Source organism: Pseudoalteromonas sp. AWM4_233 (assembly GCF_056158285.1).
The window spans coordinates 3,803,389-3,861,059 of record NZ_JBSWSZ010000001.1; the positions used below are offsets into that span (position 1 = coordinate 3,803,389).

Consider the following 57,671-nt stretch of genomic DNA (forward strand, 5'->3'; position numbering starts at 1 on the left):
TCTGATTCAGATCCAAGCCCTTCGATGTTATATAGATCAGCTTGTGCGACTTCAGGACGGCGGATCAGATCTTCTAAACTTGCTTCGCGCGTTAATGGCTTTTTAAGCAGCGCATTAACTTGGTCAAGTGCCGGGTGATCTTTGTGGATCCAAGTACTGCGAACGCGCTGTGTTTCTTGTTCCATCACTTCGAGTTTTTCATTGAAAGCCGCCCAGCGCTCATCATCGACTAAGCCAAGTTCACGACCTTTCTCTGTTAGGCGAAGATCAGCATTGTCTTCACGAAGAAGAAGACGGTATTCAGCGCGGCTAGTGAACATACGGTACGGTTCTTTAGTACCCAATGTTGCAAGGTCGTCAATCAGTACACCTGTATAAGCTTGGTCTCGACGTGGTGTCCAAGCATCTTTGCCCTGTACTTGTAATGCCGCATTCATACCTGCGATCAAACCTTGTGCACCCGCTTCTTCATAACCAGTCGTGCCATTGATCTGACCGGCGAAGAATAGGCCATTAATAAATTTGGTTTCTAAAGATTGTTTTAAATCACGTGGATCAAAGAAGTCATATTCAATTGCATAGCCAGGGCGACAGATGTGCGCGTTTTCAAACCCTTTAATTGAACGAACAATATCGAGCTGAATATCAAACGGTAGACTTGTCGAAATACCATTCGGATAAAGTTCATAAGAAGTCAGGCCTTCAGGCTCAACAAAAATTTGGTGCTTTTCTTTATCTGCAAAACGAACCACTTTATCTTCAATAGATGGGCAATAACGTGGACCTATACCTTCGATCACACCTGCGTACATTGGTGAGCGATGTAAATTATCACGGATCACATCATGGGTTTTTTCATTGGTATAAGTAATGTAACAAGGGATCTGTTGTGGGTGATCGCTTTGCTTACCCATGAAAGAGAATACCGGTGTTGGTGTATCACCCGGTTGTTCTTGCATCACGGAGAAATCAACTGTACGGGCATCAATACGTGGTGGCGTACCCGTCTTAAGTCTATCAACTCTGAATGGCAATTCTCTTAAGCGTTTTGCTAATGCGATAGAAGGTGGATCGCCCGCTCTACCGCCAGAGAAGTTTTCTAAACCAATGTGAATTTGACCACCTAAGAATGTACCAACAGTTAATACAACACTTTGCGCACTAAAACGTAGACCCATTTGAGTCACTACGCCTTTAACTTGATCTTGTTCAACAATGAGATCATCACAAGACTGTTGGAAGATCTTCAGGTTTTCTTGGTTTTGCAAAATGTCTTGGATCGCGGCTTTATAAAGTGCGCGATCAGCTTGTGCGCGCGTTGCTCTAACTGCAGGACCTTTAGACGAGTTTAAAGTCCTAAATTGGATCCCGCCTTTGTCGATCGCTTTGGCCATTGCACCACCAAGTGCATCAATCTCTTTTACCAGATGTCCTTTTCCGATCCCGCCAATTGCTGGGTTACATGACATTTGGCCTAAAGTATCCATATTATGGGTTAACAATAGGGTATTCATGCCCATGCGTGCAGCCGCTAATGCAGCTTCAGTACCTGCATGACCGCCACCAACAACTATTACATCAAAATGTTCATGATAAATCATCTACGGGATCCTACTTAAAACAACCGGTGAATTTTGAAAGGATGCGTATTCTACCTAGAAAAACTCAGAAGTGAAACGCTTAAATATTAAACAACCTAGAAAATACGAAAATGTGATCACTAAATATATATAAGGATCTTTTTAAAGATCTTTTATTAGATCTTACTATTAGTGATCGTGAGATCTGTGTGTAACTCTAACTACATCTTTAAAAGCATAAACTTAGATCAGATCAATAGGTGTGAATTAGATCGGATCTTACTCGGTATAAGCGTTGATCAAATCGGTGTTTTATTCACAACCTGAGATCGGGAAATATTTATCCAAGGGATAAGTATACGTAGATCAGCAGTTAGATCAAAGGTTATCCACAATCCGATCTAATATATGGGGATTTTGTGAATAACTTCTGTGTAAAAGATCTTTCTAATTATCTGCCAATTTCTCGATCAAGTTTGGCAACCAAGCTAAAGCGGTATCTTCTGGCAAGGCTTCATCAAGCACATTGATCTCTAATGGTGCTAATAAAGACTGTGATCCTTTACTTTTTAACAGTGCATCACAGTTTTTTGCTGCATAGTTATAGGTGTCGTAACTACTGTCGCCAATTCCGACAACTGCATGTTTGAGCTGTGATAAAGAAGATTGCGCTGTTATTTGCTCAATAAATGACAGTAAATTGTCTGGATAATCTCCAGCACCATAAGTAGAGGTTACCACCAGCCAGTTTGCCTGTTGGCAATCATCAAAGCTTGGTTGTTCATGTAACACGGTTTCGAAACCTTGATCTTCAAGGGCTTCTTGAAGTTGCTCAGCGACATACTCCGCTGATCCCATCTGGCTACCTACAATGATGTCGACTTGCGGCATTTTACTCATCCTATCTATTTTGAGCGGCTATCATAATGTGCCTGTGGAAGAAGTAAAGAGGGGATTTAAACTTGGGATAACTTTAAATGCCTATGAAATCAGCATTTACCACTCAATGTGTTGATTTATAATAAATTAATAATTTATTCCTCGCTGTTTTTTAGTTGTTAATTTGTGGATAAACTGAGTGAAAGTTGCGTCTAGTTTATTTTCTTCGGTGAGTTGACGGGCTTAAAAAAATCCTCTTTTAGGTTTTTGTGGTGATATTTTAGCAATGTGGATAGGCTGCTTGTGTATAACTCGATCTTGTTTATTTTGCTTCACTTACTTTTGGATCTAAAAAATAAGTTTATATAATTAAATGTTCTATAAATTCTGAAAATAGATCCGAATAAGGTGATCAAAGGTCTATTTATTGGTCTGATCAAACTGCACTTTGCTGGTTGATCGGCTCTGAGGTTTGTTTTTTCTCGAAAGAGATCGCTTTTTGGTGACGTTATTCGCCTGATTTAATCCAAGTAAGCCTTAAAAGTTGGGGGCTGCAGCATAACGGTGAGAAGAATTTAAGGTTTTTAACTTAATTTGATTAAATAATGGGTTGGCTTTTAGGAAAATGAGCGCCACAAAAGGGGATATGCGGCGCTTTTGAGTGTATATGCCGTTACTTACCGATACAAAATGAGCTGAAGATCTTACCAAGTAGATCATCTGAGCTAAATTCACCGGTGATCTCATTTAAATGTTGCTGAGTGAGGCGCAATTCTTCAGCCAAGATCTCGCCAGCTACATGCATTTCTAGCTGCGTTTGTCCGATATCTAAATGCTCGGCGGCACGCTCTAAGGCGTCTAAATGACGACGTCTTGCCATAAATCCGCCTTCAGTGGCACCGGTAAAACCAATACATTCTTTGAGATGTTCACGGAGTAAATCGACACCTTCGGTGCTTTTAGCACTTAAGCGAAGTAGGGGATACTGACCCGCTTTATCGAGATTTACCGCTTCATTTGAGAGATCAATTTTGTTGCGTACCACAGTCACTTTCATGCCATCAGGCAACTGTTGCATAAACTCAGGCCAGATCTGCATAGGGTCGGTCTCTGTGGTATCTGTGCCATCAACCATAAATAGCACATGATCGGCTTGGCGAATTTCATCCCATGCGCGCTCAATACCGATTTGCTCAACTTTATCAGGACTTTCACGAAGACCTGCCGTATCGATAATATGTAGCGGCATACCATCAATGTGAATGTGCTCTCTCAGTACATCTCTCGTGGTGCCTGCGATGTCAGTCACGATAGCCGCTTCTCTTCCTGCTAGGGCATTAAGCAGCGATGATTTACCTGCATTAGGACGTCCAGCAATCACCACGCGCATACCTTCACGCATAATGCTGCCTTGCTTCGCTTGTTGGCGCACTTCATCAAGCTGCGTGATGATGGCTGCTAAGTCGCCTGCTACTTTACCATCCGATAAAAAATCAATTTCTTCATCTGGGAAGTCGATAGCAGCTTCAACATACATACGTAGGTGAATGACTTTTTCCACCAGCGTGTGAATGTGTTTTGAGAAATCACCTTGCAGCGAGTGTAAGGCACTTTTTGCTGCTTGCTCGCTGGTTGCATTGATCAAGTCAGCAATGGCTTCAGCTTGGGTTAAATCCATTTTATCGTTTAAGAAAGCACGTTCTGAGAATTCACCGGGTTGCGCTAAACGTACGCCTTCAATCTGACAGATTTCTTTTAACAGCATGTCTATTACAACGGGTCCACCGTGGCCTTGAAGCTCTAATACGTCTTCGCCAGTGAAAGAGTGTGGGTTATTGAAGAATAGGGCAATACCTTGGTCAAGCTGCGTACCCGCAAGGCTATTGAAAGAGAGGTATTCAGCATATCTCGGCTTTGGGCATTTGCCTAAAATCTTTTCGGCTACGTGAGTAGATAAGCTACCCGAAACTCGGATGATGCCTACACCACCACGACCGGGCGCGGTTGCTTGAGCGACTATGGTGTCTTGATTAATCATGGATTCTTTTGCTGAGCAATTACAATACTGCAATTGTACTCTAAAGCATCAGTGTCAGCCAGATTGGGCAGAGTTGAGAAATGTAAGTTATCAAGGCTGAAACAAAAACGCCTGCAATAAGCAGGCGTTTTGAAGTGTTTAAAGTCGGCGATTAGTCGCGAACTTTGATCCCTTGTTTTTCCATCCCACGGTAGATGTAAAGCATCTGTGCAATAGTGATCAAGTTAGATACTAACCAGTACAGTACTAGACCTGATGGGAATGGGAATAAGATGAAGAAGAACGTAAATACGATAGGCATGTACGTCATCATCTTTTGCTGCATAGGATCAGTTACAGTCATAGGCTGCAGTTTCTGCGTTAAGAACATACTTGCACCAAATAGGATTGGTAATACGTAGTATGGGTCTTTTGCTGATAGGTCTGTTAGCCAGAACATGAATTCAGCATGACGTAATTCAGGTGATTCTAGGAATACATAGAATAGCGCTAAGAAAATAGGCATTTGCAGTAATAACGGCAAGCAACCACCCATAGGGTTTACTTTCTCTTTGCGGTAAAGCTCCATTGTAGCTTGACCCATCTTTTGACGGTCATCACCATAGCGCTCTTTTAATTGCATCATCTTAGGTTGAAGCGCACGCATCTTAGCCATAGACGTGTACTGCGCTTTAGTCAGTGGGTAAAGCGCCATCTTAACTAAAATAGTGATAGCGATGATTGCCACACCCCAGTTACCGATGAAGCTATAAAGTAGTTTTAGAAGTACAAGTAGTGGCTGAGAAATAAACCATAACCAACCGAAGTCTACTGCTAAATCTAGGTCTTCATGGATAGCTTCAAGTGCATCACCATCTTTTGGACCCATATAGAAAGTTGAGTTAATGTTGGTCGTGCTGTTTGCCTGTACATTTACCGCTTCGCCTTTAATACCAATGATACCTTGGTTATTACGCAGTAATGTATAAACCGTGTTGTTTACGGTTTGGTCTGGTACCCAAGCACTTAAGAAATAGTGCTGAATGAAAGCAATATAACCACCTTGCGTGTTTTTGCTTAAGTTCGCTTCAGCCATATCTTCGAAGCTATACTTTTCGTACGGCTCTTCAGAAGTACCATACGTTGCGCCTAAGTAAGTTTGCTCAACCATGCTGCCTTTTGCTTGCACAGTGCGTTTAACTTGTGTGTAAAGCTGAACTTGGATTGGGTCAGCAGTGGTGTTGTTGACTGTGTATTCTAGTGCAACATCATACTTACCCGCTTTAAATACATAAGTTTTTGTGTACTGAACACCTTTGTTATCAACAAAAGTCAGTGGTACACGTAACTCATCGCCTGATAGTTCATACGCTTTTTTTGGCGCGGTATAAACAGGACGACCTTCAGGATTTGCATCCGGACCATGTAAACCAATTAAACCACTTTGTGAAATATATTGGCGGCCTTCAAATTCACCTAACAGTAAAAATGGTGTATCGCTGCCATGTGTTTCTGCGTGTTGTAATAACTTCGCTTCAACAACATCACCGCCTTTGGTGTCAATTTTTACATCTAGTACGTCAGTTTTAACTGTGATAACTGAACGAACTGCTTTAGTAACTGCGGCTGGTACATCGTTTTGAGTTGATGCTGGCACATCATCATCTTGCGCGATTGATGAAGAAGGTGCAGTGACTTGTTGTGTAGTGGCACTGGTATCGGCATTCGCTTGAAGTTTTTCATTATTCCACTCTTGGAACAATAAAAACGACACAAGCAATAAACCGATAAATAAAAACGTGCGTTGTGATTCCATAACAGCTCTTATTTCTCGTGTTGGTGTTTAACTTTGTTGGACTTCTCAGGTACGGGGTCATCCCCACCTGCGCTTAAAGGGTGACATTTTAATATGCGTTTGAGCGCTAACCAACTCCCTTTTATCGATCCATGACAATTAATTGCCTGAATTGCATAACTGGAGCAAGTTGGGTTAAAGCGACAGTGAGGACCAAGTAACGGACTAATAAAATTTTGATAGCCTTTAATCAGCACAATTAAAGCAAGTTTCGGCAGGCTTAATAGCAATGCAAGGGTCAACTTTTTTTTAGCTTGTGCCATGGTCACGCATTGAATGTTTAAAAGGTGAGCTAAAGATACCTTAAATAGGGGGGTAAAGCTATTCAGCAGAAGTTTAATACACTACTTTTGCTGAGTTTTAGCTGGTTTCTTACCTTTATAAGGGCGTTTTTTGTAAGGTTTAGGTTTTGGTGCACCAGGCTTACAACGTTCATTTATTTTTAACCAAAGTTTATTAAGCTGTTCAGTTAGATCTTCATTTGATTGTTCATCAACACCTGATTTAACCATCAAGACAATATCGATGTTATCAAGTTTATGTTGATTTAAACGAAAGCTCTCACGGGCAAGGCGTTTAATGCGGTTTCTTTGAACAGCCAGCTTACAACGTTTTTTAGCAACAGTGAGGCCTAGTCTTGGTTGACCAGCTTCATTTGGTTTAGCTAATAAAGTAAAGAAGGGTGTTGCTGCACGAGCAGGTTCATTGAATATGCGGGAGTAGTGCGAGGGAGTTAACAGACGTAACTCCCTGCCAAAGCTAAAGCTTTCCACTAATGATTAAGCAGAAAGTACTTTACGGCCTTTAGCACGACGACGTGCTAAAACTTTACGGCCGTTAGCAGTAGCCATACGTGCACGGAAACCGTGAGTACGCTTACGCTTTAATACGCTAGGTTGAAAAGTTCTTTTCATAACAATTCCATCCGATCGGTTAAGGTTAAAACATCCTATGCAGGTCGCGATCCTGGCACAGGTGCCATTGCGAGCGCGAGATATTAATGCCGAGGACGACGAAAGTCAATGATAATCTCATCTACAGGGCAAAATAGTTGTAAAAATAATCAACTTGATTCGCCTTATATAAAAGCGGCTGCATTATACCCGTGATCGAGATAAAAAGGATAGCAGATCTTAAAGGATCTGATCTTATTTGGGTTTTCCACAGGTCTTGGGGTCAATCTGAATAAAAGCTTGGGAAAACTTAATTTGATCACAATTATCGCGTGTGATCTTGGTTGTTTTTTGTTATGATCTGTTGTTCGGATCTAAAATAAAAAGCTATATAAAACAGTTGTTTAATTATTTTTATCAACAAGATCCTAGTTTTTGCAAAAGTCAATATTGAAGTTGTGGATAAGATCAATTCATAATACCCGGCTTCCACTTATATTTTGTGATAATAATTAATCAATTCTTGTACTCTTTACGATGTACGGGAATATTAACCCATTGGAGTTGTTCAGCGTGTATCTGTCTGTTTGGCAAAGTTGTTTATATGTGTTGCAGGATGAATTGCCATCTCAGCAATTTAGTATGTGGGTTAGGCCACTGCAAGCAGAGAGTACCGATGATACTTTGACCATTTATGCACCTAATCGCTTTGTTTTAGATTGGGTTAGAGAAAAGTACCTCAATCGTATCAATGAGTTATTAGTTGAAATTTGTGGTGATGAAGCGCCTGAGTTGCGTTTTGACGTTGGCACTCCTACGGCCGCTCAAGTAAATACTGCTGCAGAGCAGACTAATAATGTCTCACCTCAAGCGACTAGCAGCGAACAAGCTCAAGTAACACCTCAGCCTGTTACTGAACAAAAAGTAGAGCCCGCACCTAAATCTGGTTACAAATCTAATATTAAAGAAAACTATACGTTTGATAACTTCGTTGAAGGTAAATCAAACCAGTTAGCTAAAGCGGCTGCAACGCAAGTTGCCGATAACCCGGGTAATGCGTTTAACCCTGTCTTTATATATGGTGGTACAGGTTTAGGTAAAACTCACCTTTTACACGCGGTGGGTAATGGCATCATGGAAAAGAAAAAAGATGCCAAAATTGTCTATATGCACTCTGAACGTTTTGTTCAAGACATGGTTAAAGCGCTACAAAATAATGCCATTGAAGAGTTTAAGCGTTATTACCGCAGTGTTGACGCTTTGATGATCGATGATATTCAATTCTTCGCAAATAAAGAGCGTTCGCAAGAAGAGTTTTTCCATACCTTTAATGCTTTATTAGAAGGTAATCAACAAATTATTTTAACCTCTGACCGTTACCCGAAAGAAATTGAAGGGGTAGAAGACAGATTAAAATCTCGTTTTGGTTGGGGGTTAACCATTGCCATTGAGCCTCCTGAGCTTGAAACGCGTGTGGCAATACTGATGAAGAAAGCACAGCAAAGTAATATTAATTTACCGCATGAAGTGGCTTTCTTTATCGCGAAAAAATTGCGTTCAAATGTACGTGAATTAGAAGGGGCGCTTAACCGTGTGATTGCAAATGCAAACTTCACAGGTCGTCCAATTTCTATCGATTTCGTAAAAGAAGCACTGCGTGACTTATTAGCATTGCAAGATAAACTGGTTACGATCGATAACATTCAACGTACTGTTGCCGAGTACTATCGTATTCGCGTTTCTGATCTATTATCTAAACGTCGTAGTCGTTCGGTTGCAAGACCAAGACAAGTGGCGATGGCGTTATCTAAAGAATTAACAAACCACAGTTTACCTGAAATTGGAGATGCATTTGGTGGCCGAGATCACACCACCGTGTTACATGCTTGCCGTAAGGTAAAATCACTTCGTGATGAAAGTCATGAGGTAAAAGAAGATTATCAAAATTTAATTAGAACATTGTCGTCTTAATTTTCGGGCTTAATTTATTATGCAAATTACAATTTCAAGAGAGCAATTTTTAAAGCCGTTAATGCAGGTTTCTGGTGCCATTGAGCGCAAACACACGCTACCTATTCTTTCTAATGTATTGTTAGAAATCAAAGACGGTATGTTGGCGATGACGGGGACTGATTTAGAGATTGAACTGGTTGCAAGTTCGCACCTTGAAAATCCAGCAGAAGACGCCAAACTGACTTTGCCGGCTAAGAAACTACTCGATATTTGTAAAAGCTTACCTGATGGTTCTGAACTCACTTTTTCGATGCAAGAACATCAAGTACTTCTAACCAGTGGAAAAAGTCGCTTTTCATTAACGACGTTAGCTGCTGAAGACTTTCCAAACCTCGAACAGTGGGATGGTGAAGTTGAATTTAAGACGACCCGTTTAGAGTTAAGACGTCTACTAGAAAGCACGCATTTCTCAATGGCGAACCAAGATGTGCGTTATTATTTAAATGGTATGTCATTTGAAGTGGATAACAGTGAAATTAAAACAGTTGCCACTGATGGTCACCGTTTAGCAATTGCGGCTCAGCCATTATCTGAATCTTTAAATACGCAGCGTCAGTTAATTATTCCAAGAAAGGGTGTGCAAGAAATTATGCGCCTTCTACCTGCTGACGATGAACTAATCACAATTCAGTTTGGTGCGAACCATGTGCGCCTAATTGATGGTGAATTTACTTTCACCAGTAAATTAGTTGATGGTCGTTTTCCTGATTATCGTCGTGTTCTACCACGAGGTGGCGATAAATTAGTAACTGCAAATCGCGAGTGGTTACGTAGTGCATTCCAACGTGTTTCTATTTTATCGAATGAGAAGTTCCGTGGTGTTCGCCTTAATTTATCAAGTGGCTTATTGAAGATCACAGCAAACAACCCTGAACAAGAACAAGCAGAAGAAGTGGTTGAAGTGGGTTATCAAGGCGATGACTTAGAAATTGGCTTTAACGTTTCTTATGTTTTAGACGTACTTAATACTCTAAAAACTGAAGATGTTCAGTTCACTTTATCTGACTCAAACTCAAGTGCATTAATTGAGGGCGTAAGCCAAGATGATGCAATGTATGTTGTGATGCCAATGCGTCTATAGTTTATGAGCTTGAATCATATTAGCCTCAATCACTTTCGAAATATTGAGGCTTTATCTTTTCAGCCAAGCGCAGACATTAATATCATCTATGGTGCGAATGGCAGTGGAAAAACCAGTCTTCTCGAAGCCATCTATTTTCTTTCTCACGGTAAATCTTTTCGTACTAACAAGCAGAAACTCCTTATTCACTACGAACAAGACGCTTGTATTGTTCATGCTAAAAAACAACACCTTAACTTGTCTATACCTGTAGGTATTAGTAAAAATAAGCAGGGTGAAACACAGCTTAAAATACAAGGTCAAGCGAGTAGAAAAATCTCGGAGTTGGCGCAACTTTTACCAGTGCAAGTTATTACACCTGAAAGCTACGAGTTGTTTTTTGGTGGCCCTAAAGAGCGTAGAAAGTTTTTAGATTTAGGTGTGTTCCACGTGGAACAATCTTTTTTTAATGCCTGGCGTCAGTTCAATAAAATTCTGAAGCAACGCAATGCACTCCTTAAATCCCGTCCACATAATTACGCCGAGCAAATCAAATTCTGGGACGTTGAATTCGTTAAGGTGGCTGATCAAATAAATATCTCAAGAAAAGCCTATATAGAGAGGTTTAATGCGTATTTTTTTGATAAAATAGTGGGTCAAATACCTATATTTTCTGGCCTAGAATTACGTTATGATGCTGGTTGGAAAGAAGACTTAGCTAGCACGCTAAAAGCGAACTTTGAGCGTGACGTTAAGCTTGGCTATACAAGTAAAGGACCGCATAAAGCTGATTTTAGCTTTTATATAAATGGTCATAGTATAGAAAATATTTTTTCTCGGGGTCAGTTAAAGCTGTTGTTGTATGCGTTAAAGATTACGCAAAACAGCTTAATTGAGACCGAAACTAAAAAGCAGTCAATTTTGCTTATCGATGACTTGCCCTCAGAGCTAGGGGAAGAAACGATGAAAAGCGTGGCTGAATTATTAAAATTATGTCAGTCACAGCTATTTATTACGGCTATTACTGCTGAAAGTATTTCTGCTGTTGTGGAACCACTACAAAGAGAAAAGAAAATGTTCCACGTGAAACATGGCAGTTTAACAACATAAAATTGGAAGAAACCCATGTCTGAAAATTACGATTCGTCCAGTATTAAAGTACTGAAAGGATTGGATGCGGTAAGAAAGCGTCCGGGAATGTATATAGGGGATACAGATGATGGCACTGGTCTTCATCATATGGTATTCGAAGTAGTAGATAACTCTATCGATGAAGCATTAGCTGGCTATTGTGATGATATCTTCGTAACTATTCATACTGACGGCTCTGTATCAGTTCGAGATAATGGACGTGGTATTCCTACCTCTATTCACCCTGAAGAAGGTGTATCTGCTGCCGAAGTTATCATGACGGTTCTTCATGCCGGTGGTAAATTCGACGATAACTCATATAAAGTATCAGGTGGTCTTCACGGTGTAGGTGTTTCAGTAGTAAACGCGCTATCTGAAAAGTTACAACTTACAATCCGCCGTGAAGGAAAACTTCACCAGCAAAAATATACGATGGGTGTACCAGATGCACCGTTAGCGGAGATTGGCGAATCTGAAACTACGGGTACTGAGTTACGCTTCTGGCCAAGTGCTGAAACTTTTTCTGATACAAATTTCCACTACGATATTCTTGCAAAACGTCTTCGTGAACTTTCATTCCTTAACTCTGGTGTAAGTATTATCCTGACTGATGAGCGTGAAGAGAATAAGCAAGACCACTTCAAATATGAAGGTGGTATTCAAGCTTTCGTTGAATATCTAAACCGTAAGAAAACACCTGTACATCAGAATGTATTCAATTTCACTTCTGAGCGTGAAGATGGCATTAGTGTTGAAGTATCAATGCAGTGGAATGATGGTTTCCAAGAAAACATCTACTGTTTCACGAACAATATTCCTCAGCGTGACGGTGGTACTCACTTAGCGGGTTTCCGAGCAGCACTGACTCGTACGCTGAACAACTATATGGAAAAGGAAGGCTTTAACAAGAAAGCGAAAACAGCAAGTAACGCGACAGGTGATGATGCGCGTGAAGGTTTAACCGCTGTTGTAAGTGTTAAAGTTCCAGATCCAAAATTCTCTTCGCAGACCAAAGATAAACTTGTATCAAGTGAAGTTAAGTCAGCTGTTGAGCAAGCAATGGCTGAAAAACTTAACGAGTATCTACTAGAAAATCCAAATGATGCGAAGACGGTAGTAAATAAGATTATTGATGCTGCTCGTGCGCGTGAAGCGGCACGTAAAGCACGTGAAATGACTCGCCGTAAAGGTGCAATGGATTTAGCGGGCTTACCTGGTAAGCTGGCTGATTGCCAAGAAAAAGACCCAGCACTTTCTGAACTATATATAGTGGAGGGTGACTCGGCGGGTGGTTCTGCGAAGCAAGGTCGTAACCGTAAGAACCAAGCAATCCTGCCGCTGAAAGGTAAAATTCTGAACGTTGAGAAAGCACGCTTTGATAAGATGCTATCTTCTCAAGAAGTTGCAACGCTTATTACTGCACTTGGTTGCGGTATTGGCCGTGACGAATACAACCCAGAAAAGCTGCGTTATCACCGCATCATCATCATGACCGATGCTGACGTCGATGGTTCGCACATTCGTACGTTATTATTGACCTTCTTCTACCGTCAGATGCCAGAAATCATTGAACGTGGTTATGTGTATATTGCTCAGCCGCCACTTTATAAAGTGAAGAAAGGTAAGCAAGAGCAGTACATTAAAGATGAAAATGCGCTTACTGGTTACTTATTAGAGTTAGCATTAAATGGTGCTGCGCTGTATCCAGCTGAAGGTGCTGCTGCAATTGAAGGCAATGCGCTAGCAAATATCGTTTATGATTATCAGAAAACGGTAGAAGTGTTAGAGCGATTAAATCGTAAATACCCAGCATCAGTAACGAATCGTCTAATCTATCAACCTGAGATCACAGAAGCTGATTTATCTGATAAAGACAAAGTAACTAGCTGGACTGAATGTTTAGTGGCTGACCTTGTAGAAAAAGATGAAGATGCAACTATCTTTAATGCTGAAGTTGCATACGACGAAGAGCGTCATATGTACTACCCAGTGGTTAAGATCCGTCAGCACGGTGTTGATAAAGCTTATACACTAGACTACAACTTCATTACGTCTAAAGATTATGTACGTATCGCAAACACAGGTAAGCAAATGGCGAACTTGATGGAAGAGAGCGGTTACGTACAACGTGGTGAGAAGACGCACCCTGTTACTGACTTTGTATCAGGGCTTGATTGGTTGGTGAGTGAATCTAAGCGTGGCTTGTATACACAACGCTATAAAGGATTAGGTGAAATGAACCCAGACCAGCTTTGGGAAACAACGATGGATCCAGGCGCACGTCGCATGCTTCAGGTAACTATTGAAGATGCCATTGCAGCTGACCAATTGTTTGCGACACTCATGGGTGATCAAGTTGAACCTCGTCGTGAGTTCATCGAAAGCAATGCATTACGTGTTGTGAACTTAGACGTTTAATCGAGTTCTAAAATAATATTTAAAAAGGCGGGTTTTCCCGCCTTTTTTTATGTTTGATGCTTAAAACCCTGCACAGCACGCGGTATACTGAGCATAATTTTCAATCACAAACCCCTGCGCTAATAGCCACTCTGTGAGCTCCACTATGCGCAATGAGCCAAATTAAATTAAGCCAACTATGCAAAAATACGATTTAAAAACCTTTCAAGGCTTGATCCTGGCACTACAGGATTACTGGGCACAGCAAGGCTGTGTGATCGCTCAGCCACTTGATATGGAAGTAGGCGCGGGTACATTCCACCCACTGACATTCTTAAAATCAATTGGCCCAGAGCCAATGTCGAGTGCTTATGTGCAACCGTGTCGTCGCCCTACAGATGGCCGCTACGGTGAGAACCCAAACCGTCTTCAACATTACTACCAATTCCAAGTTGTGTTAAAGCCATCTCCAGATAATATTCAAGAGTTGTACTTAGGCTCTCTAGCTGCGATGGGCATCGATACGTTAACGCATGAAGTTCGTTTCGTAGAAGACAACTGGGAATCACCAACACTAGGTGCTTGGGGTCTTGGTTGGGAAGTGTGGTTAAATGGTATGGAGGTGACTCAGTTCACCTACTTCCAACAGGTGGGCGGCTTAGAATGCGCACCGGTAACTGGCGAAATTACTTACGGTCTAGAGCGTCTTGCTATGTATATACAAGGTGTAGACAGTATTTATGACTTAGTATGGACTGATGGTCCAATGGGTAAAGTCACTTATGGTGATGTATTCCATCAGAACGAAGTTGAGCAGTCGACTTATAACTTTGAGCACGCTGATGTTGATGCTTTATTTGCACAGTTTGATCAGTGTGAGAAAGAAAGTGAAAAACTGATTGAAGCAGGTTTACCACTGCCAGCATACGAGCAGGTAATGAAAGCATCTCATGCCTTTAATTTATTAGATGCCCGTCATGCTATCTCAGTAACAGAGCGTCAACGTTATATCCTTCGTGTACGCGCATTATCTAAAGCTTGTGCACAGGCATATTATGAAGCGCGTGAAGCGCTTGGTTTCCCGCTTTGTAAGGACTGATCATGACAACTGAAAATTTATTAGTAGAAATTGGTACTGAAGAGTTACCACCAAAATCACTGCGCAAACTAGCGACGGCTTTTGCAGACAACCTAACTGAAGAGTTGAAAGCATTAGAGTTATCTTTCGAAAGCATCAACTGGTATGCATCACCACGCCGTTTAGGTTTACAGGTTTCAGCGCTTGCGACACAGCAGCAAGATAAAGTTGTAGAAAAACGTGGTCCTGCGACTAAGGCTGCTTTTGATGCTGACGGTAATCCAACTAAAGCGGCCATGGGTTGGGCGCGTGGTTGTGGTATCGAAGTGAGCGAAGCTGAGACGCTAGAAACAGAAAAGGGCGCTTGGTTACTTCACCGTGCGACAGTAAAAGGTCAAGCGGCTACAGAGCTACTTGCTGATGCAATTAATAAAGCGCTGGCTAAATTGCCTATTCCAAAGCCTATGCGTTGGGGCGCAAATAAGACACAGTTTATTCGTCCTGTGCATACTGTGGCTGCACTTCTTGGCGGCACACAAGTACAAGGTGAAGTGCTGGGTAAAGCGATCAGTAATGAACTGCAAGGTCACCGTTTCCACCACCCCGCACGTGTCACTGTAAGCCACGCTGATGAGGTGTTCGAAACGCTTAAGTCAGCTTATGTTGTTGCAGACTACGAAGCGCGTAAAGCACAAATTCGTGCGCAGATCGAAGAAGCTGCTGCGGCAGTTGACGCGGTTGTGGCAATGGATGAAGACCTACTTGAAGAAGTGACTTCACTCGTTGAGTGGCCAGTTACGTTAACAGCGTCATTCGAAGAAGAGTTCTTAGCTGTACCTGATGAAGCGCTTATCTACACTATGAAAGACGATCAGAAGTACTTCCCGCTATTAGACAAAGCAGGCAACTTAATTAATAAGTTCCTATTCGTGTCTAACATCGAAAGTAAAGATCCAAGTGTGGTTATCTCAGGTAACGAAAAGGTTGTTCGTCCTCGTCTAGCTGATGCACAATTCTTCTTTGAAACAGATAAAAAGAAAACTCTTGAAAGTCGCCTAGAGTCTTTAGGTAGCGTATTGTTCCAAAAGCAGCTTGGTACTTTAAAAGACAAATCAGAGCGCATTGCGGCATTAGCGGGTTATATCGCTGAGCAAGTTGGCGCAGACAAGGCACTAGCCGAGCGTGCAGGTCTATTAAGTAAAACAGACCTAATGACTGAAATGGTGATGGAGTTCACTGACGTACAAGGTGTAATGGGTATGCATTACGCACGTATTGACGGCGAGGCGGAAGAAGTTGCGCTAGCACAAAACGAGCAATATATGCCGCGTTTTGCTGGTGATAACTTACCATCAAACCCTATCAGCTATGCTGTTGCATTGGCAGATAAGTTCGACACGCTAGTGGGTATCTTTGGGATTGGTCAAGCACCAAAAGGTGACAAAGACCCGTTTGCACTTCGTCGCGCAGCCATCGGTGCACTTCGTATCATGGTTGAGAAAGAGCTTAAGTTAGATATCCATGATATTGTTGCTAAGTCTCAGGAGTTATTTGCTGACAAGCTAAGCAATGACAATGTGGCTGAAGACGTATTTGAATTTATGCTAGGTCGTTTCCGTGCTTGGTATCAAGATGAAGGTATCAGTGTTGATGTGATCCAAGCAGTATTAGCGCGTCGTCCATCTTCACCAGCTGATTTTGACCGTCGTGTTAAAGCGGTAAGTCACTTCCGTACATTGGCAGAAGCTGAAAGCTTGGCTGCAGCGAATAAGCGTGTAAACAATATTCTTGCTAAGAACAATGTGACTAGCGATGCAGCAGTAGACAACGCTTTATTAGCCGAAGACGCTGAGAAAGTGCTAGCAGCACAAGTTGCTGAGTTAACCGAAGCGCTTGCTCCAGTTTACGCTGCTGGTGATTATCAAGGTGCATTAACGCAACTGGCAAGCCTACGTGAAGCGGTAGATAACTTCTTCGATAATGTAATGGTAATGGCTGATGATGAAGCGGTGAAGAATAACCGTTTAGCGCTGCTAAGTCAGTTAAGTCGCTTGTTCTTAAATACAGCGGATATCTCGGTCCTTCAGAATTAATCTGTTTGATTGAGAACGTGTCAAAAGCCAACCTCAGCGGTTGGCTTTTTGTCATTTAGTGTTAGAGGGTTACAAACTCTTTTACAAAATACTTCGCACTTTTATAGCGCTATAGATTCTAATAGGTATGAGTTAGAACAGCTCAGAACAAAGCTGAGCAAAATGGCTGAGAGGAAATTAAAAGTATGAAAAAACTATCCGCAGCGTTAATGGCTTTATTGCTTTCTGCGTGTTCGAGTCAGGTATATGTTCCAGGCCAAGAAACTATTCAGTCGAATGTAAAACCCCTCGATAGAGACATGTATCTGCGTGGTGACTTCACCTTATGGGATGCAGAGCCTCACTATAAACTGGGCGCACAACAACCGGGTATTTACACGGTACGCGCAAAGTTTATGACGCCGGGCAAAGTGTATGAATTTAAAATTGCCGATGAGTCTTGGAGTAAAGGCTTTAACTGTGGTTATCAGTCGTCAGGCTCACTGCAATTAAATAAACCAATACCAGCGAACTGTGACACGGTATATAACTACTTTAGTTTTGCACCGAGTAAAAAGGGTTGGTACACCATCACCTTTGATTATCGAAACTCGGCATCGCCTATGGTCATGGTAAGTAAAGGGTAAATTAAAGCGAACGAAACACTTTATAAAATAACGAACGAAAGGGCTTATTTGCCCTTTTTTATTAAGTAACGGAAAGGCGCTTGTTCCACATCTTTGGCAACCAATGTGTGGTCCATAAATTCACAGAAGCTTGGAATATCACGGGTAGTTGATGGGTCATCGGCGATAATTAATAACGTTTCACCATCAGACATTTTTCTCACCGCACCACGCACCATCATCACAGGCTCAGGACAACGAAGACCGATTGCATCTAATGTATGATCGGGATTAGAAAATGGCATGGTGACTCTCTTAAACAAGCTAAAAATAGGGCGAATATTTTACCCACTGCGCGATGACAAATAAACCATTGCAAGCGACTAATTTGAGCTTCACACCTAAAACGAAAAAAGGCAAAGCGTTTTCACACTTTGCCTTTGTACCAGCATTCATGACTGAAATACTGGTTCACCAAGTTGAGTTTTGCGTTTTGAATAATTTCTCGACAAGAGAAATGAGCGCAAGCGTTATAACAGCTCACTCAGCAAGTGAGCTGTTTTGGGCTTATTCTACGCGCTCAAACACCGTTGCGATGCCTTGGCCTAAACCAATGCACATGGTGGCTAAACCATATTTTGCACCTTTGTCTTCCATCAAGTGGATTAGTGACGTACTGATACGTGAACCCGAACAGCCAAGTGGGTGACCTAGGGCAATCGCACCACCATTTAGATTCACTTTCTCGTCCGCCACTTCAAGTAGACCAAGATCTTTCAATACAGGCAGAGACTGTGCAGCAAATGCTTCGTTAAGCTCGGCTACATCAATATCATCAATCGTAATACCTGCTTGCTTCAGAGCTTTCTTACTCGCAGGAACCGGACCGTAACCCATGATTGATGGATCGCAGCCTGCAACCGCCATTGACTTAACACGTGCACGAATAGGTAAGCCAAGTGCTTTGGCTTTCTCTTCGCTCATTACTAGCATCACAGATGCGCCATCTGACAGTGCTGATGAAGTACCTGCAGTTACCGTGCCTGACGCTGGGTTAAACACAGGGCGAAGTTGCGATAAACCTTCAAGTGTTGTCTCTGGACGAATGACTTCGTCGTTTTCTACTAATACTGGCACGCCATCATCATCATGGCCTTCAGTTGGTAAAATCTCACGAGCGAAACGACCCTCAACAGTCGCAGCATGTGCACGTTGGTGTGAACGTACCGCGAATGCATCTTGTTGCTCACGGCTGATACCATGAATCGTTGCAAGGTACTCAGCGGTTAAACCCATTGAACCAGCAGCTTGTGCCACTGAAGTTGATAAGCCTGGGTGGAAATCAACACCATGTGTCATAGGTACGTGACCCATGTGCTCAACACCACCGATAAGGTAAGTGTCACCAGCACCAGTCATAATTGCGCGCGCTGCATCATGCAGTGCTTGCATTGATGAGCCACATAAACGGTTAACGGTAACCGCTGGGACAGTGTGAGGAATACCAGCAAGCAGTGCCGCATTTCGCGCCACGTTAAAGCCTTGCTCAAGCGTTTGTTGAACACAACCCCAATAAATATCGTCGATGCTTGCAGGATCAACTTGTGGGTTACGCTCAAGAATACCTTTCATTAGGTGTGCACTTAAGTCTTCTGCGCGACGGTGTTTGAACACACCGTTTTTAGAGCGGCCCATTGGCGTACGAAGACAATCAACGATTACTGCATTTTGCATAGTCATGTTATTGGCCCTCCACGGCATAGAATACTTTACCTTCAGTCGCCCATTGACGCGTCTGTTCTGATACTTGGTAAATCTCACCTAGATGTGCGTACTTGTCAGCCATAGCAACAAAGTTAGCTAGGCCAATTTGATCTAGGTAACGGAATGCACCGCCTCTGAATGGAGGGAAACCAATACCATAAATAAGTGCCATATCAGCTTCTTGTGGAGAAGCGACAATGCCTTCTTGTAAGCATAGTAGGACTTCGTTGAGCATTGGCACCATACAACGCTCAATGATGGTTTGTTTATCAAACTCAGTTGCCGCATCGCAAATGCTGCTTAGTAGTGCAACTGCGTCAGCGTCTTTGCTCTTCTTAAGGCGACCGCGACGATCTGGTGCATATTGGTAGAAACCTTTTTGGTTCTTTTGACCAAAACGCTCAGCATTAGCAAGTACCGCAACCGGATCTTTATCTTGGCGAGCCATGCGAGTAGGGAAGCCATCGGCCATCACACCCGTACAATGGTTTGCTGTATCGATACCGACAACGTCTAGTAGGTATGCCGGACCCATAGGCCAGCCAAATACGTTTTCCATGACTTTATCTACTTTAGTAAAGTCAGCGCCTTCAACAACGAGTTTGCTGAAACCTGCAAAGTAAGGGAAAAGTACACGGTTTACGAAGAAACCTGGGCAGTCATTTACCACGATAGGTGACTTGCCAAGTTTTAGTGCGTAATCAACCACGGCTGCAACGGTTTCATCTGAAGTCTTTTCACCACGGATGATCTCAACAAGCGGCATTTTTGGCACTGGGTTGAAGAAGTGCATACCACAGAAGTGCTCTGGTTTTTCTAGTGCTTCAGCCAGTTCATCAATGCGGATTGTTGACGTGTTCGAGGTTAAAATCGTGCCTTCAGGTAATTGCTTTTCAAGACCTGCAAGCACTGTTTTCTTAACTTGTGGGTGCTCAACTACTGCTTCAACCACAATGTCAGAACCAGCTAAGTCTGCATCATTGAGTGTTGGCTTGATCTTACCTAGCGTGCCAACCATTTTGTCTAGTTTCATGTGACCGCGTTCTACTTTTTTACCAAGCAGGGTTGCCGCTTCATTCATGCCTAGATCAAGGGCCGCTTGGTTGATGTCTTTCATGACAATCGGTGTGCCTTTGTAAGCAGATTGGTAAGCGATACCGCCACCCATGATACCTGCACCCAATACTGCCGCTTGTTTGATCTCAGTAGAAGATTGTTTCGCTTGTTTCTTGGCCACACCTTTAATGTATTGGTCAGCTAGGAAAATACCCGTTTGCGCGGCCGCTTCTGCAGTTTTCGCTAGCTTTGCGAAGTTGGCATTTTCAATTGCCATGGCTTCACCGCGTGTTGCATTTGCAGCGGCTTTAATTGTTCTTACAGCCATCACAGGTGCAGGGTAGTGACCTTTGGTTTTACCCATCACTAGGCCTTCAGCCATTGCGAAGCTCATGCCTTGCTCGACGCGGTTTAATTTAAGTGGGTCAAGTTTTAGCTGACGCTTTGCACGCCAATCAAGTTTGCCTGCAACAGCTTGCTCAAGAGTTTTTACTGCTGCTTCAACTAATTTGTCTTTTGCAACCACACCGTCTACAGCTCCGACTTTCAATGCGTCTGCTGCACGGTTTTCTTTACCTGTGGTGATCCACGTCATAGCATTATCAGCACCGATAATACGTGGTAAGCGCACCGTACCGCCGAAACCAGGCATGATCCCTAATTTAACTTCTGGTAGGCCGATTTTTGCGTTTTGACTTGCGATACGGTAATCCGTTGCAAGTAGCCATTCACACCCACCGCCAAGTGCAAGACCATCAATAGCAGATGCAGTTGGGAACGGAAGGTCTTCGATGGCATCGAAAATATCTGTTGCTGACTTGATCCAACCAACTAGTTCTTCTTCTGGGCGTTGGAAAGTCGGTAAGAATTCAAAAATGTCGGCGCCGATGATGAAATGGTCTTTATCACTGGTGAAAACCATCGCCGCGATATCATCGCGTTGGCTAAGTTCGGCAAATGCTTTGCCGCATTCTTGTAGGGTTTGCTGAGAGAGCTTGTTTACCGAACCTGGCATACAGAACTTAAACTCAGCGATATTGCCTTTGTAAAAATCAACTACAAAGGACTCGCTCTTGTATAACATGCTTGTTCTCCCGTGTTATTACACTGGTACGATGAGTTGTTAATTTACTCAGTTTGGACCCTTTAAATTAAAATTGCAATGAAAAATTTACCAGAGGTTTACGCCTGCCTTAAAAATTTGCAGTTGAGCTGCTAAGGTGGTTGAGTGACACAATGCTCAAGTCATTCTTACCCTGATGGCGTTTGATCTTGATAACGGTCGATGTACAAACTTGGTTTGTGTTTTTTATTGATGTTGTTATGTGTGCGTAGAACCAATGCCCTTGAGTACATTTATTCATCTTAGAGATAGCCAAGCTTAGGCAAGATGAATGCATTAATACTTATCTCATTCATTAATTTAAAATTTAAAGTGTAAAGGTCATTATGAAATCTTGGATCATGACCATTGCCGCTACCAGCCTTGGCGCATTTAGCTGGTTTTCTTCTGCGAGCAATGATCATCAAGCATTTAAAGATGCAGAAAAAGTTGCACGTTCAGGTAACTACAAAGCGTTTAAAGCGGCGATCAACGACTTAGATCACCCGCTCAAACCGTATGCTGAACTGGCGTTTTATAAACGTTACCCTCGCCTCAAATATCAGCAAGACATCAGCCATTATTTAAGTGTCTACGATAACACGCCGTTAGAATGGCCTGTGCGCAAGAGCTGGCTCGAGTATTTGCAGCGTCGTGGAAAAAAAGCGCTCTTTGTTGAGTATTACCAGCCCACCAGCAATGCTGAGTTACAATGCCGGTATTTACAATATCAGATTGATTTAGGCGCACCGAAAGCACAACTGCTTGATCAAGTTGATGCACTTTGGACGGTCGGTAAGTCTCAGCCTAAAGCGTGCGATAAGTTATTTAGAGTATGGCGAAAAGACGGGCGTATGACACAAGCTTTGGTGTGGCAGCGTATCACTAAAGCGGCGCAGGGTGGGCAAGTTGCACTGTTGCCTTATTTAAAAACGTTGCTCCCTAAAAAAGAAGCATATTTAGCTGATTTATATAAAGCAGTCAGGCGTGACCCAAGTGCCTCTGCGGGTCTATACCGTTATAAGAAGCGCTCTATTAAAGAAGCTGAAATCGCGGTTTATGGTGTGAAGCGCCTTATTTGGCGAGATCAAAAGCTGGCGCTGAGAGCATGGGATAAGTTGCAAGGTATGTTTACATTCAGCCAAGCGCAAAAAGATGCAGTGGCGTATCGCTTTGCATTGGCTTTGGCATCAAAAGGGCATAATGATGCACGCTTTTGGCTAAACAAAGTACCAGAAGAGCTACAAGATACTAAACTGCGCCAGTGGATGATGGCCAACATGCTCAAAGAGCAAGATTGGGCGGGGATCGTGGCTTTATTTACGGGGATGAAGAACTTAAGTAATGGCCAGCAATACTGGCTTGCTTATAGTTATAATCAGCGTGGTGAGCCTGAAAAAGCACAGCAGTTATGGCAGCCTTTGGCGGTAAAGCGCGATTATTATGGCTTTTTAGCCGCGGCACGTTTGAATATGCCGGTGTCGTTGAATAATCAAACCCTCGATGTACCTCAACCTATTATTGATAAGGTGTCTCAGGCGCCTGGCTTTTTGAGAGCGAAAGCCCTTTATGAGCTTGATCGTTTTACTTCTGCACGCAGAGAGTGGAATTATCTGACCAACACTTCAAGTAATGCCGAGAAGCTGGCTGCATCGGTACTCGCTGCAGACCTTGAGTGGTATGACAGTGCTATCCGTACTTTAGCAGAGATTAAAGCGTGGAATTATGTCGACCTACGATTTCCGATGGCCTTTGAGGAGTTATTCACGCGTTATAGCAAACGTAATCATGTGGACCTAGCATGGAGTATAGCTATCTCTCGTAGAGAAAGTTCGTTTGCGCCAGATGCGGTGTCTCATGCTAATGCACATGGCTTAATGCAATTATTGCCGAGTACGGCTCGATACGTTAGCAAGCAAAAAGTCTCTAAACGTCAGCTTTATAAGCCAGCCACTAATATTCGTTTAGGGACCGATTATTTAGAGTATCTAAAGAAGAAGAATGGCGGCAATGAGATTTTAGCAACGGCTTCTTATAATGCTGGGCATCATCGAATTAAGCGTTGGTTACCTGAGCAAGGTATGCCAGCTGAGTTATGGATAGAGCTAATTCCATTTAAAGAAACCCGAAACTATGTGAAAAACGTGATGGCATATCGTCAGGTTTATCACACTAAGTTGGGCCGAGAGGGCAATATATTGGCCCCAATCTTGGATATGAAAATAGAAAAGTAAGCGAAGCAGGCAATCCAGCGTGTTGGCTGGATTGCATTTCTGGCCTTATGCTAGACTGGCAAAATGAAAAACCAAACGAAATGGGTACACCATGGAACAATTAGCACATTTATACGCTGAGCATATTGCAACATTGCAGCAGCGCACCAAAACCATTATTGAGCGAGAAGGCTTAGATGGCTTAGTGATCCACTCTGGACAAGCAAAGCGCCAGTTTTTAGATGACATGTATTATCCGTTTAAGGTGAACCCTCAGTTTAAAGCTTGGTTGCCTGTGATCGATAATCCTCATTGTTGGATTGTGGTAAACGGCGAAGATAAGCCTAAACTCATTTTTTATCGTCCGGTCGATTTTTGGCATAAAGTGCCTGATGAGCCGAGTGACTTCTGGGCTGAATATTTTGATATCCAGTTATTATTACAGCCCGATCAGGTAGAGAAATACCTACCATACGATAAAGAAAAGTTTGCTTACATTGGTGAGTACTTAGAAGTGGCACAGGCATTGGGTTTTACCAATGTAAACCCTGAGCCGGTAATGAACTACTTGCACTTCCACCGTGCTTACAAAACGCAATATGAATTAACTTGTCTACGTGAAGCAAACCGTCTAGCTGTGTTAGGTCATAAAGCGGCACGTGATACGTTTTATGCGGGTGGCTCAGAGTTTGCGATTCAACAAGCTTACCTAAACGCTACGCAGCATATGGAAAATGACACGCCATACGGCAACATTGTGGCGCTTAATGAAAACTGTGCAATTTTGCACTACACACACTTTGACCGCAAAGCACCTGCGAAACATTTATCTTTCTTAATTGATGCAGGCGCAAACTTTAACGGTTACGCGTCTGATATTACCCGTACTTATGATTTTGAAAGAAAGGGTGAATTTGCTGAGCTAATTAAAGTTCTGAACGATCACCAAATTGCACTGGGTAAAGGTTTACAGCCGGGCAAACTATATGGCGATTTACATATAGAGTGTCATAAGCGTATTGCGCAAACCTTGGCTGACTTTAAGATCGTAAACCTTGCAGCTGATGACATTGTGGCTAAAGGCATTACGTCAACATTCTTCCCACATGGTTTAGGTCACCATTTAGGTCTGCAAGTGCATGACATGGGTGGTTTCATGGCAGATGAAGTGGGTATGCACCAAGCGCCACCTGAAGGTCATCCATTCTTACGTTGCACACGCAAGATTGAAGCAAACCAAGTGTTCACTATTGAGCCGGGATTATACTTCATCGATTCACTACTCGGTGATTTAGCGAAGACGGATAACAACCAATACATTAATTGGGAAAAAGTTGACGCATTCAAGCCATATGGTGGTATTCGCATCGAAGACAACATCATTGTGCATGAAGATCGTCTAGAGAATATGACGCGTGATTTAGACTTAGACTAATTAAGTCGACGCATTGAAACGAAATTCGTTACACTAACGGGAAGCAGTTGCTTCCCGTTTTTTATTAAAGAATCTAATACCAATCCTCTTAATTAAGAGATCTATTTTGAGGCAAGGAAAGTTTGTCGATAACGCCGCTCACGCGTCCTGCTATCGCTGAGGTACCTACTTCCATGTAGGCAAGGTGAAAATTTTGCTATTTAGTTGTTCTAAATGAGAAATTTTTAACGCGGTTAGCGGCAGCTTTAGTCCCTCAAAATGATTAAGTATTATTGAGGATTGGTATAAATACTGGTATCCCAACTTTATGTCAGAATTCTATATTCCGAGCGAATCCATCAGTCATCACGAAGAAATTAAGAAAAGCACTTTTTTAGTGCATATTGCGCATACGCCAACCATTGAGTCTGCGAAAGCCTTTATTCAGAAGATCAACGATGACTACCCAGATGCCAGACATAACTGTTGGGCACATGTAGCAGGGGCGCCAGGGGGCAGTCATGTTTATGGTTTCTCGGATGATGGCGAACCCAATGGCACTGCAGGTAAACCTATGTTGAATGTGCTTATCGGCTCTGGGCTTGGTGAAATAACCGCAGTAACAACCCGTTACTTTGGCGGCATTAAGCTGGGCACGGGCGGTTTAGTGCGCGCTTATGGCGGCACGCTAAACAATGCCCTTGAGGTACTAAAAACAACATTGAAAGTGCCTGCAACTGAGCTGATAGGGCGATCGGATTATGCGTTGCAGGGAGTTATTGAGCAGTATTTAAATACCCATTTCACTATTCTGAAGCTTGATAAAAGCTATGACTCAGCGGTGAATTGGCAAATCAGCATTGATAGTCGACAAGTTGAACAAGCACAGCAAGAAATTTTTGATTTAACCCATGGAGTGGTTGAGTTAGTCTGTAAAGAGTAAGACAATCAAGTAATAACACTCTGTCATTCTTATTTTTGAAGCGTAACGCAGCATGCAATTTCGTACCATAATAAAAATTCTTGGCCAGCTGGTGGCCTTATTTAGTATCACCATGGTGCCGCCTGCACTGGTTTCGCTGATTTATAAAGATGGTGGGGGTGTACCATTCGTACTGGCATTTGTGTTCAGTATCATCATGGGTATGTTGGCGTATTATCCTAACCGCCATCAAAAAGGAGATTTGAAAGCCCGAGAAGGCTTCTTGATAGTAGTGTTATTTTGGCTGGTACTAGGGTCGTTCGCATCCTTACCGCTTATTTTCTTACAAACACCCAACCTCTCCTTAGCAGATTCTGTATTTGAAGCGTTTTCAGGCTTAACCACCACCGGTGCAACCGTTTTAACGGGTATTGAAACCTTGCCTAAGTCGGTATTGTTTTACCGTCAGCAACTGCAGTGGTTAGGAGGCATGGGTATCATCGTACTAGCGGTTGCGGTCTTGCCAATGCTAGGTGTCGGTGGCATGCAGTTATATCGTGCAGAAACGCCGGGGCCAGTGAAAGACTCGAAAATGACACCGCGGATCGCCGATACGGCTAAGCACCTTTGGTATATTTATGTGGCGTTAACGTTAGCCTGTACTTTGGCATATTGGTTGGCGGGCATGAACTTTTTCGATGCGTTATGTCATGCCTTCTCGACGATTGCGATTGGCGGTTTCTCGACGTATGACGCATCTATGGGTTACTTTGACAGCCCTTTGATTAACCTCATTTGTGTGGTGTTCTTGATTATCGCCGCAGTGAACTTCTCACTGCATTATGCGGCGGTATCGAGTCGAAATGTGCGAGTGTACTTACGCGATCCAGAATTTAAAGTATTCTTATTTATACAGCTTGCTTTGGTCGTCATTTGCTTTGCTGTTTTATCGTCAAATCAAGTGTATGCCGATGGAGATGAAACCCTAGATCAGGCTTTGTTCCAAGCAGTTTCTATCAGTACAACTGCTGGGTTTGCGACAGATAATTTCTCGGCTTGGCCTCTGTTTTTACCTATCTTACTTATCTTCTCTAGTTTTATTGGTGGGTGTGCGGGCTCGACTGGTGGTGGCATGAAGGTAGTACGTGTGTTCTTGCTGTATCTTCAAGGTGTGCGTGAGCTAAATCGCTTGGTTCACCCTCGTGCTATTTACTCTATTAAACTAGGCCGCAAAGCACTGCCTGATAAAGTCGTTGAGGCGGTATGGGGCTTTTTCTCAGCTTATGCCTTGGTGTTTGTGATCATCATGATTGCTTTGTTAGGCACGGGTATGGACAACATCACCGCGTTTTCAGCGACCGCAGCGTGTTTAAATAACTTAGGTCCTGGGCTAGGCGATGTGGCTGCGCATTATGGCGACATTACCGATTCAGCTAAATGGATCTTAACGTTGGCCATGGTATTTGGTCGTTTAGAAATATTCACACTACTGGTGCTATTTACGCCGACATTTTGGCGTGGTTAAGCTAGTCTTAAGGCTTAACGAAAAATTTAGGTCAGCAGATTAAAGTCTTCGGTAGACGGCCGATATAAACAGGAATAACAAAAATAAAAGGGACACTTGTACTGACTGCAAGTTGTAAAGGTCAAAGATGTTAAAGTCGCAAACCAGTGTAGATGTATCTATCATTTCTCAGCTGCCTACAGGGAGTACGGTAGATATTGAAGTGATCATGCCGGCAGGCTCAAAACGCTTAAAAACGGAATTTGTCGGTTATATGTCTGGGCAATATATCATTCTGAATTGTCCATCTGCACAGCGTTTAGGTGCTGCACTTGATTATGTCAAAGAGGGTACATACGTGGTGGTGCGGGCTGTACTCGAGCAAGGCGATGGGCAAATCATAGCTTTCAAAAGTATGATTAAAGCTGTTACAACACACCCAACTAAGCTTATCTTTTTATTTCTTCCCCGTGTCGTACAAAGCTATCAGCTCCGTGAACAAGTTCGTATTCCAACTTTAATCCCTGCAGTGTTTAATACCAGTGACCACTCTGAGGTTGGCGTGATAAAGGATATTTCTTTGTCGGGTCTTCAGTTTGATTTGCACAGTGATGACGTCTGTCCTAATACAGATTTAAAAGAGCAAGACTGTGAAATTTTACTTGAGGGTAAACAAAACCAGCAATTTAAACTCAATGGTGAGATTTGCCGAGTGAAACAAAAAGAAGGTTTAGTCATGCTGGGAATAAAATTGAAGAACGATCAGACTTTTATGGAAGCCATAATGAAAGAGTATTTGATCGACCTGTCAGTGTTACAAGCCGATCAAAAAGAATAACGTCATAGGCTGAATCTAAACGAATAGCGCACTTACTTGGAATAGCTTTTCGACTACACCAATTTGCTTTTTATCGATTAAAAACATGATGACATGGTCGCCAGACATAATCACAGTGTCATCATGGGCAATCAGCACTTCATCATTACGCACAATGGCACCAATGGTAGTACCAACAGGTAGCTTAATATCGCTGATAGCACGGCCCACTACTTTTGAGGTGTTTTCATCACCATGCGCAACCGCTTCTATGGCTTCAGCGGCCCCTTTGCGTAATGAATATACGTTGACGATATCACCACGACGAACATGGGTGAGTAGCGCAGATATGGTTGCCTGTTGAGGTGAGATAGCAATATCAATCTCACCACCTTGGACCAAGTCAACATAAGCACCACGCTGGATCAGCACCATGGTTTTCTGTGCGCCCATACGTTTTGCCAACATGGCAGCCATAATATTGGCTTCATCATCATTGGTAACCGCGATGAACACGTCAACTTGTTCAATATGCTCTTCAGAAAGCAGCTCTTGATCTGAAGCGTCACCACAGAACACGACGGTATTGTCGAGCATTTCTGAAAGCTCAGTGGCGCGCGCTTGATTACGTTCGATCAGTTTCACACTGTGGTTTTTCTCAAGTGAGCGAGCAAGGCCCGCACCGATATTACCCCCACCGGCAATCATGATTTTTTTATAAGATTGCTCCAGCTTTTGCAGCTCATTCATTACCGCGCGAATGTGCTTGGTTGCGGCAAGGAAGAAGATTTCATCATCAGCTTCAATAACCGTGGTACCCAGAGGCTTAATGGCTTTACCTTGTCGGTAAATCGCCGCAACGCGAGTATCAACGTTTGGAATATGCTCTTTCAGTGCTGACAGCGCATAGCCCACAAGCAGACCACCGTAATACGCTTTTACAGCAACCAGTGACAGCATGCCATCACCAAACTGCAGTACTTGTAATGCGCCGGGGTAATCAATCAAGCGACGAATATATTTGGTCACCAACTGCTCTGGCGCAATATAGTGGTCTACGGGTAAGTCGTCGTTATGGAATAGCTTCTCACGATACTTCAAATATTGCTCAGAGCGGATCCGAGCAATCTTTGTTGGTGTATTGAAGATACTGTAGGCGACCTGACAAGCAACCATGTTGACTTCATCCGAACTGGTCACCGCGATGATCATATCGGCATCTTCGGCACCCGCTTGGCGAAGTACATCTGGGTGTGCGCTGTGACCCGCAACCCCTTGCAAGTCATATTTATCTTGAAGCTCTCGTAAACGATCGCCGTCGATATCAACCACGGTGATTTCGTTTTGTTCACCCACAAGGTTTTCTGCTAGGGTGCCGCCAACCTGACCGGCGCCTAAAATGATGATCTTCATAGTGTGATTAATTACTTTTTAATTATTTTTGCGTAATAAAAGCCATCGGTTAAACCAGGTAACAACTGTAAGCCGGGTGCTTCAGGTGTGTCGCTCTCATGAAGAGGCTGGTGAATGGCGTCGCTATTGTCAGCTAAAAACTCTGCGACTTGCTGTTTGTTTTCTTTTGGGAGTACTGAGCAAGTTGCATACAGTAACGTACCACCAGACTTTAACAGTGGCCAAATGTTTTTCAGGATCTGACCTTGCAGCTCGGCAAGATCATCTATGTCAGTTTTTCTACGAAGCCATTTGATATCAGGGTGACGACGAATTACACCCGTGGCTGAACAGGGCACATCGAGTAAGATGCGATCGTATTGCTGACCGTCCCACCAGATATCAGGCTGACTCGCATCGGCGTGAATGCAGTTTGCTTCAAGGCCTATACGATCAAGGTTTTGCTCAACGCGAAGTAAGCGATCACTGTCAGCATCTAAAGCGTCAACTTTTGCCTTGGCAAGCTCTAGAATATGACAGGTTTTACCGCCAGGCGCTGCACACGCATCTAAAATACGTTCGTTATCTTGTGGTTCAAGTAAACGAGCGGCGAGCTGGGCTGCAGCATCTTGCACCGAACTCGCTCCTTGTTTAAAGCCGGGTAACTTGGCCACATCACAGGCTTTATCTAAGATGATGGCGTCTTGATATTCAGGGTAGTACTCGGCGCGAATACCCGCTTCATCAAGTGCCTCTAAGTATTCTTCTGTGCTGCCCATGTGCTGATTAACACGCAGCCACATAGGGGCTTGTAATTGGTTTTGTTCAAGAATGTCTTGCCATTGCTCAGGGTAAGCTTCTTTAACGGCTTTAATAAACCAGCCCGGGTGGTTAAATGTTAAAACATCATTACCTTGGCTGCTTTCTTCTAAGGTATCTTGCTGGCGTTGGAAGTTACGCAGTACTGCATTGACCAAACCTTTAAGACCACCGGCGCGCATTTGCATCAATGCATTTACTGTTTCGGCAACAGCAGCATGCTCAGGCACACGCATATGCTGTAACTGATAAATACCTACATAAAGTAAAAATTGGAAAACACGGTTTTTACCTTTAAGCGGCTTTTCTAGCAGTTGCTGGCAGTAATTTTCTAAACTTGGTAAGTAGCGTAAAACGCCATAACAAATTTGTTGTAATAGCGCTTTGTCTTTTGGCGATAAGTTTTTTGCAGCAAGCGGAAGCTGAGTATTCAGCGATTGGCCTTTATCGACAACCTGAAATAGGGTTTGCGCCGCAAGGGCGCGCACATTGGTCATTATTGACCCACCTTATTACCAGCGGCAACCCACTCAGCACGACCGTTTAAGAAGTCCTGTGCAGACATAGGTTTTTTACCTTGCGGCTGTAGTTGCGTGATACGTAGCGCATTTTCACCGCAAGCGATCACGATACCTTGTTTGTCGGCATGTAATACGGTACCTGCTTCGCCACTTTGTTTAACAACATCAGCTTGCCAAATTTTCACGGTGTTTTCTTGCATTTGAGTAAAACACACTGGCCAAGGATTAAATGCACGGATGTTACGCTCTAGTTGTGCAGCATCCATTTGCCAGTCAATATCAGCTTCTTCTTTACTGAGCTTCTTGGCATAGTTAGCAAGGTTATCATCTTGAGGCTCTGCAACTGCAGTGCCTGCAGCCATGCTGTTTAGCGTTTCAATGAGCGCAGGTGGCCCAAGCTCGGCAAGCTTGGTATAAAGGCTTGCGCTAGTATCTTCTGCGGTAATTGGGCAAGTCGCAATATGCAGCATATCGCCTGTATCTAGACCTTCATCCATCTGCATAATGGTTACACCAGTTTCGGCATCACCCGCCCACAGTGCACGCTGAATTGGTGCGGCACCACGCCAACGCGGCAAAATAGAGCCATGCACGTTAACGCAGCCAAGGCGAGGTGTGTCTAACACCACTTTAGGTAACAATAGGCCATAAGCAACAACAACCATTACATCGGCGTTTAGGCTGGCTAATTCTTGCTGTGCTTCTTCACTTTTAAATGATTCAGGCTGGTAAACGGGTAAATCATGCTCAAGCGCTAAGGTTTTAACCTCACTGGCTTTGAGTTTTTTACCGCGACCCGCAGGGCGGTCTGGTTGGCTATACACACCAACAACTTGGTGCTCTGAATCGATAAGTGCTTGAAGGTGGCGCGCAGCAAAATCAGGCGTACCAGCGAAAACAATACGTAATGGTTGAGTCACAGAATATTCCAATGTTGTCAGGTTAAATTAAGAACGAGCCGCTAAGCGAGCTTCTTTTTCAAGCTTCTTGCGAATACGCTGGCGCTTAAGCGGCGATAGGTAATCAATAAATAATTTACCCATTAGGTGATCAAGTTCGTGCTGAGTACAAATCGCCAGTAGGCCATCTGCTTCATAGGTATACTCTTCACCGTTCTCATTGAGTGCTTTGACTGTGACTTGCTCTGCGCGGTCAACTTTTGCGTATGACTGAGGCACAGATAAGCAGCCTTCTTCACTGATAGTAGAGCCGTCTTTCGCGATGATCTCTGGGTTGATTAATACCAGTGGCTCATTGCCTTCTTCTGATACGTCGATCACCACAATACGCTTGTGAATATCAACTTGAGTAGCAGCTAAACCAATGCCATTTTCGTCGTACATGGTTTCAAGCATATCTTTAACGATTTGACGGATCTCGTCGTTTACTTCAGCCACAGGCTCTGCAACTGTGCGTAAACGCTCATCTGGGAATCTTAATACTTCTAACTTAGCCATGGTTACCTTTTACTATTGAGCTATATATGCATTCGTGTATGCTTTCATTTTAGCCATTCACGTTTCCCTTTTACAGGTTTTGGTTGATAATATCGAAAAATAACTCAAGGAAGCTTTGATGAAATATTCCATTGCTGCGTTAATGCTCTCTGTTGGCGCTCAATTTTCGGCCATGGCTGATGTTTTAAAGTTGAAAGCCGATGCGCCACAACAATATGTGGTGAAAAAAGGCGACACCTTGTGGGACATTTCGACCATGTATCTAAACACGCCTTGGCGTTGGCCTGAATTGTGGCAATGGAACCCGCAAATTGACGACCCTGATTTAATCTATCCCGGTGATGTTTTGGCGCTGCAATATGATGCCCAAGGTAACCCGCGTTTAGTGTTAAAGAAAGGGGTGAAGAAGCTTTCTCCTCGAACACGTGTTGTGGTGCAAAAAAATACCGCTATTCCGACACTACCTCTAGCCATGATAGAGCCGTTTTTGCGCTTCGACCAAGCCATTGGTGCTGATGACCTAGATGGCAAGCCGACTGTATTGGGGTCAAACCGCAACGTACTGCGTAACACCCAAGGTCAGTTGTTGTATGTAAAGGGTAATCTGAATCCATCTGCAAACTATGGCATTTATCGCCGTGGTGAGGCCTACATAGATCCTGAAAATGGTGATACCTTAGCGTATGAGTCGCGTTTAGTGGGCACAGCTCGAGTAATATTCGGTGGTGATATTGAAGCGGGTCATCCAGCAAAAGTTGAGATAGAAACGGTTCGCCAAGAAATCAAAACCAATGATGTACTGATGCCGATTAATGTCGGGCAAAGCTTTTCGGCGCAATTTAATATGACGCGTCCTACCGAAGCCATCGATGGCTCAATTATTTCAAGCGATAACCAAATGCGTGAATTTGGTTCTACTGCCATTGTGGTATTGAATCGTGGCCGTGACGACAACCTTAAAGAAGGTCATATTCTTGATATTAACAAACAGTCACCTACAGTTATTGAAGGCAAATATGGCCCGCGCTACGTTGAAGACGCCAACAAGCTAGAAAAGTTTATCACTGGCTTTAGAGAAATGTTTGGTACTGAAAACGACGAAGACAGTGTTGTGTGGACGATGCCAAAAGAAAAAGTCGGTGAGCTGATGGTATTTAAAGTTTACGACAACATTAGCTATGCGATGGTGACTCGCTCTCAACAGCCAATCAGAGTGGGAGATACCATTAGCGCCAATTAAGCGAAAGCTTATAAATGACAAGATACTCTAAGGAGGGAGTATGGCAACACTTTCGCAGTTACAAGGATTGATACTGTATTTAACAAAAGGGCTGGGCAGTGCAACGCTCTCAGCCATAGAAAGCAAAATAGATCTTGTTAAGTTATTTGACTTACCCCCTGATGAACTCATAGCGCTCGGCATTAAGCCCACCATCGCAGAGCAAATAGCCCATCCCGATTTAAGGCGTATAGAGCAGCTCCAGAAGTTTTGTGAACAACAAAATATTCAAATTATTCATGCCGAGCATAAAGCTTATCCAAAATTACTTAAGCAAACCTGTCATGCGCCTTTAATACTTTTCTGCAAAGGTAAAATTGAGTTACTCAATGAGCCGCAAATTGCCATTGTGGGAAGCCGTAACGCTACAACGCCTGGGTTGGAATGTGCCTCTGAATTTGCCTATCAGTTAACGCGTTCAGGTATAACGGTCACCTCAGGTATGGCTATGGGCATAGATGGGGCGGCGCATAAAGGGGCGCTCGCTGGAAACGGTAATTCCATTGCTGTGTTAGGCACAGGTGTCGATGTGGTCTATCCAAAGCGGCATAACTATTTATATCAGCAACTGGCTGAGCAAGGGCTGGTTATCAGTGAGTTTTTACCGGGTACGGTGGCAAATCAACACCATTTTCCAAGGCGAAACAGGATTATTTCGGGGTTGTCGCTAGGCACTTTAATTGTTGAAGCCGAGATAAAAAGCGGCTCTTTAGTCACAGCAAAGTATGCGCTCGAGCAAAATAGAGAGGTGTTTGCGATACCGGGTTCTATCAGAAATCCGCTGGCAGCAGGGTGTCATCACCTGATAAAACAAGGGGCAAAGTTAGTAGAAAGCGTGGCTGATATTTTAGAAGATGTGAGCTTTTTGCCAAATAACGGTCTATATAATATAGAAAGGGTAGAAAATGCCCCAATAGAAGACAGTAAGGAGAATTGCCCTGTATTAAAGAGTCTTGGTTTTGAAGCGGCCAGTGTCGACGTCATAACCCATAGGACTCAATGGCCAGTAGAGAAAGTATTAGCACGACTACTGGATCTCGAACTCGAAGATAAAGTCGCCCGCACTGCGGAAGGCTACATAAAATTAGCGAGGGGTTAATCATGTTTGATATTTTAATGTACTTATTTGAGAACTATATCCATTCTGAATCGGATATTTTTGTTGAACAAAACGAATTAACTGACGAGCTATTACGTGCTGGTTTTAATCAAGATGAGATTTACAAAGCCTTGGATTGGCTGGAGCAATTAGCAGATTTACAACATAGCGATGAAATTCCTTACTTAAATGCGACGGCCGATAAAGCCATTCGTATTTATACCGAAGAAGAGTGCCAACTTCTGGATGTTGAAAGCCGTGGCTTTTTAATGTTTGTTGAGCAAGTTGGTGTGATTGATAGCACAACACGTGAAATGGTCATCGACCGATTAATGGCCCTTGAAAAGGCTGAGATCAGTCTAGATGATTTAAAGTGGGTGATCCTAATGGTGCTCTTTAATGTGCCAGGTAAAGAGCAAGCCTATGCGCAAATGGAAGATCTGATCTTCGATGAGCCCACGGAGTACTTGCACTAGACGTACTTTTATTGATGCACAATACTTGACCCTAACTTTAGCACGGTTATATTAGGCGCAATTCAAACCGAGCTAAGTGGGTGGCATGTATGAGTAAGATTGATCATTCTTTATTTAATGCTGATAAACATGCATTAGAAAAGGAATATGAAATTTGTCCTAAATGTGGCTCTGAGCTGGTGATGAAGCACAGCAAGAATGGGCCATTTCTGGGCTGTGCCAGTTACCCTAAGTGTGACTATATTCGTTCTCTCGCCCAGCATGATAATCACGACATCAAAGTACTCGACGATTCCCCTTGCCCTGAGTGCGGTGAACCATTAGTTATTCGTAACGGCCGCTATGGTATGTTTATTGGGTGCACCGGATACCCTGCCTGCCATTTTATTGTGCATGAAGACGAGCCCGAAGAAGAAGGTTTACCAAACTGCCCTAAGTGCAAAAAGGGTAAGCTCGTTGTTCGTAACAATAAATTCGGTAAACAATTTTACTCATGTGATGCCTACCCAAGTTGTAAGTACAGTTTAAATCAACACCCAGTCGACGAAACTTGCCCGCAATGCGGTTGGGGGGTGATGGTTGAGAAATCTCGTGGCGATAAAGCTGTGTTACAATGTCCGCAGAAATCCTGCCAACATAAAGTAGAGAGATCATAGTGAGCCATGAACAACAAACCAGCAAAGATACGCCTGAAGCTGTATTGCGTGCTGGTGGCGTAATTTGTTATCCAACAGAAGCTGTGTATGGTCTTGGTTGTGACCCTGATAATCACAGTGCTGTGCAGCGTATTTTGGCGTTAAAGCAAAGAGCAGAAGAGAAAGGGCTAATTTTAATTGCCGATAATTTTGCTCAGCTTTTACCTTATGTTGATGAAAACAAAATTCCAATGGATAAACGCGCTGAGATTTTTTCTTCGTGGCCAGCAGCCATTACTTGGGCTCTGCCTGCCAAGGCTTCAACCCCTAAATGGTTAACGGGCGCTCATTCAACAATCGCGGTGCGTGTTAGTGCACACCCGGTGGTGAAGCAGCTTTGTCAGCAATTTGGGAAGCCGCTGGTGTCGACCAGTGCAAACATTGCAGGGCAACAACCAGAAGCAACACTAGACAAAGTAAAAGTGGTATTTAACGATCAAATCGACTTTTATGTTGAAGGGGCACTTGGTGGTGAGATCAAACCAAGTCAAATTAAAGATGCCTTTACCACACAGCTAATTAGAGAGTAAGCATGTCAAAAGTAAATTTAGAAACAGTCAAAGCCTTCTTATTACAATTACAAGACACAATTTGTGCAGGCCTAGAACAAGCTGATGGTAAAGCGAAATTTGTTGAAGATGCGTGGGAAAGAGCGGAAGGCGGCGGTGGTCGTACCCGTGTTATTCGTGATGGTGACGTAATCGAGCAGGGCGGTGTTAACTTCTCTCACGTATTTGGTGCGTCAATGCCCGCTTCGGCAACTGCACATCGCCCGGAATTAGCGGGTCGTAGCTTCCATGCATGTGGTGTGTCTTTGGTTATTCACCCTAAAAACCCACATATTCCTACGAGTCATGCCAATGTGCGCTTTTTCATTGCTGAAAAAGAAGGCGAAGCACCTATTTGGTGGTTTGGTGGTGGTTTTGATTTAACACCTTTCTATCCTGTATTAGAAGACGTTAAGCATTGGCACCAAGTCGCAAAAGACTTGTGTGATCCATTTGGTGATACTGTTTATAACGACTATAAAAAGTGGTGTGACGAATATTTTTATTTAAAACACCGTGGTGAAACCCGTGGCGTAGGTGGTCTTTTCTTTGATGATCTCAATGAGTGGGGGTTTGAGAAGAGCTTCGACTTTATGCAAGCAGTGGGCAATGGTTTCTTAGATGCCTACTTACCAATCATTGAAAAACGTAAAGACACGCCAACGAATGATGCGCAGCGTCAATTCCAGCTTTATCGTCGTGGTCGCTATGTTGAATTTAACCTAGTGTGGGACCGTGGTACCTTGTTTGGCTTACAAACCGGTGGTCGTACTGAGTCAATTTTAATGTCGATGCCACCATTGGCGCGTTGGGAATATGACTTCACACCAGAAGCCGGCTCATTAGAAGCCAATTTATATGAATCTTACTTAAAGCCAAGAGACTGGTTAAGTCTTTAACTTCAGAGCTTGAATAGCAGTCCATAAAAAAACGGCGCTCGAGTGAGCGCCGTTTTTTTATAAAAGAAGCTTATTATTAATCGACTTTAAAGCTGCGCACTTGCTCATCCAAAGAGCGCGCTAATGTCAGGAGTTCTTCACTGACTTGTTTACTGCGGTGCGCATCTTTTAAAGATTCTTCCGCGTTATCACGAATACCAATGACGCTGTGATTAATTTCTTCTGCTGCCAGGTTTTGCTGCTCTGTGGCATCGGCGATTTGTACGTTTAAGTCATTAATCTCATGCATCTGATTTGAAATATCTTTTAATGCCTGTGCGACTTTTTTCACTTGTAAGGCTCTGTCATCCGCTTCTTCACAAGATGCACTCATCGCCTGAACGGTTTGCGCTGCTTCGCTTTGCAGTTTTTCAATGGTGCGCTTTATTTCATCCGTAGAGTCATGAGTACGAGTTGCCAGCGTTCTTACTTCATCGGCAACCACTGCAAAGCCTCGACCTGCTTCACCCGCTCGTGCCGCTTCGATTGCTGCGTTAAGTGCTAGCAGGTTAGTTTGCTCTGCAATACTACTGATCACTTCAAGTACTTTACCCACTTCAAGGGTTTGGTTTTGTAATTGACTAACTTGCTCTGCGGCTTGGCGAACATCCTGCGCAAGTTGATTAATACTTGCTTCGGTGTGCTCTGCAACGGCCATGCTTTCTTCTGCTAGATGATTACTTGAATCCGACTTTTCTGAGGCAAAATGTGTAGTATTCTTAACTTCGCTTGATGAGCTCTCTAATTCATTAATCGCAGCGGCAACTGAATCTGTGCCTTGCTTTTGCGCTAAGATGGCTTGCTCTGTTGTATCTGCTGAGTTGTAAATACTCTCTGCCGAGCGAATGAGCACATGAGAAGAATGGGAGACTTGTGCCATATTTTCTTTAAACGCGGTCATCATTTTATTGAAGTTCGTCGCTAAACGCCCAAGCTCATCGTCAATATCATCATCAATACGCAGACTTAAATCTTTATTCTGTGTAGCAAGGCGCATGGTGCGACCAAGCATTTTCAGGCGTACAATAAATAGCTTTCTAAATAGCATGCCTAAAATGACAAACGCCGAGATAAAAATGACCGACAGTAATCCAGTGCTTAACCAAGTATTGCTGGTCACTGTGTTATCAATGTCTTTTAATGAGTAACTTATACGAACAACCCCTAATACATCGCCTTCTTTAGCCATGTGGCAACCTAAACAGTTTGTGCCTTTATAGTCACTGCTGGCTATCATAGGTCTAAGAAATGTCATCACACGCATATCATCGCGTTGTTCAATCACTAAAGTTTCTTTACCTCTTAGTGCATCACGCTCAGCATCAGTAGTTGGTGCTTGGTTGGGGTTGCCTGGACCGTAAAGTTTATTGATTAACTCTGCTCGAATGATATGGGCGTCTTCGATGCTAGGATGAGCACGTAGTTTTTCACTGAGTATTTCACGGTTGGCCATAGTGCCGGTAAGCATCATGGTATTAATAGAATCAAAGTAGTTATCGGCTAATAACTTGATATTCTCTGCGACGGTCTCTTGAGCAAGCTTTTGTTGCTGATCTGAGCTACTCCAAATACTGGCAATGAGTACAAGTACGCCCGTTATCGCTAAAAGTGCATAAATTTTATGTTGTATCGATTTCACAGTAATCATTCAATCTCACTCATATGTCATTCCATTATGCAGCTTTTAGAGATAAGGGGATTGATTCAGCGCAAATGAGCCACAGCTAATTTAACAATTGATTAATAGTTTAGTCCTTATTTATCATATGTGTGGCTAATTGCTCGAAAGATTTTCTTAGTCCCACCCTCAATAGAGGGTTATCCACTTCAATTTCGAGTGCTTTATTCATGCAAAACATCCATTGATCTCTTAAGTCTTTATCTATTGAAAAAGGCATATGGCGTTTTCGCAGCATAGGGTGCCCGTATTTCTCAACAAATAAATCAGGGCCACCTAGCCAACCGGATAGAAACTCAAAAAAGACTAAACGTATTCTATCTAGAGGTTGTGGATGCATGTCATATAGCGGTTTCGCGTATTCTTCTTCTGCCATTACATCGTAAAAGCGATCCGCTAAGGCTTTAACACCTGCTTCCCCACCTAAAATTTCATAAGGTGATTTTTCTACCGTTGGGGTTTCGTGCATATTACTCTCTTGTTCTTTACTTGCATCTTTGTTGAAGATGCGTTTAATTAGCTGCTTCATAAACTATTCACTGGGCTTATTTAATGGGTAAATTCGCGGTATTTGGTAATCCGATAAAACATTCTAAATCGCCACAGATCCATAGGCAATTTGCAGAGCAGTTTTCAACGCAAATAGATTATCAAGCTTTGCTGTCGCCATTAGATGAATTTGAAGCATTCACACAAGACTTTTTCACAAACAAAGCGGGCGAGGGAGCCAATGTCACCTTGCCTTTTAAAGAGCGTGCGTTTGAGCTGGTGGATGAACTCACAGAAAGAGCACAGTTAGCGGGAGCTGTGAATACAATTAAGAAGTTAGATGATGGTCGGTTACTCGGTGATAATACCGATGGCGCTGGGTTAGTGGCTGACTTAATTCGAAATGAATGCAAACTAGATGGCGCATCTGTATTACTTATTGGTGCGGGTGGCGCAGCAAGAGGGTGTATTTATCCTTTACTGCAAGCAGGGGTGAAAGACATCACCATTGCGAATCGCACCAAAGAGAAAGCTGAGATATTGGCCGAGCAGTTTTCTGCTTATGGTCATGTGCAAGGGGTTGGCTTAGACGAGGTGTCCGATTCGACTTATCAAGTGGTGATTAACTCGACATCATCGAGTGTTACTGGAGAACTTCCAAATATATCGGAGGCTGCTTTTACACAATGTCACCTTGCCTATGATATGTTTTATAGCAATGAGCAAACTAGCTTCTTGAAGTGGGTCGAGTCTATTAACTCAAATACCAAGTTAGTAGATGGAATTGGTATGCTAATAGGGCAGGCTGCAGAAGCATATTATCTTTGGCAAGGTGATATGCCTGAATTAACACCGGTAATAAATACATTTGCTAAGGGCTAACATGAATCAAGCAATCTTATTTAATGATGATGCGAGTTTTAATGCGACTCAGCAAAGAATAGAGTTTACTGCTATGAATTCTGGTTTAATCATTCGTTGCTGTGTTGCATTTGAAGGAGAAGAGGCGACAGCGCTAGCACACTTTGCAGAGCATCAATTTGATTATGAAATGCAAGCTGAGGCGCTTATCGAAGAAGAAAGCTACTCAGCAGAAGGGGAAGTATTACTTAGCCGAGTCTGACTCTGCTAAGTAATCATCTTTTAACTCAACATAATTGAGCGCCGATATTTTCAAGAAGGCTAATTCTGAGTCAGTTAACGGACGCGATTGTTTCACCGGGCTACCTACATATAAATAGCCTGATTCAAGTTTCTTATTAGGTGGCACTAATGCACCGCCACCAATGATGACATCATCTTCGACAATCGCATTGTCCATCACGATAGCACCCATGCCTACTAATATACGGTTACCAAGCTTACAGCCATGTAGCATTACTTTATGACCTACTGTCACATCATCACCGATAATAAGCGGGTAACCATCAGGATTGTTGGCGCTCTTACGCGTTAAATGAAGTACGCTACCATCTTGTATATTAGTGCGCTCACCGATTTGTATATAGTTAACATCTCCTCGCGCTGCAACTAGAGGCCAGACACTACTATCTTCACCTATAGTGATATCACCGACTAAAACGGCTGATTCATCAACATAGACCGACTTTTCCAATTTAGGATAGATCCCTTTATAACTTCTTATCATTTGTGTAGAGCCCCGAGTTTTATTGAGATGTTATTTATGCTTTGTAATTAGTGTAGAGTCAAAGCGAGCAATTTACCATGGCTTAAAAATAGCAGTTAACACTCAGGAGTGACCAAAATTACAACATTAAAGTACCAAAAATAGGAGTTTCGTTCAAAATACACGCGAACAGTCAGTTTTTTGCATTTTTCTTTAAAAAAGGGGTTGCGTAATTTTCTGCTCTCCCTATAATGCGACCCCACTGACACGGGGCGAGACGCTGAAAAGCAAATCAAAGCGATGTCGAGTCAAATAAAACTTAATCTTTAAAAACTATTTAAAATTAAGTGTTGACATAAAAAGTGAAGTCGTTATTATGGCGCTCCACTTCGCAGCAAGGCTGCGGTAACTCATCGAGTTACACTGTTCTTTAAAAATATGAAGCAATCATCTGTGTGGGCACTCGTACAGATTGAGTTCTAACAGCTCTTGATTCAGGAGCAAAAAAATTTAGAGTCTCAATTTCTTATGAGTGACTATATAGTCAATTTATACAGAATTCATTGAGCACGAATCTTCGGATTCAAAAACTTTTAATTGAAGAGTTTGATCATGGCTCAGATTGAACGCTGGCGGCAGGCCTAACACATGCAAGTCGAGCGGTAACATTTCTAGCTTGCTAGAAGATGACGAGCGGCGGACGGGTGAGTAATGCTTGGGAATATGCCTTAGGGTGGGGGACAACAGTTGGAAACGACTGCTAATACCGCATAACGTCTACGGACCAAAGGGGGCTTCGGCTCTCGCCCTTAGATTAGCCCAAGTGGGATTAGCTAGTTGGTGAGGTAATGGCTCACCAAGGCGACGATCCCTAGCTGGTTTGAGAGGATGATCAGCCACACTGGAACTGAGACACGGTCCAGACTCCTACGGGAGGCAGCAGTGGGGAATATTGCACAATGGGCGCAAGCCTGATGCAGCCATGCCGCGTGTGTGAAGAAGGCCTTAGGGTTGTAAAGCACTTTCAGTAAGGAGGAAAGGTTAGTAGTTAATACCTGCTAGCTGTGACGTTACTTACAGAAGAAGCACCGGCTAACTCCGTGCCAGCAGCCGCGGTAATACGGAGGGTGCGAGCGTTAATCGGAATTACTGGGCGTAAAGCGTACGCAGGCGGTTTGTTAAGCGAGATGTGAAAGCCCCGGGCTCAACCTGGGAACTGCATTTCGAACTGGCAAACTAGAGTATGATAGAGGGTGGTAGAATTTCAGGTGTAGCGGTGAAATGCGTAGAGATCTGAAGGAATACCGATGGCGAAGGCAGCCACCTGGGTCAATACTGACGCTCATGTACGAAAGCGTGGGGAGCAAACGGGATTAGATACCCCGGTAGTCCACGCCGTAAACGATGTCTACTAGGAGCTGGGGTCTTCGGACAACTTTTCCAAAGCTAACGCATTAAGTAGACCGCCTGGGGAGTACGGCCGCAAGGTTAAAACTCAAATGAATTGACGGGGGCCCGCACAAGCGGTGGAGCATGTGGTTTAATTCGATGCAACGCGAAGAACCTTACCTACACTTGACATACAGAGAACTTACCAGAGATGGTTTGGTGCCTTCGGGAACTCTGATACAGGTGCTGCATGGCTGTCGTCAGCTCGTGTTGTGAGATGTTGGGTTAAGTCCCGCAACGAGCGCAACCCCTATCCTTAGTTGCCAGCGATTCGGTCGGGAACTCTAAGGAGACTGCCGGTGATAAACCGGAGGAAGGTGGGGACGACGTCAAGTCATCATGGCCCTTACGTGTAGGGCTACACACGTGCTACAATGGCGCATACAGAGTGCTGCAAGCTCGCGAGAGTTAGCGAATCACTTAAAGTGCGTCGTAGTCCGGATTGGAGTCTGCAACTCGACTCCATGAAGTCGGAATCGCTAGTAATCGCGGATCAGAATGCCGCGGTGAATACGTTCCCGGGCCTTGTACACACCGCCCGTCACACCATGGGAGTGGGTTGCTCCAGAAGTAGGTAGCTTAACCTTAGGGAGGGCGCTTACCACGGAGTGATTCATGACTGGGGTGAAGTCGTAACAAGGTAGCCCTAGGGGAACCTGGGGCTGGATCACCTCCTTAACGATTTAGAACAGATTTGTTCGTAGTGTCCACACAGATGATTGTTAGTTAGCTTTATAGCTAATTAATATTGCTCTTTAAAAATTTGGAAAAGCTGATAATTAATTCTTTTAGAAGAAATTCTAAAAAGAGTTTTCAAAAGTAAAACAATGCCGATAAACATTCATTTGTTTATTAGCGTCTACTTTAGTATTCAATATTAACTTCTGGCGAAGTTAAAACTGTCTTTGACGATACAAACCATTTTGGGTTGTATGGTTAAGTGACTAAGCGTACACGGTGGATGCCTTGGCAGTTGGAGGCGATGAAGGACGTACTAACTTGCGATAAGCCTAGTCAAGCCAGTAAGAGGCGCTTGAGACTAGGATTTCCGAATGGGGAAACCCACCTGTTTACAGGTATCGTTAACTGAATACATAGGTTAACGAGGCGAACGCGGAGAACTGAAACATCTAAGTACCCGTAGGAAAAGAAATCAACCGAGATTCCGAAAGTAGCGGCGAGCGAAATCGGACTAGCCCTTAAGCTTTAGTGTAGTTAGTGGAACATTCTGGAAAGTTTGACGATACAGGGTGACAGTCCCGTACACAAAAACTTATCTAAAGTGAAATCGAGTAGGTCGGAGCACGTGAAACTTTGACTGAATATAGGTGGACCATCATCTAAGGCTAAATACTCCCAACTGACCGATAGTGAACCAGTACCGTGAGGGAAAGGCGAAAAGAACCCCTGTGAGGGGAGTGAAATAGAACCTGAAACCGTGTACGTACAAGCAGTAGGAGCCCTTCGAGGGTGACTGCGTACCTTTTGTATAATGGGTCAGCGACTTATATTTTGTAGCGAGGTTAACCGTTTAGGGTAGCCGTAGCGAAAGCGAGTCTTAACTGGGCGTTGAGTTGCAAGGTATAGACCCGAAACCCGGTGATCTAGCCATGGGCAGGTTGAAGGTTGAGTAACATCAACTGGAGGACCGAACCCACTAACGTTGAAAAGTTAGGGGATGACCTGTGGCTTGGAGTGAAAGGCTAATCAAACCGGGAGATAGCTGGTTCTCCCCGAAATCTATTTAGGTAGAGCCTCGGACGAATACTTACGGGGGTAGAGCACTGTTAAGGCTAGGGGGTCATCCCGACTTACCAACCCTTTGCAAACTCCGAATACCGTAAAGTAATATCCGGGAGACACACGGTGGGTGCTAACGTCCATCGTGGAGAGGGAAACAACCCAGACCGTCAGCTAAGGTCCCAAAGTGTATGTTAAGTGGGAAACGATGTGGGAAGGCTAAAACAGCTAGGAGGTTGGCTTAGAAGCAGCCATCCTTTAAAGAAAGCGTAATAGCTCACTAGTCGAGTCGGCCTGCGCGGAAGATGTAACGGGGCTAAACATACCACCGAAGCTACGGCTGCATACTTTGTATGCGGGGTAGGGGAGCGTTCTGTAAGCGGCTGAAGCTCAATTGTAAAGTTGGGTGGACGTATCAGAAGTGCGAATGCTGACATGAGTAACGATAATGCGGGTGAAAAACCCGCACGCCGGAAGACCAAGGGTTCCTATCCCATGTTAATCAGGGTAGGGTAAGTCGACCCCTAAGGCGAGGCTGAAGAGCGTAGTCGATGGGAAACGGGTTAATATTCCCGTACTTGGAATAATTGCGATGGGGGGACGGAGCAGGCTAATCAAGCATGGCGATGGTTGTCCATGTGAAAGGCTGTAGGCTGGTGACTTAGGAAAATCCGGGTCGCTAAGGCTGAGAGTCGAGACGAGCTACCACGGTAGTGAAGTTGATGATGCCCTACTTCCAGGAAAAGCCTCTAAGCTTCAGATTATTTCGAATCGTACCCCAAACCGACACAGGTGGTCAGGTAGAGAATACTAAGGCGCTTGAGAGAACTCGGGTGAAGGAACTAGGCAAAATTGTACCGTAACTTCGGGAGAAGGTACGCTCCTATCTGTGATGAGATTTACTTTCTAAGCGGACGGGAGCCGCAGTGACCAGGTGGCTGGGACTGTTTATTAAAAACACAGCACTGTGCAAAATCGTAAGATGACGTATACGGTGTGACACCTGCCCGGTGCCGGAAGGTTAATTGATGGGGTTAGCTTAGGCGAAGCTCTTGATCGAAGCCCCGGTAAACGGCGGCCGTAACTATAACGGTCCTAAGGTAGCGAAATTCCTTGTCGGGTAAGTTCCGACCTGCACGAATGGTGTAACCATGGCCACGCTGTCTCCACCCGAGACTCAGTGAAATTGAAATCGCAGTGAAGATGCTGTGTACCCGCGGCTAGACGGAAAGACCCCGTGAACCTTTACTACAGCTTGGCACTGAACATTGAGCCTACATGTGTAGGATAGGTGGGAGGCTTTGAAGTGGCGTCGCCAGATGTCATGGAGCCATCCTTGAAATACCACCCTTGTATGTTTGATGTTCTAACATAGGTCCCTTATCGGGATTGTGGACAGTGCCTGGTGGGTAGTTTGACTGGGGCGGTCTCCTCCCAAAGAGTAACGGAGGAGCACGAAGGTTGGCTAAGTACGGTCGGACATCGTACGGTTAGTGTAATGGTAGAAGCCAGCTTAACTGCGAGACAGACACGTCGAGCAGGTACGAAAGTAGGTCATAGTGATCCGGTGGTTCTGAATGGAAGGGCCATCGCTCAACGGATAAAAGGTACTCCGGGGATAACAGGCTGATACCGCCCAAGAGTTCATATCGACGGCGGTGTTTGGCACCTCGATGTCGGCTCATCACATCCTGGGGCTGAAGTCGGTCCCAAGGGTATGGCTGTTCGCCATTTAAAGTGGTACGCGAGCTGGGTTTAGAACGTCGTGAGACAGTTCGGTCCCTATCTGCCGTGGGCGTTTGAGAATTGAGAGGGGCTGCTCCTAGTACGAGAGGACCGGAGTGGACGAACCGCTGGTGTTCGGGTTGTGATGCCAATTGCATTGCCCGGTAGCTACGTTCGGAATCGATAACCGCTGAAAGCATCTAAGCGGGAAGCGAGCCTCGAGATGAGTTCTCACTTTAACTTTAAGTTAACTGAAGGGCCGTTGGAGACTACAACGTTGATAGGCTGGGTGTGGAAGTGTAGTGATACATTAAGCTAACCAGTACTAATTACCCGTGAGGCTTAACCATACAACGCCAAAGTGGTTTTAGCTAAGAAGCTAATATGAACTAGAGTAGAAGTTTTAGAAATTATCAGATTTTTTCCAGATTTTAAGTTAATTGCGAAAGCGATTAGCGCACCGAATTTCCTGGTGACTATAGCGTTTTGGAACCACCTGACCCCATGCCGAACTCAGAAGTGAAACGAAACAGCGTCGATGATAGTGTGGGCTTCCCATGTGAAAGTAGAACATCGCCAGGGCCTAATTAAAGAAACCCGTTGCAGAAATGCAGCGGGTTTTTTGCTATGTGCAGAATTTTTGCATCGATATGTAAGAGTCTCAGCGCTTGTTAAAATGGATTAATTCACCTTGCGCAAAAGAAGCGCTCTCACTGCGTTCGCAGTCGCTAATTTTGCACGATAGCGTCGATGATAGTGTGGGCGCGGCCAGCCTGGCTTCCCATGTGAAAGTAGAACATCGCCAGCAAAGGTTGCCCCAGGCAATTAAAGAAACCCGTTGCAGAAATGCAGCGGGTTTTTTGCTATGTGCAGAATTTTTGCATCGATATGTAAGAGTCTCAGCGCTTGTTAAAATGGATTAATTCACCTTGCGCAAAAGAAGCGCTCTTACTGCGTTCGCTGTCGCTAATTTTGCACCATAAGCGCAAGGTGAAGTGAGCAACTTTCACCGTACTTAATCTAGACGCCCTCAACTCCAGCTAAACTAGTTTATCTCACCTTGCGCGAAAAGAATGTAAGCGCTGCGCGCTTGTCATAAACCTTTCGCACTATACTTGCGTAAAAAGAGCGGGTTCACTTCGTTCACTGTCGCTAGCCTTTTACACCTTTCTTGCGCAAGGCAAATGTACTCGCCTTGCACGCCGTCATTAACTTTGCACCATATTTGCACTTTTAATGAATAATAAAATTTAATAACTCGGTCATCTGTGTGTATGCTTAATTTATATAGTTAGAGGCTGCTATACACTAAGGGTATAAGCACTCAAAAATATGGAACATTTAGATGAAATACAGCAAACTGAAGTTTCTCTTTAGCTTAGCTTTATGCTTTGCCACACACTCTCAGGCATTTGAAGTTATAGTCAAAGACAAAGCCGGCAACCCTTTAACTAATGCTGTTGTGTGGCTTGAAGGTGATTTATATAAACCTAAAGCAGAGCAAGTTTCTGATATGTTTAGTATGGGGCAAAAAGATAGAGCTTTTACTCCCCATATCTTGGTTGTGCCAACTGGCGCTAAAATTGAATTTCCTAACTTCGACTCTATCTTGCATCATGTTTATTCCTTTTCGAAGCCAAAGCCATTTGAATTAAAATTATATAAAGAAACGCCTAAATCAGAGATTGTTTTCGAGAATAATGGTGTTGTTGAGTTAGGGTGTAACATTCATGACTGGATGTTAGGCTATATATTGGTTGTCGATTCTGGCTACTTCGCGCTGACGGACAAGCAAGGTCGAGCAAATATTGCATTATCTCCCTCCCAAATTGGTAAAGCACAATTACATGTTTGGCATGAACGTTTTGAGAAGCTAGAGGCAAGTGAGCAAGTAGAAGTACAGCTGAGTTCTCATTCTCAAAAAGAAACCTATAAAGTAAAGCAAACTCTTATGGAAGCTTTCGACTTTGCAGTGGATGAAAGTGATGGTTATGAATAAAGTTATTTCTGGACTGCTAGGTTTAAGTTTTTCTTCGGTTACTGTTGCAAGCAATATTCAAACAAAGTTTGAGGGCCAGATAGACGCAAGTTTTGACTCGGGCTCTGATTCCGTGAGTTGGTTAGATAAGGGCTGGGGGACAACTCGATTTGGTAAACACGATGATAAACTCTCAATATCTCGTGCAGCTTTAGCTGGTCGAGTAGATTTTGCAAATAGTTGGTCCCTCTTTGGTGTGGCACAATATGTTCCAAATCCAAAAGCCGCTTTAGGCTTTACCGAAGCCTATCTTCAGTATCAACCGATTGCTAAGGGGTATCAAGTATCAGCTAAAATTGGTGCTTTTTATCCAAAAATGTCTCTTGAAAACACGGGTTTTGCATGGTCATCACCTTATACATATAACTATTCTGCTTTGAATGCTTGGTTAGGTGAAGAAGTTAGAGCCATTGGCTCTGAATTAACAATAAAGCGCCCAGCCAGAAGGTTTAGAAGCAAGTACGATGTAAGCTTTCACACAGCTGTTTTTAAGGGAAATGATCCTGCTGGAACCTTGATTGCTTGGCGAGGCTTACTTCCTCATGACAGACAAACACATCTAAATGAACGAATAGGTTTTGCATCACTGTATTCATTGCAGAAGCCACAGCTTGCAAAACAATGGCAGTACTCAGATCCGTTTCATGAAATAGATGGTCGCTTTGGTTTTTATGCAGGTGTGCATTTAGACTATTTGAAAAAGCATAGCCTTAGAGTTTACTGGTATGACAATAATGGTGACCCTGCTGCGATAAATGAAGGAATTGGTCAATATGCTTGGGATACCAATTTCTTATCAATAGCTTGGAAGAGCAAGCTGTCTAGTCAAACACATCTTTTGGTGCAAGCAATGTCAGGCTCAACGGCAATGGGCCCAGGTAGGGGGGTTGATAATGATTTTCGTAGCTGGTTCGTTTTATTAAGCCATAAATGGAAAACATATCGATTCTCGGCTCGCTTAGAAAAGTCTGAGGTTGTTGATAAGGATCATTGGGTATTTGATCCGAATGCCAGTGACAACCAAGCGCTCACGTTACATATCAATCGTTCTATAAATGATAATTTGAAGCTTGGTATAGAGTGGTTATATTCAGATAGTTGGTTGAGTTATCGATATAAAAGCGGATTACCACTAAATGTTACTGATAAAGTTTGGCGTGTTGCGCTAAGTTATAAGTTTTAATTTTAAAGGCAGCACGGAATACTTATTTAATAAAGTATTCCGTGCTTTTTATTAGTCTTTAAATGACTTATGGCAATCCTTACAGCCTTTAGCCCAATTTCTAAATGCAGGGCCGATTTCTTTTTTATCCCCTGATTGAGCTGCTACAGCAAGTGCCTTAGCATACTTTGCAAATTGTTCCGCTTTCTTGTCAAACGTTGCACGGTCAGACCAAATAGCAGGTAAAGCGCCGGTATCGCCTTTTTGTGAATCTGCAGTAAATGCTTCCCATGGCATACTTGAAAGAGCAGCTGCACTATCAGCTCTCTGCTGAAAGCGTTTTGCATCAAAAGGTACTTTACCTTTTAACATGTCACCCATATCGCCAATTTGATAACGAATAAGCTGAAAGGTTGCTTTGCGATATTCAATCGCGTCTTCTGGTTTTTCAAACATAGATTGTGCATTTGCTTGTAAAGAAAATGCACCAACTAACGCTGCTGCTAAAAGAAGAGTCTTTTTCATGATTTGCCCCAAAAAATTAGAATCCATTCTTTTTACGTAAAACAACATAAAAACGCAAGTCGAACATGATGAGTGGTTAAAGATGTTCAAAAATGCTGAAAAGTGCAACCATATTAACTTTGTGAACGTTTTGTTTACGTTTATTTACCATTTTATATCGTTATTTAAGTTTATGAAATGTTGAGATTTTTTTCTCAGTGTTAGTCTCTTTGCTCTACTTGTTACCAGTGTACCTATAAATGTTTTGCTTGGATTAATGTATTGTGGTCGTAATGGAAGCATTTAAGAAATTGTGTCCACTTACAAAATAAGAATGAAGGGTAGTTATGTCTAATCAATTTATCAAAGCCACAGCTGTTGCATCGGCTGTATCAGGCGTTTTGTTTGCAGCAAATGCATCAGCAATCGATACAAAAGCATTATTGGAGCATCGTCAAAGCTTGCTTCAAAACGTACAAGAATTTAAAGCTGAACAACAGCATGAAGTAAATGCTTACATGGTTGTTTTGAAAGCAGAAAGTGCGTCTGATTTATTAGATCAAGGTCGATACTCAGTAGCTGCAGCGCAGCAGGCTGCAATTTCGATTGAAGAAGTGCAAGCACAAGTTTTATCAACGCTTTCAAGCTTCGACCCTGGTGCAAAAGTGATCGCCAAGACAAAGATCTTAGCAGCGACTTTGATTGTTGATGCGGATGAGGTTGCACTTGAGTCACTTCAGAACCATCCATTAGTTGAGAAAATTTTACCTGTACTTGATAACGAAATTCAGGTTGCAGATGTTAACAAATATATTTCAGCTGATATTGTTAATACAGAAAAAGGTTTTACAGGTAGTTCACAATCAGTGGCTGTACTAGATACAGGTATTGATTACACGCACAAAATTTTAGGTGGTGAAGGTACACTTGAAGCTTATAGTGCTGCTGCGGCTGACCAAACTTCAGTAACATGGCCACAGGGCCAAGTTGTTGGCGGTTATGATGCATTTCGAGGTGATGCGGACCCGATTGAAAATGACCCTCGCTTTGACAGCACAACAGGCACGCCAAGTGCGACAAACCACGGTACTAATGTAGCGCACTCGGTAACAGGTATTGCGCCAGGTGTTGAGCTTTACGCATACACAGTGTGTGGTGACCGCTCGCAAGGTTGTACAGGTGCTGCTCAAATATTAGCGCTTGAAAAAGCAATGGATCCAAATGGCGACGGCAACATTAATGACCGTGTTGATGTAATTAACATGTCACTAGGTGGTGATTATGGTTCAACGCACACGCAAAGTGGTACGCAATACCTAATTCACAAAGCAGTTAAACTAGGCACTAACTTAGTTATTTCTGCAGGTAACGATGCGGATCATCCATTCATCGTTGGTGGTCCAAGTACAACACCAAATGCCCTTTCAGTTGGTGCAATGACTCACCCTGTGGAGCAGATTGTGACTTCAAAAAGGGAAGCGTCGTTAAACGGTAGTGCTGTGGCATTTGGAACAGCATCATTTGGTGAGCAAGGGCCGCTAAGCTTCACAAGTGAAGGTAAAGAATTTATCTACCCTGACGCAAACCAAGAAGCATGTGTTGAATTTGCTGAAGGTACAGACTTTACTGGTAAAGTTGTACTGGTAGATCGTGGTGGTTGTGGTTTCTCTGACAAAGTACTTAACGCTCAAAAAGCGGGTGCAAGTTTTGTTATTGTTGTAAATAACAAGGCAAATGACGGTGCATTCGGGATGGCTGCATCACCAGGTGCGGAAGCAGTTACTATCCGTTCGTTCATGCTATCACTTGAAGATGGTCAAGTCGTTAAAGATGCGATTGCAAATGGTCGAGCGTTTGACCTTACTGTTGAAATTGAAGAAACAAATATTGCAGGTAATGCAGTGGCTGGTTTCTCATCTCGTGGTCCTTCAATGGATGGCTTATTAAAGCCAGAAATTACAGCGCCAGGCTCTGAAATTGTACTTGCAAAACCAGGCTCAGTTGAAAGTGATCCAGCTGCGATTGGTACGTCAACAATGAAAAACTCAGGTACTTCATTCTCTGGCCCTATCGTGGCAGGTGCAGTAGCGCTGGTACGTGATGCGCGTCCATACATGAATGCTGAAGAAGTAAAAGCTGTATTAATGAATACTGCTGACCTGAACGTTTATGAAGAAGCGTTAGCGCTAAATGAAGATTCGAAGTTAGCGCCAATCAGCCGCATTGGTGCGGGTCTAGTAGATGTAAATAAAGCAATCGAATCTCCTGTTGCTGCGTGGGTACATCATGCAGACTTTGATACTAACCAAGCTGCACTTTCATTTGGTTTACTATCAGTATCTGAACCATCATCTTACACAAAGACAGTACAAGTGAAGAACTTCTCTTCAGAAGCGAAAACTTACAGCCTTCGCGCTGAAGCTCGCTATGAAGATGACAGTAAAACAGGTGCATTTTCTTGGGACCTTCCTGAGGAAGTGACAGTACCAGCTGGTCAAACAGTTACATTTGACGCGACGCTAAATATTGATCCTTCTAAGCTGAATGAGTGGACGTTGAAGAGTACTTCAATGGCGCGCATGTCTGGAGAAACGGACGCAGAATTTAATGCTCGTCGTTCTGCTGAATACCAACAGCGTCGTGATGCCCTAACTGCGGCTGAATTTGATGGTGCGATCATCTTCAATGATATTGCTTCTAGTGAAGATCATGATTTACACCTAGTATTCCATGCTATGCCTAAAGCGGTTGAAGCGCTTGAGATGGGTTATGAATTCATTGAAGGTAAAAAGCAGCTAGTTGTACACAACACAAGCGCAAAAGATATTGAGCTAAATGCAGACAATTTAATTGCATCTCAAGAACCAGATCATTCGCTTACTATGGACATCGTGTCTACGTCGATGAACGTATACGGTGGTATCGCAAGTTGTCCTTCTGGTCGTATGATCACAGCGACAATGCAATTACGTGATTCTGTGCAACACCTAAGACAAGGCGACTTTGGTTTCCATTTTGATACTAACAATGATGGTATTGATGATTGGGTAATTTATAACTGGACAGATGGTAACCGCGATGGTCGCAGCGTTGATGGTAATGTTCGAGGTGTATCTGGCTTTATACGTGAAGATGGTTCAATTGGTTGGGCATACTGGGTAAATGTGCACCATGAGGTTGGCTCTGACTCAATTACTTATTCTGCATGTGATGACTATGTTGGTTTAGGTGATCAAACTGTTGATATTGATGGTACGCCGACAGTTCAAAGCCCTGTAGGTCAAAGCATTCGTATTTCAGCAACGGTTGGTCCTGACAACGGTTGGTACTTAGGTGGTCCATTACTAACGACTGATGTTGTAAGTGGCACAGTGACTTATCAATCTGCTCGTGTTTCTATGGAAGACATGGAAGGCGAAGACGTAAATATGATTGTTGCTGGTGGTAAAGTAACGATTGAAAGTGAAGGCGCATTTGTACTAAGTCGTTCAGATTTACAAAAAGCAGTTGCTGTTGTTGATCAAGCTGTGCTTGATGAGCAAAGTAGAATTACACCATTAGCGATTGAATCGATGTCTTATGACATTAGTGAAAATGTTACTGATGGCACTGTGATTGGTCAGCTTTCACTGGTTGAGCAAGAAGGTGTTTTAGAGCTGTCTGAGTACTTTGTACGTAGCCAGTCTAACGAAGGTATTAACATCACTAAAGATGGTGAGATTGTTGTATCGAATGCTGCTCTATTAGACTACGACCAAGGCGTCACTGAAGTTGAACTGAAAGTGGTTGCTATTGATGTTGCTGGTAACGTATCAGAAGAAGCGTCAATTTATATCAGTGTTCAAAATGCGGTGGATACAGTTGCAGAGAAAACACCAATGATTGCTGCTGATCAAGCATTTGAAGTGAGTGAAAATGTAGCAATTGGCACTATTGTCGGTAAGCTTTCTGTTATGGACCAAGATGACAACCTTGAAAGCTTTGAAGTAACAGGCTCTGATGCATTTGCAATCGACACTGATGGCACAATCACAGTTAAAGGTGAATTTGACTTAAGCCAAGGTGCAGAAGTCATGCTTGAGGTAGTAGCAGTTGATACCGATGGTAATAAGTCTGAAAGCACGAATGTTGCAATTACGATTATTGAAAACGTTGCGACAATCGCTGCAGGACAACAGTTCACAGTACAAGAAAATGTAAGAGTTGGTTATCAAGTGGGTCAACTGCAATTCACCGATAGAGATAATGGTGTAATTGGATTTGAAGTATCTGGTACTACTCTGCTAGAAGTAAATGCGCAAGGTAATATCTTAACTACGTCAGCTCTAGACTATGAATATGATCGTAAGATTACTTTCACAGTAACCGCTGTTGATGCGCACGGTAACCGTTCTGATGCTGAAACAGTTGAAGTTAGAGTAAACAAAGTTGAGCCTGTAGATGTTTCTAGTGGCTCAAGTGGTTCACTAGCTTGGTTAGCACTACTAGCAGCACCATTTGCAGCACTTCGTCGCCGTAAGCAGAAGTAATGCAAATAGATTAGCTGCCTGAATCTCAGCTAATGACTAAAAAACCCAGTCTTTAATTTGACTGGGTTTTTTTATTGTATTTTTAAACTCATCAAATCTCTAAACCCGATATAAGGTCGGTGCTACCGAATGTGACTCCATTCAGTGAGAGGGATTATTTTCGTCAACTCGTTATACCAATCCTCTTAATTAAGTGGTCTATTTTGAGGCAAGAAAAATTAGTCGATAACGAGGCGGAAATTTTGCTATTTAGTTGTTCTAAGTAAGAAATTTTCAACGAAATTAGCGTCAGTTTTAGTCCCTCAAAATGATTGAGTATTATTGAGGATTGGTATTATTGAATATCTTTAAAAATCATGCCTCTGCGCATACTGCGTGTCGCTAAAAATACTTCGGCAAGCAGCGCTAAGAACGCGCCAATCAATAAAATCATTGCACCAATGAAACACCCGGAGATAGTGACACTCAGTGGCATAGTGTATAGATGCGAAATAAACATCATCATAACCACGGCGCAGACGAGTAGGGCACTGAGTACACTCATACTAAAAGCGATGTGAATGCAGCGAGAGCGTTTTAACAACGCGCGCATTTCTTGCGTAAGAGAAAGTGTTAGGGAGTCGTCTAGGTTGTTATTCAGTTTTCTGTCTAACAGTCTTGCTCTGTCGGTAATACGCGCTAAACGGTTAGATAAAACCCCAAGCGTTGCGGCAATACCTGTAATTAAGAAAACCGGCGCAACCGCAGTTTGAATAACTTTAGCAATTGTTAGGATGTGAACGGGATCTTGTGACATATAGCCTCTTTTTTGAGTGCGATGAGTATTAATCAGCTATGTTTTGGTATTGTCTTATTATTAACCATGAGTAGATGGTTAATCGGTTTTCACGCTTACATTAACCGCTATTTGATAGGATAATGCAACGCTATACGTCATGACATGAACGCTTTATTGAATGTGGATTTATCTTAGTCTGTTTGCCTCGGCATTTTTATCAGCCACGCTATTACCCGGCTCGTCTGAAGTGGTGCTTTCAGGGCTGGTGGTCAAACAGCAAGGGTTACTCTGGTTACTTTGGTTATCAGCGACTGTGGGTAATGTATTGGGTAGTTGCGTTAATTATTGGTTAGGTCTAAAAATGATGTCTTTTCAAGACAGGCGCTGGTTCCCGGTTAGTGCAGCGCAAATAGCGAAAGGCCAACGGGTATTTGATAAGTACGGCGTGTATAGCTTGCTGTTTGCTTGGTTGCCAATAGTTGGCGATCCACTCACGTTACTAGGTGGGGTCTTTAAAGTTAGGCTTTCATTATTTGTGTTACTGGTGAGTATCGGTAAAGCGTTGCGTTACGGCTTTATTATTGCGGTCGCATTAGGTATAGAGCGGCTGATATAGCCGCACTTAAATTGAATAACGGTTAACTTTTACGCCAATCTAAAGTCAAAGAGACTGAATCAGCAAAGCGCAGTGCATGGGGTTTATCGACACGCACTTTTGCATAAGTGACTGATTCATGTTCGTGACAGATCTCTAAAATGTCAGCAACCAGTTTTTCAAGTAGTAAAAAGTGGCCCGTTTCGACTTGCTTGATCACCGCTTTGGTAATGGTCTTATAGTTAAGCGCATGTTCTACGATATCACCGTTGATACACGCACTATCAGCAGGGTAATGAATTTCTATATTCAGTACCACATCTTGTTTTTTCTCACGCTCTTCTTGGTTAAAACCAATATAAGTGCGCAGCCTTAAATTGGTGATATTAATAATCGCGTTTTGCATTCACTGCTCCTTAGTTTTTTACTAGCTGTAAAAACTCATTGCGGGTTTTAGGGTCGTGTCTAAAGTTACCCAGCATGACCGAAGTACGCATTTTTGAGTTTTGTTTTTCAACGCCGCGCATCATCATGCACATGTGTTTTGCTTCAACAATGACACCGACGCCTTTTGCGCCCGTTACTTCTTCAACTGCTTTGGCGATTTGATGAGTAAGCTGCTCTTGAATTTGAAAGCGTCGCGCGAACATATCAACAATGCGTGCAAATTTAGACAGACCGAGCACTTTACCATTAGGAATATAAGCAATATGGCACTTACCAACAAAGGGGAGTAAGTGGTGCTCACACATTGAATAAAGCTCGATATCTTGAATAAGCACCATGTCATCGGCATCTGAACTAAACACGGCATTATTGGTTATCTCATCTAGAGTCTCACGATAGCCTTTGGTTAAAAACTCCATCGCTTTGGCGGCACGTTTTGGGGTGTCTAATAAACCTTCTCGCTCAGGGTTTTCACCTACTGCAGTTAAGATTTCGTGATAACTTTTTTTTAAATCGTCATGCATAATCTATCTCTTTATTTTAAGTGGCGTCCGCCATCAACTGCTAGGGTACGGCCTGTGATGTAGTTACTGCTTAATAATAGCTCAACGCTATTGATGATCTCACGACAGCCAGGCTCGATGCCCATCAAGGATTTTTTCAATGTTTTTGCTTTATACGCGTCGTCGTCATGTTCATTAAAAATGATCAAACTCGGCGCGATGGAGTTTATTTTAATACTCGGTGCAAACTTCGCCGAGAAAGACTTAGTTAAGTTGTCTAAAGCCGCTTTGCTTGCTGCATAGGCAATATGTTTCGGGCTGCCTGTCTCAACAACGTAATCGGTTAAGTGAATAATATCGGTAATGTCGTCAGAGTTTTGTAACAGCGGGCTCAGTGCCATATTCAATAAGTAAGGGACTTTGGCATGAATATGCATCATGCGGTCAAAGAGGTTGGCATAGTCGTCACAACTGGCTTCACAATCCCAGCTTGATGCGTTGTGGATCACAGCGCGAAGGCTGGGAGTGATTGAGGTTACTTGATTGACCAACTCGGTGACGGCATCGGGCTTATCGAAATCGCATTGAATACAAGTAACGCCCTGGGCTTCGAGTTCATTAATACATGCGTGACGGGTGCGATAAGTCATTATTACGGGCTGAGCTTGAGCAACAAAGTGTTCTGTGAGTGCTAAGCCAATGCGCTGTGCGCCGCCGGTAATCAGTATGGGTGCTGTCATGTAAGACCTATCTTGGTTGTTAAACTTTTTCTATTTAACCAGTGTATACG

The 57,671-nt window shown here is 43.3% G+C and carries 46 protein-coding genes and 3 rRNA genes (1 of these 49 running past the window's edge); 27 read left to right on the forward strand and 22 right to left on the reverse strand.

Annotated features, from left to right (window positions below):
* From mnmG to rpmH, 7 genes are all read right to left on the reverse strand, one after another.
* On the reverse strand, positions 1 to 1,601 hold the 5' portion of the coding sequence (gene mnmG / locus ACXAC4_RS17300; RefSeq protein WP_475163799.1) for a tRNA uridine-5-carboxymethylaminomethyl(34) synthesis enzyme MnmG. It extends 289 nt beyond the left edge of the window; 1,601 of the gene's 1,890 nt are visible here — the first part of the coding sequence; it begins with the start codon at positions 1,599 to 1,601; the stop codon falls past the left edge of the window.
* A gap of 426 nt (positions 1,602 to 2,027) precedes the next feature.
* Complete coding sequence (gene mioC, locus ACXAC4_RS17305; protein ID WP_475163803.1) at positions 2,028 to 2,471, reverse strand: FMN-binding protein MioC; 444 nt, start codon at positions 2,469 to 2,471, stop codon at positions 2,028 to 2,030.
* 661 nt (positions 2,472 to 3,132) lie between these two features.
* Positions 3,133 to 4,497, reverse strand: a complete 1,365-nt coding sequence (mnmE, locus tag ACXAC4_RS17310; RefSeq protein ID WP_349284991.1) for a tRNA uridine-5-carboxymethylaminomethyl(34) synthesis GTPase MnmE — start codon at positions 4,495 to 4,497, stop codon at positions 3,133 to 3,135.
* 151 nt (positions 4,498 to 4,648) lie between these two features.
* Positions 4,649 to 6,292, reverse strand: coding sequence for a membrane protein insertase YidC (yidC, locus tag ACXAC4_RS17315; protein ID WP_475163806.1), 1,644 nt, complete (start codon positions 6,290 to 6,292; stop codon positions 4,649 to 4,651).
* Between the two features lie 8 nt (positions 6,293 to 6,300).
* Complete coding sequence (yidD, locus tag ACXAC4_RS17320) at positions 6,301 to 6,594, reverse strand: membrane protein insertion efficiency factor YidD (RefSeq protein ID WP_475163811.1); 294 nt, start codon at positions 6,592 to 6,594, stop codon at positions 6,301 to 6,303.
* An 81-nt stretch (positions 6,595 to 6,675) separates the two neighbouring features.
* Positions 6,676 to 7,104 carry a ribonuclease P protein component gene (gene rnpA / locus ACXAC4_RS17325; protein ID WP_475163813.1) on the reverse strand — a complete coding sequence of 143 codons (429 nt, stop codon included), beginning with the start codon at positions 7,102 to 7,104 and terminating at the stop codon, positions 6,676 to 6,678.
* A gap of 6 nt (positions 7,105 to 7,110) precedes the next feature.
* Positions 7,111 to 7,245: a 50S ribosomal protein L34 gene (gene rpmH / locus ACXAC4_RS17330; RefSeq protein WP_008488847.1), complete on the reverse strand. Its 135-nt coding sequence runs from the start codon at positions 7,243 to 7,245 to the stop codon at positions 7,111 to 7,113.
* Between the two features lie 621 nt (positions 7,246 to 7,866).
* Here rpmH and dnaA point away from each other — a divergent pair.
* The 7 genes from dnaA to ACXAC4_RS17365 all read left to right on the forward strand — a co-directional run bounded on the left by dnaA (position 7,867) and on the right by ACXAC4_RS17365 (position 17,622).
* On the forward strand, positions 7,867 to 9,195 hold the full coding sequence (gene dnaA / locus ACXAC4_RS17335; protein ID WP_475164177.1) for a chromosomal replication initiator protein DnaA: 1,329 nt from the start codon (positions 7,867 to 7,869) through the stop codon (positions 9,193 to 9,195).
* A gap of 19 nt (positions 9,196 to 9,214) precedes the next feature.
* Entirely contained in the window at positions 9,215 to 10,318 is a 1,104-nt protein-coding gene (dnaN, locus tag ACXAC4_RS17340) for a DNA polymerase III subunit beta (protein WP_475163818.1), read from the forward strand.
* Positions 10,319 to 10,321: 3 nt separating this feature from the next.
* Positions 10,322 to 11,407, forward strand: coding sequence for a DNA replication/repair protein RecF (gene recF, locus ACXAC4_RS17345; RefSeq protein ID WP_475163820.1), 1,086 nt, complete (start codon positions 10,322 to 10,324; stop codon positions 11,405 to 11,407).
* 15 nt (positions 11,408 to 11,422) lie between these two features.
* A complete protein-coding gene (gene gyrB / locus ACXAC4_RS17350; protein ID WP_475163823.1) occupies positions 11,423 to 13,846 on the forward strand; it encodes a DNA topoisomerase (ATP-hydrolyzing) subunit B in 2,424 nt (807 codons plus the stop codon).
* Between the two features lie 178 nt (positions 13,847 to 14,024).
* Positions 14,025 to 14,924, forward strand: a complete 900-nt coding sequence (gene glyQ, locus ACXAC4_RS17355) for a glycine--tRNA ligase subunit alpha (protein ID WP_058028283.1) — start codon at positions 14,025 to 14,027, stop codon at positions 14,922 to 14,924.
* Positions 14,925 to 14,926: 2 nt separating this feature from the next.
* The gene (gene glyS, locus ACXAC4_RS17360; RefSeq protein WP_475163826.1) at positions 14,927 to 16,996 is read left to right on the forward strand and encodes a glycine--tRNA ligase subunit beta; all 2,070 of its coding nucleotides are present in this window, start codon (positions 14,927 to 14,929) and stop codon (positions 16,994 to 16,996) included.
* Positions 16,997 to 17,181: 185 nt separating this feature from the next.
* The gene (locus ACXAC4_RS17365; RefSeq protein WP_475163829.1) at positions 17,182 to 17,622 is read left to right on the forward strand and encodes an early set domain-containing protein; all 441 of its coding nucleotides are present in this window, start codon (positions 17,182 to 17,184) and stop codon (positions 17,620 to 17,622) included.
* A 44-nt stretch (positions 17,623 to 17,666) separates the two neighbouring features.
* Here ACXAC4_RS17365 and tusA read toward each other — a convergent pair whose 3' ends face one another.
* The 3 genes from tusA to fadB form a co-directional block, all read right to left on the reverse strand.
* Entirely contained in the window at positions 17,667 to 17,906 is a 240-nt protein-coding gene (gene tusA, locus ACXAC4_RS17370) for a sulfurtransferase TusA (protein ID WP_475163833.1), read from the reverse strand.
* A gap of 262 nt (positions 17,907 to 18,168) precedes the next feature.
* Complete coding sequence (gene fadA / locus ACXAC4_RS17375; RefSeq protein WP_058031497.1) at positions 18,169 to 19,335, reverse strand: acetyl-CoA C-acyltransferase FadA; 1,167 nt, start codon at positions 19,333 to 19,335, stop codon at positions 18,169 to 18,171.
* 7 nt (positions 19,336 to 19,342) lie between these two features.
* Positions 19,343 to 21,505, reverse strand: a complete 2,163-nt coding sequence (gene fadB / locus ACXAC4_RS17380) for a fatty acid oxidation complex subunit alpha FadB (protein ID WP_475163836.1) — start codon at positions 21,503 to 21,505, stop codon at positions 19,343 to 19,345.
* Positions 21,506 to 21,870: 365 nt separating this feature from the next.
* On the opposite strand from fadB, the gene ACXAC4_RS17385 reads away from it, so the two are divergent.
* The 5 genes from ACXAC4_RS17385 (at position 21,871) to ACXAC4_RS17405 (ending at position 28,414) form a co-directional block, all read left to right on the forward strand.
* Positions 21,871 to 23,757, forward strand: a complete 1,887-nt coding sequence (locus ACXAC4_RS17385) for a transglycosylase SLT domain-containing protein (RefSeq protein WP_475163838.1) — start codon at positions 21,871 to 21,873, stop codon at positions 23,755 to 23,757.
* 91 nt (positions 23,758 to 23,848) lie between these two features.
* The gene (pepQ, locus tag ACXAC4_RS17390) at positions 23,849 to 25,171 is read left to right on the forward strand and encodes a Xaa-Pro dipeptidase (RefSeq protein WP_475163841.1); all 1,323 of its coding nucleotides are present in this window, start codon (positions 23,849 to 23,851) and stop codon (positions 25,169 to 25,171) included.
* Between the two features lie 307 nt (positions 25,172 to 25,478).
* Positions 25,479 to 26,093: a YigZ family protein gene (locus tag ACXAC4_RS17395; RefSeq protein WP_475163843.1), complete on the forward strand. Its 615-nt coding sequence runs from the start codon at positions 25,479 to 25,481 to the stop codon at positions 26,091 to 26,093.
* A gap of 52 nt (positions 26,094 to 26,145) precedes the next feature.
* Entirely contained in the window at positions 26,146 to 27,597 is a 1,452-nt protein-coding gene (locus ACXAC4_RS17400) for a TrkH family potassium uptake protein (RefSeq protein ID WP_058028291.1), read from the forward strand.
* A gap of 127 nt (positions 27,598 to 27,724) precedes the next feature.
* Positions 27,725 to 28,414 carry a flagellar brake domain-containing protein gene (locus tag ACXAC4_RS17405; protein WP_421965516.1) on the forward strand — a complete coding sequence of 230 codons (690 nt, stop codon included), beginning with the start codon at positions 27,725 to 27,727 and terminating at the stop codon, positions 28,412 to 28,414.
* A 15-nt stretch (positions 28,415 to 28,429) separates the two neighbouring features.
* On the opposite strand, the gene trkA is transcribed toward ACXAC4_RS17405, so the two are convergent.
* Genes trkA through def form a run of 4 tightly spaced genes read right to left on the reverse strand, consistent with a single transcriptional unit; the run spans position 28,430 to position 32,582 of the window.
* Complete coding sequence (gene trkA, locus ACXAC4_RS17410; RefSeq protein ID WP_058028293.1) at positions 28,430 to 29,806, reverse strand: Trk system potassium transporter TrkA; 1,377 nt, start codon at positions 29,804 to 29,806, stop codon at positions 28,430 to 28,432.
* Between the two features lie 11 nt (positions 29,807 to 29,817).
* Positions 29,818 to 31,101 (reverse strand): 16S rRNA (cytosine(967)-C(5))-methyltransferase RsmB, encoded by a 1,284-nt coding sequence (gene rsmB, locus ACXAC4_RS17415; protein ID WP_475163850.1) that lies wholly within the window; start codon positions 31,099 to 31,101, stop codon positions 29,818 to 29,820.
* Entirely contained in the window at positions 31,101 to 32,045 is a 945-nt protein-coding gene (gene fmt, locus ACXAC4_RS17420) for a methionyl-tRNA formyltransferase (RefSeq protein ID WP_475163853.1), read from the reverse strand. The genes rsmB and fmt overlap by 1 nt, the downstream gene beginning before the upstream one ends.
* Before the next feature lie 27 nt (positions 32,046 to 32,072).
* Positions 32,073 to 32,582, reverse strand: coding sequence for a peptide deformylase (def, locus tag ACXAC4_RS17425; protein ID WP_138483195.1), 510 nt, complete (start codon positions 32,580 to 32,582; stop codon positions 32,073 to 32,075).
* A gap of 118 nt (positions 32,583 to 32,700) precedes the next feature.
* Between def and ACXAC4_RS17430 the strand changes: the two genes are divergently transcribed.
* From ACXAC4_RS17430 to hemF, 6 genes are all read left to right on the forward strand, one after another.
* The gene (locus tag ACXAC4_RS17430; RefSeq protein ID WP_475163858.1) at positions 32,701 to 33,822 is read left to right on the forward strand and encodes a LysM peptidoglycan-binding domain-containing protein; all 1,122 of its coding nucleotides are present in this window, start codon (positions 32,701 to 32,703) and stop codon (positions 33,820 to 33,822) included.
* A gap of 40 nt (positions 33,823 to 33,862) precedes the next feature.
* Positions 33,863 to 34,960: a DNA-processing protein DprA gene (dprA, locus tag ACXAC4_RS17435; protein WP_475163860.1), complete on the forward strand. Its 1,098-nt coding sequence runs from the start codon at positions 33,863 to 33,865 to the stop codon at positions 34,958 to 34,960.
* Positions 34,961 to 34,962: 2 nt separating this feature from the next.
* Positions 34,963 to 35,436, forward strand: a complete 474-nt coding sequence (locus tag ACXAC4_RS17440; protein ID WP_058028302.1) for a DUF494 family protein — start codon at positions 34,963 to 34,965, stop codon at positions 35,434 to 35,436.
* 89 nt (positions 35,437 to 35,525) lie between these two features.
* A complete protein-coding gene (locus tag ACXAC4_RS17445; protein WP_475163866.1) occupies positions 35,526 to 36,092 on the forward strand; it encodes a DNA topoisomerase family protein in 567 nt (188 codons plus the stop codon).
* On the forward strand, positions 36,092 to 36,661 hold the full coding sequence (gene tsaC / locus ACXAC4_RS17450) for an L-threonylcarbamoyladenylate synthase type 1 TsaC (protein WP_475163870.1): 570 nt from the start codon (positions 36,092 to 36,094) through the stop codon (positions 36,659 to 36,661). The genes ACXAC4_RS17445 and tsaC overlap by 1 nt, the downstream gene beginning before the upstream one ends.
* Positions 36,662 to 36,663: 2 nt before the next feature.
* A complete protein-coding gene (gene hemF, locus ACXAC4_RS17455) occupies positions 36,664 to 37,578 on the forward strand; it encodes an oxygen-dependent coproporphyrinogen oxidase (RefSeq protein WP_058028308.1) in 915 nt (304 codons plus the stop codon).
* Between the two features lie 76 nt (positions 37,579 to 37,654).
* Here hemF and ACXAC4_RS17460 read toward each other — a convergent pair whose 3' ends face one another.
* Positions 37,655 to 39,265 (reverse strand): methyl-accepting chemotaxis protein, encoded by a 1,611-nt coding sequence (locus tag ACXAC4_RS17460; RefSeq protein ID WP_475163874.1) that lies wholly within the window; start codon positions 39,263 to 39,265, stop codon positions 37,655 to 37,657.
* 100 nt (positions 39,266 to 39,365) lie between these two features.
* Positions 39,366 to 39,824 carry a group II truncated hemoglobin gene (locus ACXAC4_RS17465; RefSeq protein ID WP_058028310.1) on the reverse strand — a complete coding sequence of 153 codons (459 nt, stop codon included), beginning with the start codon at positions 39,822 to 39,824 and terminating at the stop codon, positions 39,366 to 39,368.
* 23 nt (positions 39,825 to 39,847) lie between these two features.
* Between ACXAC4_RS17465 and aroE the strand changes: the two genes are divergently transcribed.
* Positions 39,848 to 40,666: a shikimate dehydrogenase gene (gene aroE, locus ACXAC4_RS17470; protein WP_475163883.1), complete on the forward strand. Its 819-nt coding sequence runs from the start codon at positions 39,848 to 39,850 to the stop codon at positions 40,664 to 40,666.
* A 1-nt stretch (position 40,667) separates the two neighbouring features.
* Entirely contained in the window at positions 40,668 to 40,907 is a 240-nt protein-coding gene (locus tag ACXAC4_RS17475) for a DUF1488 family protein (RefSeq protein WP_138483213.1), read from the forward strand.
* On the opposite strand, the gene ACXAC4_RS17480 is transcribed toward ACXAC4_RS17475, so the two are convergent.
* A complete protein-coding gene (locus ACXAC4_RS17480) occupies positions 40,890 to 41,432 on the reverse strand; it encodes a gamma carbonic anhydrase family protein (RefSeq protein WP_475163887.1) in 543 nt (180 codons plus the stop codon). The two genes, ACXAC4_RS17475 and ACXAC4_RS17480, sit on opposite strands and share 18 nt — an antisense overlap.
* Positions 41,433 to 42,005: 573 nt before the next feature.
* On the opposite strand from ACXAC4_RS17480, the gene ACXAC4_RS17485 reads away from it, so the two are divergent.
* The 5 genes from ACXAC4_RS17485 (at position 42,006) to ACXAC4_RS17505 (ending at position 49,546) form a co-directional block, all read left to right on the forward strand.
* Positions 42,006 to 43,538: ribosomal RNA gene (locus ACXAC4_RS17485) — 16S ribosomal RNA — on the forward strand.
* Between the two features lie 256 nt (positions 43,539 to 43,794).
* Positions 43,795 to 46,675 (forward strand): 23S ribosomal RNA (locus ACXAC4_RS17490).
* 118 nt (positions 46,676 to 46,793) lie between these two features.
* Positions 46,794 to 46,907 (forward strand): 5S ribosomal RNA (gene rrf, locus ACXAC4_RS17495).
* Together the 16S, 23S and 5S rRNA genes form the textbook arrangement of a ribosomal RNA operon.
* A gap of 763 nt (positions 46,908 to 47,670) precedes the next feature.
* Positions 47,671 to 48,324, forward strand: a complete 654-nt coding sequence (locus tag ACXAC4_RS17500) for a methylamine utilization protein (protein ID WP_475163889.1) — start codon at positions 47,671 to 47,673, stop codon at positions 48,322 to 48,324.
* A complete protein-coding gene (locus ACXAC4_RS17505) occupies positions 48,317 to 49,546 on the forward strand; it encodes a hypothetical protein (protein WP_475163892.1) in 1,230 nt (409 codons plus the stop codon). Before ACXAC4_RS17500 ends, ACXAC4_RS17505 begins: the two co-directional genes overlap by 8 nt.
* Positions 49,547 to 49,597: 51 nt before the next feature.
* On the opposite strand, the gene ACXAC4_RS17510 is transcribed toward ACXAC4_RS17505, so the two are convergent.
* The gene (locus ACXAC4_RS17510) at positions 49,598 to 50,050 is read right to left on the reverse strand and encodes a c-type cytochrome (protein WP_475163894.1); all 453 of its coding nucleotides are present in this window, start codon (positions 50,048 to 50,050) and stop codon (positions 49,598 to 49,600) included.
* Positions 50,051 to 50,376: 326 nt separating this feature from the next.
* Between ACXAC4_RS17510 and ACXAC4_RS17515 the strand changes: the two genes are divergently transcribed.
* A complete protein-coding gene (locus ACXAC4_RS17515; RefSeq protein ID WP_475163896.1) occupies positions 50,377 to 54,558 on the forward strand; it encodes a S8 family serine peptidase in 4,182 nt (1,393 codons plus the stop codon).
* Positions 54,559 to 54,892: 334 nt separating this feature from the next.
* Here ACXAC4_RS17515 and ACXAC4_RS17520 read toward each other — a convergent pair whose 3' ends face one another.
* Positions 54,893 to 55,354, reverse strand: a complete 462-nt coding sequence (locus ACXAC4_RS17520; protein ID WP_475163898.1) for a DUF2721 domain-containing protein — start codon at positions 55,352 to 55,354, stop codon at positions 54,893 to 54,895.
* 160 nt (positions 55,355 to 55,514) lie between these two features.
* Here ACXAC4_RS17520 and ACXAC4_RS17525 point away from each other — a divergent pair, with 160 nt between their 5' ends.
* Entirely contained in the window at positions 55,515 to 55,952 is a 438-nt protein-coding gene (locus ACXAC4_RS17525) for a YqaA family protein (protein WP_475163900.1), read from the forward strand.
* Positions 55,953 to 55,974: 22 nt separating this feature from the next.
* Here ACXAC4_RS17525 and folX read toward each other — a convergent pair whose 3' ends face one another.
* Genes folX through folM form a run of 3 tightly spaced genes read right to left on the reverse strand, consistent with a single transcriptional unit; the run spans position 55,975 to position 57,621 of the window.
* Positions 55,975 to 56,337 (reverse strand): dihydroneopterin triphosphate 2'-epimerase, encoded by a 363-nt coding sequence (folX, locus tag ACXAC4_RS17530; protein WP_058028328.1) that lies wholly within the window; start codon positions 56,335 to 56,337, stop codon positions 55,975 to 55,977.
* A gap of 10 nt (positions 56,338 to 56,347) precedes the next feature.
* A complete protein-coding gene (gene folE / locus ACXAC4_RS17535; protein WP_058028330.1) occupies positions 56,348 to 56,902 on the reverse strand; it encodes a GTP cyclohydrolase I FolE in 555 nt (184 codons plus the stop codon).
* Positions 56,903 to 56,913: 11 nt separating this feature from the next.
* Entirely contained in the window at positions 56,914 to 57,621 is a 708-nt protein-coding gene (gene folM / locus ACXAC4_RS17540; protein WP_475163905.1) for a dihydromonapterin reductase, read from the reverse strand.
* Positions 57,622 to 57,671: the final 50 nt, after the last annotated feature.

What these genes read in the sequence shown, in the direction of transcription:
- yidD (WP_475163811.1), bottom strand. Translation starts at nt 6,594, where the DNA reads ATGGCACAAGCTAAAAAAAAGTTGACCCTTGCATTGCTATTAAGCCTG.
- dprA (WP_475163860.1), top strand. Translation starts at nt 33,863, where the DNA reads ATGGCAACACTTTCGCAGTTACAAGGATTGATACTGTATTTAACAAAA.
- recF (WP_475163820.1), top strand. Translation starts at nt 10,322, where the DNA reads ATGAGCTTGAATCATATTAGCCTCAATCACTTTCGAAATATTGAGGCT.
- ACXAC4_RS17505 (WP_475163892.1), top strand. Translation starts at nt 48,317, where the DNA reads ATGAATAAAGTTATTTCTGGACTGCTAGGTTTAAGTTTTTCTTCGGTT.
- hemF (WP_058028308.1), top strand. Translation starts at nt 36,664, where the DNA reads ATGTCAAAAGTAAATTTAGAAACAGTCAAAGCCTTCTTATTACAATTA.
- dnaA (WP_475164177.1), top strand. Translation starts at nt 7,867, where the DNA reads ATGTGGGTTAGGCCACTGCAAGCAGAGAGTACCGATGATACTTTGACC.
- mnmE (WP_349284991.1), bottom strand. Translation starts at nt 4,497, where the DNA reads ATGATTAATCAAGACACCATAGTCGCTCAAGCAACCGCGCCCGGTCGT.
- rpmH (WP_008488847.1), bottom strand. Translation starts at nt 7,245, where the DNA reads ATGAAAAGAACTTTTCAACCTAGCGTATTAAAGCGTAAGCGTACTCAC.
- fadA (WP_058031497.1), bottom strand. Translation starts at nt 19,335, where the DNA reads ATGCAAAATGCAGTAATCGTTGATTGTCTTCGTACGCCAATGGGCCGC.
- ACXAC4_RS17365 (WP_475163829.1), top strand. Translation starts at nt 17,182, where the DNA reads ATGAAAAAACTATCCGCAGCGTTAATGGCTTTATTGCTTTCTGCGTGT.
- ACXAC4_RS17385 (WP_475163838.1), top strand. Translation starts at nt 21,871, where the DNA reads ATGAAATCTTGGATCATGACCATTGCCGCTACCAGCCTTGGCGCATTT.
- rsmB (WP_475163850.1), bottom strand. Translation starts at nt 31,101, where the DNA reads ATGACCAATGTGCGCGCCCTTGCGGCGCAAACCCTATTTCAGGTTGTC.
- ACXAC4_RS17500 (WP_475163889.1), top strand. Translation starts at nt 47,671, where the DNA reads ATGAAATACAGCAAACTGAAGTTTCTCTTTAGCTTAGCTTTATGCTTT.
- ACXAC4_RS17520 (WP_475163898.1), bottom strand. Translation starts at nt 55,354, where the DNA reads ATGTCACAAGATCCCGTTCACATCCTAACAATTGCTAAAGTTATTCAA.
- mioC (WP_475163803.1), bottom strand. Translation starts at nt 2,471, where the DNA reads ATGCCGCAAGTCGACATCATTGTAGGTAGCCAGATGGGATCAGCGGAG.
- glyQ (WP_058028283.1), top strand. Translation starts at nt 14,025, where the DNA reads ATGCAAAAATACGATTTAAAAACCTTTCAAGGCTTGATCCTGGCACTA.
- folE (WP_058028330.1), bottom strand. Translation starts at nt 56,902, where the DNA reads ATGCATGACGATTTAAAAAAAAGTTATCACGAAATCTTAACTGCAGTA.
- ACXAC4_RS17405 (WP_421965516.1), top strand. Translation starts at nt 27,725, where the DNA reads ATGTTAAAGTCGCAAACCAGTGTAGATGTATCTATCATTTCTCAGCTG.
- ACXAC4_RS17445 (WP_475163866.1), top strand. Translation starts at nt 35,526, where the DNA reads ATGAGTAAGATTGATCATTCTTTATTTAATGCTGATAAACATGCATTA.
- folM (WP_475163905.1), bottom strand. Translation starts at nt 57,621, where the DNA reads ATGACAGCACCCATACTGATTACCGGCGGCGCACAGCGCATTGGCTTA.
- gyrB (WP_475163823.1), top strand. Translation starts at nt 11,423, where the DNA reads ATGTCTGAAAATTACGATTCGTCCAGTATTAAAGTACTGAAAGGATTG.
- ACXAC4_RS17475 (WP_138483213.1), top strand. Translation starts at nt 40,668, where the DNA reads ATGAATCAAGCAATCTTATTTAATGATGATGCGAGTTTTAATGCGACT.
- ACXAC4_RS17510 (WP_475163894.1), bottom strand. Translation starts at nt 50,050, where the DNA reads ATGAAAAAGACTCTTCTTTTAGCAGCAGCGTTAGTTGGTGCATTTTCT.
- def (WP_138483195.1), bottom strand. Translation starts at nt 32,582, where the DNA reads ATGGCTAAGTTAGAAGTATTAAGATTCCCAGATGAGCGTTTACGCACA.
- glyS (WP_475163826.1), top strand. Translation starts at nt 14,927, where the DNA reads ATGACAACTGAAAATTTATTAGTAGAAATTGGTACTGAAGAGTTACCA.
- pepQ (WP_475163841.1), top strand. Translation starts at nt 23,849, where the DNA reads ATGGAACAATTAGCACATTTATACGCTGAGCATATTGCAACATTGCAG.
- ACXAC4_RS17440 (WP_058028302.1), top strand. Translation starts at nt 34,963, where the DNA reads ATGTTTGATATTTTAATGTACTTATTTGAGAACTATATCCATTCTGAA.
- yidC (WP_475163806.1), bottom strand. Translation starts at nt 6,292, where the DNA reads ATGGAATCACAACGCACGTTTTTATTTATCGGTTTATTGCTTGTGTCG.
- tusA (WP_475163833.1), bottom strand. Translation starts at nt 17,906, where the DNA reads ATGCCATTTTCTAATCCCGATCATACATTAGATGCAATCGGTCTTCGT.
- ACXAC4_RS17400 (WP_058028291.1), top strand. Translation starts at nt 26,146, where the DNA reads ATGCAATTTCGTACCATAATAAAAATTCTTGGCCAGCTGGTGGCCTTA.
- ACXAC4_RS17465 (WP_058028310.1), bottom strand. Translation starts at nt 39,824, where the DNA reads ATGAAGCAGCTAATTAAACGCATCTTCAACAAAGATGCAAGTAAAGAA.
- ACXAC4_RS17515 (WP_475163896.1), top strand. Translation starts at nt 50,377, where the DNA reads ATGTCTAATCAATTTATCAAAGCCACAGCTGTTGCATCGGCTGTATCA.
- ACXAC4_RS17430 (WP_475163858.1), top strand. Translation starts at nt 32,701, where the DNA reads ATGAAATATTCCATTGCTGCGTTAATGCTCTCTGTTGGCGCTCAATTT.
- dnaN (WP_475163818.1), top strand. Translation starts at nt 9,215, where the DNA reads ATGCAAATTACAATTTCAAGAGAGCAATTTTTAAAGCCGTTAATGCAG.
- ACXAC4_RS17395 (WP_475163843.1), top strand. Translation starts at nt 25,479, where the DNA reads ATGTCAGAATTCTATATTCCGAGCGAATCCATCAGTCATCACGAAGAA.
- ACXAC4_RS17525 (WP_475163900.1), top strand. Translation starts at nt 55,515, where the DNA reads ATGTGGATTTATCTTAGTCTGTTTGCCTCGGCATTTTTATCAGCCACG.
- fadB (WP_475163836.1), bottom strand. Translation starts at nt 21,505, where the DNA reads ATGTTATACAAGAGCGAGTCCTTTGTAGTTGATTTTTACAAAGGCAAT.
- ACXAC4_RS17480 (WP_475163887.1), bottom strand. Translation starts at nt 41,432, where the DNA reads ATGATAAGAAGTTATAAAGGGATCTATCCTAAATTGGAAAAGTCGGTC.
- trkA (WP_058028293.1), bottom strand. Translation starts at nt 29,806, where the DNA reads ATGAAGATCATCATTTTAGGCGCCGGTCAGGTTGGCGGCACCCTAGCA.
- ACXAC4_RS17460 (WP_475163874.1), bottom strand. Translation starts at nt 39,265, where the DNA reads ATGATTACTGTGAAATCGATACAACATAAAATTTATGCACTTTTAGCG.
- folX (WP_058028328.1), bottom strand. Translation starts at nt 56,337, where the DNA reads ATGCAAAACGCGATTATTAATATCACCAATTTAAGGCTGCGCACTTAT.
- aroE (WP_475163883.1), top strand. Translation starts at nt 39,848, where the DNA reads ATGGGTAAATTCGCGGTATTTGGTAATCCGATAAAACATTCTAAATCG.